The sequence below is a fragment of the Pseudomonas sp. P7548 genome, from assembly GCF_013386585.1.
GTDB lineage: Bacteria > Pseudomonadota > Gammaproteobacteria > Pseudomonadales > Pseudomonadaceae > Aquipseudomonas.
Genome location: NZ_JACARO010000031.1, coordinates 1 through 44,864 on the forward strand (window position 1 = coordinate 1; position 44,864 = coordinate 44,864).

The window sequence follows — 44,864 nt, forward strand, 5'->3', positions numbered from 1 at the left end:
GTGGTGATGCGCGGCACCACATAGGTGGCCACTTCTACCGCGCCGGCCACAGCCGACAACCCATTGAGACCGGCAAACGTGCCCTGGAAACCTGCCGCCACCTTGTCACCGCTTTGCGCCGAGTTCTTCGCCGAAATCGCCCCGGTAACCAACCCCAGCACGTTGCCCGCGACACCGCCCAGGCTCTTGCCGACGTTCTCCACGTCTTTCACGAACTTGGGCGCATCAAACTTGTAGGTGCCCTGCTTGGTGCGATCGAACTGATCCTGGACGAACTTGGCGCCGCCTTCCATGAACAAGCCCGCCGCCTGGAACGACTGGCCCACTGTTTGCGCGGTGCTGCCGCCCTTGCCGCTGGCGATCCGCGTGCCGATGGCGCCGGCCAGCAACACGCCGGAAACCCCATGCATCACCCCGGCCTTGTAGGTCGCGCTGACCCCGGCCGGCAGCTTGCCGCCCCAGGTGCTCTGGACCTTCTTGATGGCGTCGTCGAACTTGGCGCCGCCGCGCATGGCGTCTTCCACCGCACGAATGCCACTGATGATATCGGCGGTTTTAGGCGGTGCTTCCCCGGGCGGGGTGAAAGCCGCGATGTTGTCGTTGATCACCTGCTCGAGGCGCGGGTCATTGGCGCCGGTCACGCCCAGGCCACGGTAGAAGTCATCGATGGACTGGCCTTTGAGCAAGTCCTCGCGGCCCATTTTGGCGGCCGCGTCATTGAAGCTTGAGGTGCCCGCCTGCACGGTCTTGTCATCGAGTACGGCGTCGAAGATCGCCTTGTTCACGCCGGACTGGATCACCGCCTTGTCCGCCGGCACGCCGCTGGCGATCAGGTCGTTCATCTCTTTGCCGGAGGTGATGTTGGCGTAGTCAGCCTTGACCCTGTCCTTGATCGCCTGCGGGGCATTCTCAAAGGCTTTCTTGTAGTCCGGCTGCTTGCCCAACGCCTGGGCGTAGAAGTCGGGGTATTTGATAAAGCTCGACAGCGCGTCGGTGGTGCTCACGCCTTTGGGGGCGAACGCATTTTCCAGGGCGTCGGTGCTGGATGACGCTTCCAGGCGGCGCTCCATTTCGGCTTTCAATGCCGGGTCGGCAGCGACCATTTTCTGCAACTGCTCGGTGCCTTGGGTGTTGAGGAACTGCTGGACGTCCGGGTCCTTGCTGAGCGTGTCGATTCGGCTTTGTACATCGTTGATGAAGTCTTCGCGCTGCTGGCCCGGCGACTTGCCTTCGCCGGACCACTCATTGGCGCCATCCGGGCCCTGGTGCGCAAACGCGTCGGCGCCGGCCTTGTAGTTGGCCAGGCCGGTGGACAGTTCGATGATCGCTGCCGTCTTGTCAGCCCCACTGGCGTTGGTGTTGCCCGTGGTGAAGTAATCGGCGCCGACTTTGGAAGCATCGCCCCCAGCGGCCTTGACGGCGTCTTCGGTGGCCTTGGCGTTGAGGTCCTTGATCTGCTCGTCGGCGCTGTTGCCGTCCAGGCCCTTGAGGTTGTCATAGCCGTACTTGCCAAAGTCCTGCAGGCGCCCGGCCTCGGTACCGTGACGGGCTTCGCCGTCCTTGGTGAAGCCGTCGATCCTGCCGTTGCCCACATCGCCGCCGTCGATGTGCTTGCCGGTCTCGTCGTAGTTCTCGACATAGTTGAGCACTTGCGCGGCACGCCAGGCGGCATCGGGGTCGTGTTCAAAATCACCGACACGCTCGCGCAGCTTGTCCTTCACACCACTCTGGTTGCCGAGATTCTTGAGCAGCGGGTTGTCGTCGATGATCTGCTGGGCGCTGCGGGTGTCGCCCACCGGGCGACCTTCGCCCGGCAAGGGCAAGTGATTGGAGGGCGCGTCCCCCTTGGGTGGCGTCTTGGGCTTGGTGATCGGCAACTCGCCCTTGAGGGTGTCCCAGCCGTATTTACCGAAGTCCTGCAGGCGCCCGGCCTCGGTGCCGTGGCGCGCATCGCCGCCTTTGGTGAAGCCGTCGATCTTGCCGTTGCCGGCGTCATTGAGTTCTGCCCGCTTGACGGTGGGCTTGCCGTTTTCGTCGAGTTTCTCGATGTGCTCCAGCACGCGGCTGGCGCGGTAGGCCGCGTCCGGGTCATGTTCAAAGTCCCCCACGCGCTCGCGCAGCTCGTCTTTCACACCGCTTTGGTTGCCGAGGTTCTTGAGCAGCGGGTTGTCATCGATGATCTGTTGGGCGCTGCGGAAGTCACCCTGGGGGCGCTTTGTATCGGGACCGAGACGGTTGTCGTCCGGCTGATTGTCTACCGCCCTGGACACCGCTTTGTTCCAGTTCGCGTTATCGCCTGCGGCGGGTTTGCTATCGACCGGATTAACCTGCATCACCTATCTCCTGGTACGGCGTGGGAGACGGGATTATTGAGGGTTAAGTGCAACAGTCTTGTTACACAGACAGAATGATCGGCGCAATCATCCTGCCATCATCCGATTAACGGTTATAGATGAATATTTATATAAGTCAGTTTAACTAAGCCTAAAAAATCCGCCGCAGAGCCTGCGGCGGCAAACCAAAGGTTTTTGTCGAAGCAGAGCGGCTAAGACCCGTTCAACGCTACACCTGCGACCGATTAAACATAGTGAAGTTTAATTAATCGAGTTTAATCATCCGCAGGGCTGCAGGCCGCGCAGTCTGTGCTTAGAATCAGCTTCGGCACTCATGCCGAACACAATAAAAACGGCAACGCCTCACTTCGAACCCTGCCCATAAAACCTTATGCATTGTCCAAATAAAGTGCGGTGTTTCTGTGCGCGCGTTAATTATTCCGGGGAAGTAAAGAACATGATCAAACAGTGGAGCCTGTTAACACTGGCCGTGTGTGCCAGTATCAGCCAAGCGGCCTTCGCCGAGTCAGTCAGCGACCAGGCCGATTCCAAGGGGTTCATCGACGGCAGCAGCATCACCGGGCTGTTGCGCAACTACTACTTTGACCGCGATCGGCAAAGTGGCAAGGCCGACAACCGCGACTGGACCCAGGGCGCAATGCTCAACTACGCCTCGGGCTTCACCCAAGGCACCATCGGCTTCGGCGTGGATGCCTATGCCTATGGCGCGATGAAACTGGACGCCACCCACGCCGATGCCGGCACCGGCGAATTGCCCACCGACCGCAATGGTGACCCGAAGGATGGCTACGGCTCAGTGGGTGCCGCGGTGAAGATCAAGATCTCCAAGACCCAGCTCAAGTTCGGTGACATGCAACCCACCGCACCGGTCTTCGCCACCGGGGGCACGCGGATCCTGCCGCAGACCGCCACCGGTTTTGACCTGACCAGCAGCGAAATCGCCGGCCTGGACCTGGAAGCCGGCCACTTCACCAGCACCAACAGCGGCATGACCAGTGACCATGAGCACGACATCTACGCCACCTACGCCAACGTCGCGGCCAACAGTGCGAGTTTTGTCGGCGGCAAATACACCTTCACGCCGTCCCTGAGTGCGACGGTGTACGCCGGTGAGCTGGAAGATATCTGGCGCCAGTACTACACCAACCTCAACTATGTGTTGCCGCTGGGTCATGACCAGTCGCTGGCACTGGACGGCAACCTGTACCGCACCCTCGACACCGGCAGCGCCAAGGCCGGTGCGATCAACAACACCACCTATTCGTTGGCGGCGGCCTATTCGTTCCTGCAGGCGCACACCCTGACGCTGTCGTTCCAGAAAGTGCACGGCGACACGCCTTTCGACTACATCGGCACCGGCAACAACGGCGCCGGCGAAGGCGGCGATTCGGTGTTCTTGGCCAACTCGATCCAGTGGGGTGACTTTAACGGCCCGGGCGAACAGTCCTGGGGCATCCGCTATGACCTGAACATGGCGAGCTACGGCGTGCCGGGCCTGAGCTTCATGACCCGCTACGTCAACGGTACCGACATCAACGGCACCCACACCCCGGCCAACAGCGCCTACGTGGGCGACTACGGTGCCGACGGCGACCACCACGAGACCGATGTGGAAGCCAAGTACGTGCTGCAAAGCGGCCCGGCGAAAAACCTGTCGCTGCGCGTGCGCGATGCGATGGTTTCATCCAACGCCGATCAGCGTGACGGCAAGCTCAATGAGCTGCGCCTGATCGTCGACTATCCGTTCACCCTGCTGTAATCACACCGGGCCCAGCCGTTGGCGCATGCCTGCGCTGGCGGCTGGACCGGCTTGCACCACGCACTGCTCCAGCGGCACCAGAACGCCTTCAGCGGTGGCCATTGTCGGCTGCACCGGCTTGCCGGTCTCGCGTTGCACCACCTCGACACTCCTGCCCTCCTCGGCAAAATGCCGATTGCCCCACGCCACCAGCGACATCAGCACCATGCCGAAGTCCTCACCCCTGGCGGTGGGCACGTATTCATAACGCGGTGGCCGCTCGCTGTAGGCCCGACGCTCCAGCATGCCCGCCTCCACCAAGCCATTCAGACGACGCGTCAACATGTTCGGCGCGATGCCCAGGCTGCGCGAGAACTCATCAAAACGCCGCAAGCCATGCAACGCATCGCGCATGATCAACATGCTCCACCACTCCCCTACCCGTTCAAGGCTGCGAGCGATCGGGCATTCTTCACTGACAAGGGATTTGCGTTGCATCGGCGTTCCTGTGTGCGAGTACAAACTTGTGTGACGCCATGTTACTTTCATGATGATAGTGACGTCCATAGGGTCTGTACCCTCAACGCAACCGGAGTCGATTGATCATGAGTAAACGTATCGTGGTGACAGGCATGGGCGCACTGACGCCGTTGGGTGCCAGTGTTGAATCCACCTGGCAACGCCTGTTGAACGGACAATCGGGCATTCGTCGCCTGCCGGAAGAATTGATCGGCGATTTGGCCGTCAGCATCGGCGGCCAGGTGCAGAGCGTGGAGCAGGATCCCCAAGCCGGTTTTGACCCGGATCGACTGTTGGCCGCCAAGGAGCAACGCAAGATGGACCGTTTCATTCTGTTCGCCCTGGCGGCGGCGGATGAGGCGTTGAAGCAAGCCGGCTGGGCGCCGAAGACTGCCGAGGAACAGGAACGCACCGCCACCATCATTGCCTCGGGCGTGGGCGGCTTCCCGGCGATTGCCGATGCGGTGCGCACCACCGACAGCAAGGGCCCGCGTCGTCTGTCGCCGTTTACCATTCCGTCGTTCCTGAGCAACATGGCGGCCGGGCATGTGTCGATCAACTACGGTCTCAAAGGCCCGTTGGGCGCGCCTGTGACCGCCTGTGCGGCGGGCGTGCAAGCCATCGGTGACGCTGCGCGGATGATCCGTGCCGGCGAGGTGGATGTGGCCGTGTGTGGCGGTGCCGAAGCGGCGATCCACCGGGTTAGCCTGGCCGGTTTCGCGGCGGCGCGGGCGCTGTCCAGCGACTTCAACGACAGCCCAGAGTGCGCCTCACGCCCGTTTGACCAGGCCCGCGACGGCTTCGTGATGGGCGAAGGCGCCGGCATCCTGGTGATCGAAGCACTGGAACACGCCCTGGCCCGTGGTGCCCAGCCGATTGCCGAGTTGGTGGGTTACGGCACCAGTGCCGATGCGTATCACATGACCGCCGGCCCGGAAGACGGTGACGGTGCGCGTCGGGCAATGACCCAAGCGCTGCGTCAGGCCGGCATCGAACCTGCGCAAGTGCAGTACCTGAACGCCCACGCCACCTCCACGCCCGTGGGTGACAAGGGCGAACTGGCAGCGATCAAGACAGTGTTCGGTGCTCAAGGCAGCCCGGCGATCAGCTCGACCAAATCCGCCACCGGCCACTTGTTGGGCGCTGCGGGCGGGATCGAGGCGATCTTTACCGTGCTGGCCCTGCGTGACCAGGTGGCCCCGATGACGCTGAACCTGGAAAACCCGGACGCACTGGCCGACGGGTTGGACATGGTACGCGGCGAAGCGCGACAGTTGCCGATCGAGTACGCGCTGTCCAATGGCTTCGGGTTTGGCGGGGTAAATGCCAGCGTGCTGTTCCGACGCTGGGTGTGAAACAACAGGCGCCGTCGACTACCGACGGCGCCTGCCGGTCAGCGGCCTTGCAACAGCAAGCCGAGCGGCGCCAGCGGGCCGACGGGGATGAACTCGCACTGGCTCAGGCCCTCATCGCCCAGGGGCAAGCCTTCTACCAGGGTTTTGGCCTCTTCGATGCTCTGCACTTCCAGCAGGAAGATCACGCCCAGCACGTCATGCCGAAACCAGAATTGCTCGATCTTGCCGTCCAGGTACAACTGCAGGGTGGCGGGGACTTCCTTGGGCATGATCCGCGCCTGCTGCTCGGGGCTCAGTGGCTGGGGGATCGAGACGATGGCCATGACTTTCATAGTGTTGCTCCGGTGAGGTTTGGAGTCGCCAATATGGCAGTCGTGAGAGCGATGCAGTATCGTCCTAAATGCCAACTTTGAGACCATTTACGCCATGCGCTTATCCATCCTTGCCTTGGAAGGCTTGTTCGACACCGGGCTCTCGGTGTTCCTAGATGCCTTCTCGCTAGCCAACACGCTTTCGCCCACCGGGCCGGTGTTCGAGGTGTCCCTGGTCGGGGTCCGCAAGAAGGTCCGCACCCGCCACGGCCTGCTCATTCCGACCCAACCGATCAATGAACAGCAGAAACCCGACTGGGTCGTCCTGCCCGCGCCGGCCACCGCCAGCCCTGAGCTGCTGGTGCCCGCACTGGCGCGGGCGGATGTGCGAGACGCCAAGGCGCAGCTGTTGAAATGGCATGCCCAGGGCGCGCAGATCGCCGCGTCATGCGTGGGCACGTTTTTCTTCGCCGAAACCGGCCTGCTAGACCATCGCCAAGCCACCACCACCTGGTGGCTGGCCCCGCTGTTTCGCCAGCGCTATCCCCACGTGAAACTGGATGAATCACGCATGCTAGTGCAGACCGATGTGGGCGTCACCGCAGGCGCAGCCATGGGCCACCTGGACCTGGCGCTGTGGCTGATCCGCCAGGCCAGCCCGGAATTGTCGAATGTGGTGTCGCGCTACCTGCTGGCGGATATTCGCACCTTGCAGGCGCCGTACATTATTCCCAACCACCTGGCCCAGGCTGATCCATTGATCCTGCGCTTCGAGCGCTGGTCACGGGAGCGCCTCAAGCAGGGTTTCTCGCTACAGGAAGCCGCCTCGGCCCTGGCCACCAGTCGCCGCACGCTGCAACGGCGCTGCGAAGACGTGCTGGGCAAGTCACCGCTGTCGTACTTCCAGGACCTGCGTGTGGAACGTGCACAATCGCTGTTGCACGGCGGCGACATGGACATCGAGGCCATTGCCAGTGAGGTCGGTTATGCCGACGGCTCCACCTTGCGCACCCTGTTGCGCCAGCGTCTGGGCCGCGGCGTGCGCGAGCTGCGCAGTGACCTGCGCTGAGCCAAGGGGTTAAACTGACGGCCCTTTTTCCTGCCAAGAGAACCCCATGGCCAACCACGACCTGTCCTTCACGCCCGATCCTGATGCCGACTCGATTTCTTCCGACGTGATCGGTTTCAACGGCATCCTGGTCTCCACCCAGGTGCCAACCCGCGCCGATGGCAGCCTGGAACTGGGCGATATCACCCTGCAAAGCGAATGCACCCTGCAAGCCCTGAAAGTCGCCTTGGAAAAAGCCGGCAGCTCCATGGACCGGGTGATGCACCTGACCATCTACCTCACCGACATGGCCGATCGCGCCGCGTTCAACGAAGTCTACAAGCGATTTTTCGCCAAACCATGGCCGGTTCGCGCCGCCGTAGGCGTCGCCGCCTTGGCGGTACAAGGCATGCGCGTGGAAGTTACCGCGATGGCGGCCAAGGCCTGACGCCAATCCCCTGTGGGAGCTGGCTTGCCTGCGAGGGCGGCGGCACAGCCAGTACAGATAGCGCCTGACCCACTTCGCTGAGGTCCGACAGCCCTGCGGTAGATGCTGCCCAGGCATTTCACGGCTACAATGCGCGCCTCAACCGTGACAAGCCTGACTAAAAAAACTATGTCCTTGCCCAAGCATCACCTTGAATTGCTCAGCCCTGCCCGCGATGTCGCCATCGCGCGGGAGGCTATCCTGCATGGCGCCGACGCCATCTACATCGGCGGCCCAAGTTTCGGCGCGCGCCATAACGCCTGCAACGACGTCAGCGATATCGCCGGGCTGGTCGAGTTCGCCCGCCGTTACCACGCGCGCGTATTCACCACCATCAACACCATCTTGTATGACAACGAACTGGAACCGGCGCGCAAGCTGATCCATCAGCTTTACGACGCCGGCGTTGACGCCTTGATCGTGCAGGACATGGGCGTGATGGAGCTGGATATTCCGCCCATCGAGCTGCACGCCAGCACCCAGACGGACATCCGCACCCTGGGCCGCGCCAAGTTCCTCGACCAGGCCGGTTTTTCCCAACTGGTCTTGGCCCGTGAGCTGAACCTGCAGGAAATCCGCGCCATCGCCGACGAGACCGATGCCGCCATCGAGTTCTTCATCCACGGCGCGCTGTGTGTGGCGTTCTCCGGGCAGTGCAACATCTCCCACGCGCAGAATGGCCGCAGCGCCAACCGTGGCGACTGCTCCCAGGCTTGCCGCCTGCCATACACCTTGAAAGATGACCAGGGCCGTGTCGTGGCCTTCGAAAAACACCTGTTGTCGATGAAAGACAACAACCAGAGCGCCAACATTCGCGCCCTGGTGGAAGCCGGTGTGCGCTCGTTCAAGATCGAAGGCCGCTACAAGGACATGGGCTATGTGAAGAACATCACCGCCTACTACCGCCAGCGCCTCGATGACGTGCTCGAAGACCGCCCGGACCTGGCCCGCGCGTCCAGCGGCCGTACCGCGCACTTCTTCCTGCCCGACCCGGAAAAAACCTTCCACCGTGGCAGCACCGACTATTTCGTCACCGACCGCAAGGTCGACATCGGCGCCTTCGACACCCCGACCTTCACCGGCTTGCCGGTAGGTATGGTGGAAAAAGCCGGCAAGCGTGACCTGCAAGTGGTCACCCATGAGCCGCTGTCCAATGGCGATGGCCTCAACGTGCTGATCAAGCGCGAAGTGGTGGGGTTCCGCGCCAACATCGCCGAGCCTAAAGGTGAGTTCGAGGAAGACGGTGAGAAGCGCTATCGCTACCGCGTCGAGCCGAACGAAATGCCGACTGGCCTGCACCAGTTGCGCCCGAACCACCCGCTGAACCGCAACCTGGACCACAATTGGCAACAGGCGCTGCTCAAGACCTCATCCGAACGCCGCATCGGGCTGACCTGGGCTGCTCGTCTGCGTGAAGAACAGCTGGAAGTGACCGCCACCAGCGAAGAAGGCATCAGCGCCAGCGTCACCCTGCCCGGCCCGTTTGGCGTGGCCAACAAACCGGAACAGGCGCTGGACACACTGCGTGACTTGCTCGGCCAGTTGGGCACTACCGAATACCACGCCACGAACATCCAGCTGGATGCACCGCAGGCATTCTTCATTCCCAACTCGCAGCTCAAGGCCTTGCGCCGCGAAGTGATCGAAGCGCTGACAGCTGCCCGCGTGGCCGCTCACCCCCGTGGCGGGCGCAAAGCCGAGACCACACCGCCACCGGTGTACCCGGAAGCGCATTTGTCGTTCCTGGCCAACGTCTACAACCAGAAAGCGCGTGACTTCTACCACCGTCATGGCGTGAAGCTGATCGACGCGGCCTTTGAAGCCCACGAAGAAACGGGCGAAGTGCCAGTGATGATCACCAAGCATTGCCTGCGGTTCTCGTTCAACCTGTGTCCTAAACAGGCCAAGGGCGTGACCGGGGTGAAGACCAAGGTCGCGCCGATGCAGTTGATTCACGGTGATGAAGTGCTGACCCTCAAGTTCGACTGCAAGCCCTGCGAAATGCACGTGGTCGGCAAGATCAAGGGCCACATCCTCGGCCTGCCACAACCGGGCAGCTCGGTAGAGCATTTCAACCCCGAAAACATCATCTTTCAAGGCACCCACTAACTGTAGTGAGCGGGCTTGCCCCGCGCCGCGGTGTGTCAGACGTACAAGAGGCGCCTGACATGCCGCCGCGCGGGGCAAGCCCGCTCACTACAGCACTCTGTTGATTCGTCTTACTTATTTCTCAACGCGCCGGAGTGAAGGTCACGGGCCGATAAGTGAACGTCCACGCCTTGATCGGGTTGTAATGTGGATTTTTCTTTGCAGCTCTAAACTTTTCGCTGGCTAACTTACCCGTCACAAGTTGCGTACTGACGTGGTCCACCGCTCGACGCTCTACGGGGAGCAGCTCAACCTCACCGCCCAGGGCTTCTGCAATGTGGTGCTTCGCCACGCCTTTTAGTCCGTTGATCTTCTCGGGGCTCATATAGGCAGACAGGGTACCCTCATAGCCTTTGACAGGCTTGCCAATAAGCCTACTGAACTCAGCAGCAAAGGATGCATTTTCGCCATTGCCGGAGTAACACATCAGTAACCGCACGTTGTCGTAATCGCTCGGGTTGATCCCTTTGGCCCTTAATGCATCCAGCAATTCTTGTGGCGTGTGCGGCTTGCCGTTGTAGACAATCCTGGCAGGCGTTTTGGTGTTAGTGCGCAATGACAAACCGCCTGGATCTTCTCCATGCGCCAGGATATTCAGTCGTACTTTCGATTCTTTCTTATTGAGGTCCACAAAGGTAAAGAGACCATCGTCGACTGTTGTGAGGCTGTCCATGGTACCGCCCAATTTGATCAATTTTCCCTTCTGGGCAGTTATTTCTTCGACCGGCACCTTCCCTGTCATACCGGGATAGGCAATGGGTTTCTCTTTAGGTACCGGAGCGGTTACCGTGATGGGTTCCTTGCCATTTGGTTTAGGCGTGTAGGTGCCTTCAACACCCTGCCGCTCATACGCTTTTGGTGCGCGGCGCCCAAGTGAATAACGGCCCTTAGTGTTGCCGAGTCCCTTGATTAATCTTGAGCCTCTTTTAACCACAGGCTTTAGCAGTTTCCCCACCCATTTTGTTGGTAAGACCGACAGCGCAGCGTCACCTACGGCAAAACCGGCATCAACAAGACCTGCCTTGCGCTCTGCCTCAGTGTGTCCATTGTTGGCCTGCCATGCACCAATCACGATCTGAGTGGGCGCCGTCAAAAACACCGCAGGCGGGATAATCACCCCCACCGCCCCCGCTATGTGGGATACACGAGATATAAGAATCTTACGGTTCGACTTGATCCTTTCGTCACCGTCCGATACCGCATCCCATGCCTGGAGTTTGGTCAGGTTTTCGAACATATTTCCTTCGATACGGCTGTCAGGTCGACCATAGCCCACTACGCCGGGAAGATAGTTCTTAGTGTTTTCACCGATATTCTTTAATGTACTGCTGACGCCTTTTTTGATAGGCCCATCGCGAAGATGGTAATCGGTAAAGTGCCGCTCCAACTCTGCACGCCCCTCCTCACTCTTTGCCACGTCATGGATCCACTGACGCATCGCGGCCTCGTCCTTGAATTCAAAGAACGATTGCCCATCGCCGGGCATATACACCACGATCCGACCGGTTTGCTTGTGCTTCAGCACGGCAATGTCAGTGGCTCGATAATTATTGATTTCCAACATCGAGCGTTCTACATGCTCCGAGTCGGACTTTCCGGGGGTATCGAACTCTGCCGCTTCAACCACCATCGCCAAACCTTCTTTCGACAGCTTACCGTTCGCTGCGTCGAGCCCGGCACGGAACATATAATTTTTTTCGTGTAACGCCTGCATAGTCCCCATGTTTTCCTTCCAGAACTTTTGCTGCGCCGCTCCGTACAGTTTTGCGATATCTCGATTACGTGCAATTGAGGGCAGTAAAGCAGGATCTATATCGATTTTTTTATCAGGGCTGTACTTCGGATTGTTCGGATCCCCCGAAAAGATAACGGTTTGCCCTCCGCTGACACGATCATCCAACCAAGGATCGTTGTCCGCGACTGCCTGTGTTAACGACTTGGGCGCGCTCGTCGGTTTGCGGTCACCGATCACATAACCTTTGGGATGGAATCCGTGTTTCTTATAGTCAGGATCATCTTCACTGAAGTGCTGAATAAACACCTTGTCGGGGTCAATATCAATCTCTGATGGGCCATTTTGTTTTGTGAATTCCTTGATGTCTTTGCGCACCTGCTCAGCCACTACCTTTTCAGGGGTAGGATATTGCTCTTCCATCTGATCGGCCAGATCAACAATGGTTTGAGCCGACTGTTCAATTTTTTCACCCGGCGCTGCGGCATTCGGCTTGCCAGGCTCTATCCGAGGCGGCGTAATATCAACGACCTTCGCTGGCGTATTGACTATTTCCACCACCGTGGCGGGGTGTTGCTGCTCGTGGGTTTCACGTTTGCGCCTACTGCGTGAGGCGCCGTCGGAAGCGTCCGGCGTCGGCCAATTGAGTTGCGCCGGATCGTCAGCCAGCTTTTTCAGCCTAGTGTTCATCTCGGCAACGCTATTGAACGTTTGAAAGGACGGCGCAAGTTGATGGGGGATTAACAGCACCACATTGGGCTTCTTTGACTCAGAAGGCACGCGCTGTATAACGATAGCGTCCTTGGCCACATTGCCCTCTGCCTTCAAACGGCTCACTTCAACCTTTGGTAAACCTTGTTTGCCGGGAAATAATACCGCATCGAGCAGTTGTTGGACCTCAGGCCGCAAGTTGCCAGTATTCAAGCCGTTCACCATGTACTCGCGAACGTTGTCCTTGATGGTGTTTGAGACGTCGTCAAGTCCGGCAGCCCCCGCCGGTTTGATCTGGTCTGGCGCCGAACGCCAGGAAGCTGTCGAGTCAAACAAAGGAGTTGAATGTCCGAAATTACCAATTGAGTCATTGATCATGATTAGCGATTACCAAGGTTTGCCGACGCAACCTTTTCAAGGCGCCGTTGTTAAAGCGTTAAGGGTCAACTCATCCTTTACATGCCAGGCATTCACATCATTGATCGCCCTGTTGTTCTATTCAGCACAACTCAGCATTGCCCATTCCGATGTACCGATAACTTATTTACTACTCTGTGTGGCGCGCGTAATGCTTACTTCGGTTGACACTTTTATTTATAAGGCAATCGCTATCCAGCGAAAGCTCCACCCTCTGTTGGCGGATCTATTTCAAAGCAATGCAGTATTTCTACTGCGATGCTTGCCATCTCTTGGGTGGTGCTTACGTGGGAGTTTGTTCCAATGAACTCATAATTATTCTTAATATCCTACACGCTAGCGGACATACCGTTACGCAGGTGTTCGTCTACGAAGGATGGCGAGGCTACCCCAGCCCCGCTGCAGCCCAGCCGCCGCCAATAAGATCGCCACCACGCCCAGCCATTGCAGCCAGCCCAGGCGGTGCCCGAAGGCAAACCAGTCGACAAAAATCGCCGCAATCGGGTAGATGAATGACAGCGCGCCAGTCAACGCCGTCGGCAGTTTCTGGATCGCGCCGTAGAGCAACACATACATCAAGCCGGTGTGCACCATTCCCAGGGTGACCAACGCCGCCCAGGCATTGGGCGCAGTCGGCAGGCTGTTCCAGGGCACCAAGGGGGCCAGCAACACGGCGCCGGTTGCCACCTGGATCAGTGCCATCAAATGCGGCGGCACCGCCTTCAGGCGCTTGATGATCAATGCCGCGACCGCATACAAAAACGCCGCCCCCAACGCCAGTGCGATCCCCACCAGATAATCCCCGCCACTCTGCTGCCCGCCATGGGCGGTGACAATCGCCAGCATGCCGAGGAACGCCACGCTCAACCATGCCAGCTTCAACACGGTGATTTTTTCACCGAGAAACACCGCCGCCAGCAGCACCAACATGAACGGCTGCACGTTGTACACCGCCGTGCTGATGGCGATGGACGCGTGGGAATAGGATTCAAACAGCAGTAACCAATTGCCGACAATCGCCACGCCACTGAGCACCGCCAGCCCGACCTTGGCCCAACTGAGCAGGTCCAGGCGCAGGTAACCGAGCACGGCGCACACCAGCAGCAGCGTCAGCCCGCCGATCACACAACGCCAGAACACCACTTCGATCACCGACACGCCGGACACCAGCACAAACCAACCAATGGTGCCGGAGATCAGCATGGCGGCGATCATTTCCCACGAACCGCGACGGATAGATGTGTCCACGATGGAAGCTCCTCAAGTGAGGCTCAATTATGGCAATCTGCTCGGCAGCAGCTCCAGCGACTAAAAAAGGCAAAACCTTAGAATCACCTTTTCTTATTAGGCGGACACCATGCTTGACACCATCGACCAGCAACTGATCGCCGCCCTGATGGACGACTCGCGATTGTCCCTCAAGGCCCTGGCCGGCATTACCGGGCTGTCTTCGCCCAGTGTCGGCGAACGCCTGCGCCGCCTTGAAGAGCGCGGCGTACTGACCCACTACACGGTCGACATCGACCCCAAGCATTTTGGTTACCTGCTGCAGGCCATCGTGCGTATTCGCCCCCTGCCCGGCCAATTGCAAGAAGTCGAACGCCAGATCCAGGCAATTCCCGAGTTCACCGAGTGCGACAAGGTCACCGGCGACGACTGCTTCATCGCGCGCCTGCACGTGCGCACCATGGAGCAACTGGACACCCTGCTTGACCGCCTCAACCACTACGCCGAAACCAACACCGCCATCGTCAAGAAGACCCCGGTGAAACGACGTTTGCCACCGCTGGCGCATTGATGATTTTAAGTCACTTGCGCAGTGACTTGATCGCTATTCTGTCAACAGTCGACGGTCTTTATGCTGGGCTCCACTCATTGGAACCACAGGTGTAAAGCTCATGTACGTGATTACCGGTATTACAGGCAAAGTCGGCGGCGCCCTGGCGCGCAATCTGCTCAAGGCGGGCCAACCGGTTCGTGCGGTGATTCGCGATGAGGCCAAGGCGGCGTATTGGGCGGATCTGGGCTGTGAAGTGGCATTCGCCCAGATGGAAGACGCCCAGGCGCTGACCGTTGCGTTCAAAGGTGCCACCGGCGTGTTTATCCTGCCGCCACCGGGGTTTGACCCATTGCCCGGTTTCCCCGAGGCCCGTGCGGTGATCGCCGCCGTGAGCCAGGCATCGCAGGCGGCAGCACCGAAGAAGGTGTTGTGCCTGTCCACCATTGGCGCCCAGGCCGAGCAGGTCAATCTGCTGACCCAGCGCACCCTGATGGAGCAAGCCCTCGGCGCCCTCGAACTGCCGGTGACCTTCTTGCGTCCGGGCTGGTTCATGGAAAACGCGGCTTACGACGTGATCACAGCCCGCGAAACCGGGGTGATCCACAGTTTCCTGCACCCCTTGGACAAGGCCATACCGATGATTGCCACGGCGGACATCGGCGTATTGGCGGCGCAACTGCTGCAACAGGACTGGTCCGGGCTGCGGGTGGTGGAATTGGAAGGGCAATGGGTGAGCCCCAACGATATTGCCCAGGCATTGGCGCAGATACTCGAGCGTGACGTACGCGCCGAGGTGGTTGAGCGTGATACCTGGGAAGCGTTGTTGCGTTCACAAGGCGCGCAGAACCCATTGCCACGCATACGCATGGTGGACGGTTTCAACGAAGGCTGGATCTGTTTCGAGCATGAGCATGTGATCAAGGGCAGCACACCGCTGCTGACTGTATTGCGTGAACTGGCGCGCTAAACCCACCACACACCTGTAGGCGCCGGCTTGCCGGCTCCTACAGTTTTATCTGTGTGGTTTATTCGTGCAGGGATCTGGCGGCCGATAGCAAGCCTTGGAACTGGTGGTAGCGGGCCGACAACACCTCGTACTGCGCAGCATCCGGCATATACCGCGCCTTCACCGGCATCCCCGCCTGCAGCAGGTTCGCACCCTGCCCGACGGCCAGAAACCCCAGCTTCGCCGCACCGATGCACGCGCTCAGCTCACTGCCGTGCAGGGTGAAGATTTCCCGCCGCAGGATATTGGCCAGCAACTGTGCCCAATACTCGCTGCGTGCACCGCCGCCCACCAGGGCACACGCGCCGACGTCAGCGCCCGCCGATTGCACCGCACGCAACGCATCAAGCAAACCAAAGCTCACCCCCTCCATCACCGCATAACCCAGCATCGCGGGCGTGCAGTCATGGCCCAGGTTCATAAAGCCGCCACGCAGCAAAGGGTCGTTGTGCGGGGTGCGCTCGCCCGCCAGGTAGGGCAAAAACAGCGGGGTCGACAACGGCACAGGGTGCCCTATCGGCAACTGCACCTGCACCTGATCCAGTAACGTCTGCTCATCCGCCGTGCCAGTCAGCCGCGTGACCCAGCGCAAGCAACTGGCACCCGCCAGCATCGCGCCCATGGTGTACCAACGGTCTGGCAACGCATGGCAAAAACTGTGCACGGCACTGGCCGGGTTGCCGGCCGCATGATCAGTGATCGCGACAATCGCCGCGCTGGTGCCCAGGGTGATGAAACCATCGCCGGCATTGATCGCGCCAATACCGACGGCGGCCACCGGGTTGTCGCCGCCACCGCCTGCGATTACCACCTGCGACGACAGACCCAGTTCGGATGCCGTCAGCTGAGCACTCGCTGCGCCGCCTTCGACCAACCGTGGCATCTGCGCAGGGGCCAGGCCCGTCGCGCGTACCATGGGGGTGAACCATTGGCGGTTCGCCACGTCCAGCCACAGCGTTCCCGCGGCGTCGGACATCTCGCTGATACGCTCGCCCGTCAGGCGCAAACGCAGGTAATCCTTAGGCGAAAGTACGCAGTCAATGGCCGCGAATACCTCAGGTTCGTGCCGTTGCAGCCACAGCAGTTTCGGCGCCGTCAGCCCGGCCATGGGCAGGCTGCCGGTGACGTCGGCAAAGCCCGGGCCCAGCTGCTCGGCTTCGGCCACAGCGCGTGAGTCGTCCCACAAAATCGCCGGGTACAACACTCGGTTGTCATCCCCCAACAGCACCGCGCCATGCATCTGCCCCGACAGGCCGATGCACGCCACTTGGGCAAACGCTGCATGGGCACGCAGTTGCTCCAAGGCCTGCAGGCAGGCCTGCCACCAATCCTCTGGCGCTTGTTCGGACCAGCCGCTGTGGCGTCGCGACACGCTCAGGCGCACGCCGGCATGGGCCAATACAGCGCCATCAAGGTCCATCAGGATGGCCTTGAGTTCCGAGGTGCCAAGGTCGATGCCGAGGGAAACGGGTGTGCTCATACGCGTGTCATTCCAATCCAGTACAGCCACATGAATGTCTGATTTGCAGGCTCGGTGCCAGCCGCACGCTGTGGGTGGGCGCGTCGGGTGAGGCCATGCGTTGCAGCAGCAGATGCACCGCGCGGGTGCCCAGGTCCTGCACTGGCTGGGCAATCAGCGTCAGGCGTGGCACGAAGAAATCCGCCCAGTCAAAATCGTCGAAGCCCACCAGGGCCATTTGCGCCGGTACCTCGATGCGCGCATCGCGCAAGGCATGCATGGCGCCGAGGGTCATCAGGTTGTTGCCGGCCATGATCGCCGTGGGCGGCGTCTCCAGGGCCAGCAAGTGTGCGGTGGCAGCCCGCGCCGGCTCGCTGCTGGAACCGCCGTTGACCAGCAACTGCGGATCAAACGCCAGACCGGCGGCGTGCAAGGCCTGGCGGTAGCCGGCCACGCGTTCATCGGTGGTGCCCAGCCCCGCACGTCCGGCAATGAAGCCGATGCGTCGGTGGCCGTGTTCAATCAAATGGCTGACCAGAGCCTGGGTGGACTGGGTGTTCTCCACGCCGATCTGGTCAAACCGCTCACTCATCATGCGATCCACCAGCACGGTCGGCACCTCGTTGGCCTGCAAGTACTCCAAAGCCAAAGAACCCGTAGACGGTGCCAGCAAGATCCCATCGACGCGCCGATGGTGCAGCGCCGTGACCACCCGCAATTCCTGCTCCGGGTCGTCGTGGGGGTCGACAAACAGCATCATGTAGCCGTGCCGCGCACACTCGGTTTCGATCGCGTGCACGGTTTCGCTGAAGTAGTGGTTGGACAGCGCCGAGATCGCCACGCCAATCGTGCTGGTGCTCGACCGAGCCAGCGAGCGCGCCAGGGTGTTGGGGATGTAACCCAGTTCCTCGATCGCACGCTGCACCGCCTGCACGGTGGCCGGGCTGACTTTGCGGGTGCCGTTCAGCACATGGGACACCGTCGACGTCGACACCCCCGCCCTGCTTGCCACGTCATCCATGGTGACCACGACGCTGCTACCCCTTTTTTAGTGGATCAATGTTTACTCGACCAGCCGCTGTACGAACCGACGTTGTCACGGGTGATCAGTTTTGGCGTGAGCAGGGTAACCGCTTCGGCCGGGGCCTTGTCATTGAGAATGTCATTGCCCACGTTCACGGCAGTCTGGGCCATGGCCCAGGGGTCCTGGCTGGCAGAAGCCTGGATCTGCGACTCGGTCTTCAGCGCGTTTTCGATGTCCGGGGCGCCGTCCACCGACGTGATGATGATGCCGCTGCGCTTAAGCTGTTTGGCCGCCAGGTCGCTGCCGATGGCTTGCGGGTCGTTGATCGCAAACAGACCGTCGATTTTCGGGAAGCGCGTGAGGTAACCCTGCATCACGTTCAGGCCGCCTTCGCGGGAGCCCTTGCCGTCCTGGTCATCGGACAGCACCTTGATCTCCGGCGCGTTGGCCAGGGCGGCTTTGCAACCCTTCACGCGGTCGGTCACGGCGGTCACTTGCGGGCCGTTCTGGATAATCACGTTGCCCTTGCCCGAGAGCTTGTCCACCAGGAACTGGCAGGCCAGCTTGCCGGCTTCGACGTTGTCGGTCTGCACCGTGGCGTTCACGCCCTTGGCATCCACGTCCACCGCCACCACCACAATCCCCGCGTCGCGCGCCTTCTTGATCGCCGACGCCATGGCGGACGGGTCCACCGCGTTGAGCAGGATCAGGTCAACCTTGGACGAAATGAAGTTGTCGATCTGCGAAAACTGCTTGCTCAAGTCATAGTCAGCCGACACCGACGTGACCTTGACGTTGGGGTTCAGCTCCTTGGCCCGCGCGGTGGCGCCGTCGGCCAGGGTCACGAAATACGGATTGCCCAGCGAGCCCATGCTGATGCCCAGGGCTTTGAGTTCACGGGCTTCTACCGTTTGGGACATCAGGGCAGCCAAGGCGACAACGGGAAAGATGCGTTTGAGGTTCATACCGGTCTCTCTTGTGATTGTTAGGGGAGTCAATTCAGGTCCGCGCACCGGACTGGCGATACCGATCCAGCGCCACCGCGCCAATGATCACGATGCCCTTGATGATGTACTGCCAGATGTCCGACACCCCCAGCAGCACCAGGCCGTTGGTGAGCACCGCGATGATCAGGGCGCCGATCAGCGTGCCGCCGATGGTGCCGACGCCACCGGTAAAACTGGTGCCGCCGAGGATGACCGCAGCAATCGCATCCAGCTCATAGGACTGGCCCAGTTGCAGGCCATTGGCGGCGAACAGGCGCGAGGCGCTCATCACCGCGCCCAGCCCGGCCAGGGCGCCGGACATGGCGTAGACGAACAGCAGCACTTTCCACACCTTGATCCCCGACAGCCGCGCCGCTTCCGGGTTACCGCCCACCGAGTAGATCTGCACGCCCATCACGGTGCGGCGCAGGATGAACCACGACAGCACCACCACCGCCACGGCAATGACCACCAGCCACGGCACGCCAAGGATCGAGTCGTTGCCGATAAAGGCAAACGGCAGGTCGGGGTTGAACACGGTCTTGTCATCGGCCAGCAGGCGAGCCAGGCCGCGCATGGCAGTCAGTGCACCCAGGGTGACAATAAAAGGCGGCAGGCGCATGAACGCGATCAGCCCGCCATTGACCAGGCCCAGCAACAGGCCGAAGCCGATACCGGCCGCAATTCCGAACATGCCGAACTGCGGCGACAGCGACACCTGCAACGCCACCACGGCAGAGGCCGCCAGGATCGCCCCCACGGACAGATCGATCCCCGCCGTGAGGATCACAAAGGTCATGCCCGCCGCCAGCACCACATTGACCGAGGCCTGCTGGGTGATGATCGACAGGTTCTGCACGGTCATGAAGTTCTCGCTGGCCAGGGCGAACCCCACCAGCAACAGGACCAGCACCGGCAACATGCCCACCGTGCGCATCAGTTCACGTGCGCGTTCTGCCTTACCTGTTGGAGCAATGTTCAACTCAGCCATGGGCAACCACCTGATCGCCACCGGTGGCGAGGTCAATAATGCGTTCCTGGGAAATGGCGTGGCCCGATGCCCCGCCGACTTCGGCCACCAGCTGGCCTTCACGCATCACCAGCACGCGGTCGCAGGTGCCGATGATTTCCGGCAGCTCGCTGGAGATCACCACGATGCCCACGCCGGCCAGCGCCAGTTGATTGATGATGCGGTAGATCTCGGATTTGGAACCGATGTCCACGCCACGGGTGGGCTCGTCGAGGATCAACACATGAGGCTTGACCTCCAGCAAGCGCGCCAACAGCACCTTTTGCTGGTTGCCGCCCGACAAGGCGCCGACGTTGACCTTGCCCGAGGCCACGCGAATCGCCAGTGACTGGATCGCATCCTTGGAGCGCTGCGCCGCGTGCTTGCGGTCGAGCACGCCACCGGCATGGGCATCCGGCACACAGGCGCAGACGTTGATGTTGTCGGCCACGCTCATGTCCAGGAACAGGCCCTGGGCCTTGCGGTCTTCGGTGAGGTACACCACGCCGGCGCGGATGGCGTCGGCCGGGGTGCGCAATTGAGTGACCGTCTTGCCCACCACTTCCAGGGTGCCGCTGGTGCGCGGGTCGGCGGCGAAGATCAAGCGCGCCAGTTCCGTGCGCCCTGCCCCGACCAAACCGGCGATGCCCAGCACTTCGCCGGCGTGCAGGTCAAAACTGCAGTGGCGCACACGCTTGCCGTCCGCCATGTCGCGCACGCGCATCACCACGTCGCCGGGGTTGTACGCGGCGTGTTCCTTCTTGTAGAAGCCGGACAGGTCGCGCCCCACCATCATTTTCACCAGCACTTCGGCCGACAGCACATCGCGGGTCAACTCGCCAATGTACTGGCCGTCGCGCAGCACCGAGACGCGGTCGGACAACTCGTAGATTTCGGCCATGCGATGGCTGATATAGATGATCGCCAGGCCCTGGCTGCGCAGTTGCTTGATCAGCGCAAACAGGCGGTCGGTTTCGCGGGAGGACAGCGGCGTGGTGGGTTCGTCCATCACCAGGATCCTGGCGTGGCCGTGCAACGCGCGGGCGATTTCCACCAGTTGGCGCTCGGCGATCGACAGGCTGCTGACCGGCGTCGACGGTTTGAATTCGGCGCCCAGGCGTTGCAGCACTTCCACACAACCGGCCTGCATGCCTTTGCGATCGATGGTCCAGCCACGGCGCAGTTCACGGCCCAGGTAGATGTTCTCGGCCACGCTGAGGTTGGGGCACAGGCTCAGCTCCTGGTAGATGACGGCGATGCCGTGGGTCTTGGCGCTGGCGGGGTCGAAGGTGGCGACGGGCTGGCCGTCGATGCAGATCTGACCACCGGGGTCAGCCTGGTAGGCGCCGGAAAGGATTTTCATCAGCGTGGATTTGCCGGCACCGTTCTCCCCCATCAAGGCGTGGATTTCGCCGGGGTAGACCTTCAGGCCGACTGACTTGAGCACCCGCACACCGTTGAAGGTTTTGCTGATGCCCTGCATTTCAAGCAAGGGTTCAAGGCTCATGAATGAGCTCCTGGTTTTTTTATTTTTGTTGTCGAGTGCTGCCGACTCTATGCCAGTTACATTTCCTTACGCAAGCGCTTGCGTATGCCGTTTATCGACTGATTAAACGTTTCACCTCGTTCAGTTTGATGATATCGGCTTGATCGTCCCCGTGGGCCGTCGGGTGATCGAGCAGGACTGCTAACGTATCGCAGAGTGGCAACGCGATGCGATTGGCACGGTGGAGGTGGCGGTCAACCTCTCCGGCCATCAATTGATCGAAGGCGACCTGATTGCCGATATGGCGTGCACCCTTGCACGCACCGGGGTCGAGCCCAACTGGCTTGAAGTGGAACTGACCGAAGGCTCGTTGATGGAAAACACCCAGCACACCACCGCCAGCCTGCAGCGCCTGTACGCCAGGGGGTGAAGATCTCCATCGATGACTTCGGTACCGGCTATTCGAGCCTGGCGTACCTGCGGCGGTTTCCCATCGACACGCTTAAGATTGACATCGCGTTTATACGCGAAGTGACCAGCAACCCCCAGGACGCGGCGATCACCCGTACCATTGTCGAACTGGCCCACAGCCTCAGCCTGCGGGAAGTGGCCGAAGGCGTTGAAACCCAGGCGCAACTAGCGTCCCTTAAGGGAGCCGGCTTTGATCAGATCCAGGGCTACCTGTTCAGCCGGCCGCTGCCAATGGAACCAATGGAGCGCTTGTTGCTGGAGCGTTTGGAGCGTCTGTAAGTATGCCCAAGGTGCCCAGGACGTGCTGGCCAGCGAGCACCTTGGCAATATTTCATCCACCTACGGTGATCGGTTTATAGCGGAATAACCAGTATTTGAAATTCCCATTAAAGGGGTTGAAGGATGTTTCTTTTTGCTGCGTGAACTTTTTATTCTGCGCAAAGTTCTCGACAACGCCTTGGTTTGCCTTCGATGGATCGGTATATATATTCCGCGCCTTGTCGAACTCTCTCTGAATCACTTCAGGCGTCATACTGGTCGTGACTACGCCGTCATAGCCTTTGACGGGTTTTTTGACAATGCCGTGGAAGTGCGTAATGAAAGAATCCACTCCCTTGCTGCCCGAAGAGCACGCAAGCACTCGAAACCGATCATAGCTTTCAAGATCAATACCGTTCTCTACCAACTTCTGATGCAGCGTGATTGCAGCATTTTTCGTATCGGCGCCGTGCGTGCCTAGTTTTTTTCCATGCGCGAGTATATTCAGCCTTCTTTGCCCGCCTTTCGTGTAGTCCGTAAATACAAATACACCGTCATCAATTTTTCGCAAATCTTGCATGGTTTTCTTGATCGCTATAGGGGTGCCATTCGCAGCAGTGATCTCCGCAGGCGTGACGGACGCCTTGTTTTCATGGGTTGATACCTTGTCGCTTGGCACATTTTCAGTTTTGTCTCGCGCTTTGCTTTCGGGCTCATCTAAAGGTTTTCGTCTGCCGTTGTTATTTGGCCGTGCGGGCGGTTTTTCGGGGATGGGGTCGCGGGCACCTGAAAACGTTTTATAGGAGCCAGCAGTTCCTTTGGGCACTTCTGTGCTCGGAGGACTGCTTGCCAGTGAATAGCTGCCGCGTCGCTTGGCAAATCCTTTGACCAGCCGGCTACCTTGCTTTACCACGGGTTTGAGCAACTTGGTTATCCACGTTGTGGGAAGGAGCGAGAGCGCCAGGTCACCTGCGGCGTAGCCCATGTTTGCCACTGCGCCTCCACGCTCTGCCGCGGTGTGGCCATTGTTTGCCTGCCAGGCGGCAATAACGATTTGCGTCGGTGCCGTCAAAAATACGGCAGGCGGAAAAATAGTGCCCACCGCCCCTGCCAGCTTGGCAATTTTTTCCAAGAGCAGTTTGCGGTTTGACTTGATGACTTCATCCCCATCCGAGATAGCATCCCAGGCCTGTAGCTTGGTCAAGTTCTCAAACAGATTGCCCTCGATACGTGCGCTCGCTTGCCCATACATCACGACGGTAGGAAAGTATTTTTTCTCGTCAGCGATCATTTTCTTCAGGAGGGTACTTACACCGTCCTTGAAAGGGCCGTCACGCAAATAATATTTAGTGAAATGTTTTTCCAGTGCATTGCGCCCCTCTTCACTTTTTGCGACTTCAAATACCCATTTACGCATCGCGACATCGTCTTTGAACTCGAAAAAGGACTGTCCGTCGGCAGGCATGTACACCACCACACGCCCTGTGTCCTTATGCTTGAGCACCACAATATCCGACGAGCGATAATCACCGATTTGCAAGAGTGAACGGGCCACGTGTTTGCTGTCTGCCTGCCCAGGCGTGTTGAAGTCAGCGGCTTCAACCACCATGGCTAGCCCCTCTTTCGATAGGGTCCCCTCCGCCGCTTCAATGCCTGCACGCAGCGCATAGTTTTTTTCATGCAAAGCCTGCATGTTTCCCATGTTTTTTTGCCAAAACTCCTGTTGTGCCTTTCCGTACAATTTTGCCATATCACGATTACGTGCAATGGCTGACAAAAGGCCGGGATCGAGTTCGAGTTTGTTGGCAGGATCATATTTGGGATTGGCGGGGTCTGCCGTGAAGATGACAGTTTGTCCGCCACTCACACGGTCATCCGACCAAGGGTCATTATCGGCAATTGCTTGTGTCAACGACTTAGGTTGACTGGTGGGTTTGTGATCGCCGATCACGTAACCCTTCGGTTTGAATCCAAGTTTTTCATATTCAGGGTCTTCTTCGCTGAAGTGCTGGATAAAAACGCGATCAGGATCAATGTCCAACACTTGCGGGCCATTTATTGTCGTGAAGTCTTTAATCTCTTTGCGAACGCGTTCGGCCACCACCTTTTGAGGGGTGGGGTATTCCTTGTCCATCTGTTCAGCTAAATCCAATAGTGTTTGAGCGGCTTCGTCGACGCCCCCGCCTGTTGAAGGGGCGTTGGCAGGACTTTCATTTACCTTGCCGGAAACAGTTTCACTGGTTTCGCGTTTTTTCCTGGGCGCCGTTAGTTGATACCGGTTGTCGACAGGCTCACGACTAACGTCAGTATCGGCATCGCGGCCGGCCATTGCATTTTTATCATTGACGCCAAATCGCTCGGGATCACGGGCCAGTGTTTTCAACCCACTGTTCATTTCCCGCGTATCGTTAAACAAATGGAATGGGTGTCCCTGATTTTCCGGTAAATAAAGCACGATGTTCACACCAGAAGAATCATGCGGTATACGCTCGATCAAGAGCCCTTCTTTGGCGACAGCCAAAGTCTTCACCTGAACGTTTGGCAGTCCTTTCTGCCCCGGAAACAACACCCCTTCAACCATGCTATGGACGTCAGGTGACATTCTCCCACTGTTCAACTCCTTAACCATATCAGCTCTGAGTTTTTCCCTTGCGCTATTGGGGGCGTGAGCGCTATGACGGGTTTGTACGGTACCAGGTGCCACAGTCGGAGCAGGGTTGACTCGGTTGGACGCGTTAGCAAGTGCAGTGGTCATAAGTCAGCAAAGTCACATTTTGGTTGACGAAAGAATTACCTGGCACCGCAGGATCTCTTCATTGGTGCTGTCACCTCTGTGTTACTTCGGTGTATGAAATTGTTCCAATCACAACCACAACATTTTGTTTCGGATATCTGGCGAGACTAGATCACAGGTAATGAAAGCTCTGCGCGCAGACACTCGATCAACCCCCGGTGGGTAGTACTCAATCGTTCTGCGCCACTGACCAATGCCAGTTCCGAAGGTGGTACGGGCGGCAGTTCCGTGCAGATACGGTGGCTGGGCAGCACAGCGTTTTTCGGCAAGATACTGATCCCCAGGCCAGACGTTACCGCCGCCTGTATCCCGGTGAGGCTGTGGCTGCCAAAGGCCACGCGCCAACTGCGCCGCGCCTTGTCCAGCGTTCGAATGGCGCGTTGGCGGTAGATGCAACCCTGGGGAAACAACGCCAGTGGCAGCGTTTCAGCGCGCAGATCCTGCCCAGCACCACACACCCACACCAACGGCTCCGGCCAACTGGCATGGCACTCGCCGCTGCCGACTTCGCGCTTGACCAAGGCAATGTCGATTTCGCCGGTCTCCAGTTGCCGGCGCAGGTCGGTACTCATGCCACTGACCGTTTCCAGTCGCGCTTCCGGGCGTGCACGAACAAATCCGGAAAGGATCGAGGCCATGCGCGTCGCGTCGAAGTCCTCCGGCACGCCTAACCTGACGGGCACCACGTTGGCTTCGGTATTCAACGCATCCCGCGCTTCGAGGGACAGGTTCAACAGGCGGCGGGCGTAATGGGTCAGCAATTCGCCGTGCTCGGTGGGGCTGACTTGCTGGCCGGAGCGATCACGCACCAGCAATGCGTGCCCGACGCTCTCTTCCAGCTTGCGGATCTGTTGGCTGACCGTGGACTGGGTGCGATGCACCCGCTCGGCGGCGCGGGTGAAGCTGCCTTCGTCCACGACACAGACCAGGGTTTGCAGCAGTTCCAGATCAAACATGGCGACGGCCTTCATATCGACTATACAAATGTGATGCAGAGGTTAATTTAATTTCCAACTGACAGCCAGGGTTTCTATGCTGTCTCTATCGCTCACGACCCCACAGGTGACCCCATGCCGCTCGAACACTCCCCCCGCCCGCTCTGGCTGACCTTTGACTGCTACGGCACGTTGATCCAATGGGATGAAGGCCTGCGCGCCGCTGTCGACCGTATTCTCGATGCCAAGGGTGACCACCAGGTGGACCGCGAGACACTGATCAGCGTCTACGACCACCACGAACACGCCCTGGAACAAACGCCACCCCATCGCAGCTTCCGCACCATGGCCGGGCTGGGATTGCAGTTGGCGCTCAAAGAGCTAGGCCTGAGCGCCAGCCCTGACGATGCAGCCATCCTGACCGACAGCATCGGTGCCATGCCGCCGTTCCCCGAGGTGCTGGGCACACTGAATCAGTTAAAGCAGCAGGGTTACAAACTCTGCATCGTCTCCAATACCGACGATGACGTGATTGCGGGCAATGTCGCGCAACTGGGTGGGCATATCGATCGGGTGATCACCGCGCAGCAGGCAGGGGCCTATAAGCCGGATCGCCGCTTGTTCGACCATGCCCATGCGCAACTCGGGGTGAGCCTCGACCAGGTGGTGCACATCTGCGCCAGCCCGCACCTGGACCACGCTGCCGCACGGGATATCGGCTTTCGGTGCGTGTGGATCGACCGTGGTACCGGCCGCCAACTGCTCGCCGACTACACGCCGGACGCAACCCTGTCGACCCTCGACGGCGTGCCCGAGTTGTTCAAGTCCTTGGGGTGGTAACCATGGCCCACACCTTTACACCCACATCGCTCGGCCCCCGCGCCGGGCGCTTCAACCTCGACACGATTGCCGCCATCGAAGCCCGGGTGGAACTCGCCGCCTGCCTGCAATTGGCGGCGCTGCATGGCCTGGAAGAAGGTATCTGCAATCACTTTTCGGCCACGGTGCCGGGGCATGACGGTTTGTTCTTCGTCAACCCGTTCGGCTATGCCTTCGAGGAAATCACCGCGTCGCATTTGCTGGTATGTGATTTCGCCGGCAACGTGATCGATGGCGACGGTACGCCGGAAGCCACTGCGTTCTACATCCACGCCCAACTGCACCAGCAACAGCCGCGCATCAAGGCGGCGTTCCATACCCATATGCCCAATGCGACCGCGCTGTGCCTGCTGCAAGGCCCACCGCTGCTGTGGCTGGGGCAGACCTCGTTGAAATTCTACGGGCGTACGGCGGTGGATGAGCACTACAACGGCCTGGCCCTGGACAACCGCGAGGGGCTGCGGATCGCCCAAGCGCTCGGCAACGCCGATATCCTGTTCCTGAAAAACCATGGGGTGATGGTGGTCGCGCCGAACATCGCCGAAGCCTGGGACGACCTGTACTACCTGGAGCGTGCAGCCGAGGTGCAACTGAAAGCCATGGCCAGCGGGCAACCCTTGCTGCCGATTGACCCGACGGTGGCACAACAGGCCTACGTGCAAATGCGCGAAGGCGACCCAGCGAGCGCCAGGGCCCACCTCGACAGCGCCATGCGCCGCCTAAAACGCACAGGCTCCCCCTACGACCAATGACCTGTAGTGAGCGGGCTCGCCCCGCGCGGCGGTGTGTCAGGTAAATATCAGTGGGCTGGCACGCCGCGGCGCGGGGCAAGCCCGCTCACTACAAGTTGGGGGTATCAGGGGTCCAGCGGGCCGCCGTTGTAGCCCTCGGATAGTCGCGTTCCCGTGAATTTTGCAACCACCGAACCCTGGGCCACCAGGCGCTCACGGTGACCGGTGACCATGCGCCCGGTTTGGGCGGCGTAGAGCATCACTTCTGAAGACGGGTCGCCTGGACGTCCGATAATCCGTGCAACGCGCTGGCCTTCCTCGACGTAATCACCCAGACCGATTTCAAGCACCAGCACGCCAGCACTGGGCGCCAAAAGGGTTTCCATACACCCCATGTCCACGGCTTCCCCTTGCCATTCGGCGATAGCGGCCACTTCATCGATCACGCCGTTGATGCACAGCCACGCCCAGATTCCATCAGCGTCCTGCTTGGCCAGCGCGTCGCTGACATCCGCCTGGCCGCGCAACTCGACAGTGGCCGCCAAGCGCGGCGAGCCGTGTTGGATGATGGCTTCTTCAAACGCGCCGTCGCCGCCTTCATCCCACACGATCACCACCTCGGCGCGCAATGCCGCCGCCAGCGCCAGGCCGTGTTCCGGCCAGAAGCTGCGGTGGATATACAGGTACGGCAGCGCTTCATCGTCGGTGTGCAGGTCCAGCACCAGGTCGGCGTCCTGCGCCAATTGCACCAGGCTTTTTTGCCACTGTGCGAGGGTGTTGGCGGGGCGTGCCTGGGCCAGCGAATGGTCGAAGCCACGGTTGAAATTCTGCCCGGTGGCCTCATGAAAACGCCCGAGCAATTTGCCCTGGCGAAACTGGCTGATGCCAAACGGGTTGGCCTGGGGCACCACCGTCACCGTCCCGCGCAGACGGCCCTGGTTCTGGCAAGCCTGCAAGCGTGGCAGTAACTGGTGCAGCACCAGCATCCCAGCGATTTCATCGGCATGCACGCCCGCTTGCAGGTGCACCCGGGGCCCGCTGTCGTCGCCTTCGAACTGCCAGGCGCCGATGTGCAACGGGTTGCCGGCGTCACCGGTCACCTGCCACGAAAGGTCTTTTGCCATGCCTTGCCCTCCTCTGATGATTTAAACGCTAGAGATTGAACAGATGTTCAACTAACCTTTGGCACTCTGGTGTTTCTTCAAGGGCATTCCCGTGACCGTCGACCCTCCCAAATTGCGCCGTGCCGACCCCGACGAACGCCGGGACCTGCTGATTGCCGCCACCCTCACCAGCCTCGGCCGCGATGGCCACGCGGGCATTTCCGTACGGCGTATCGCCGCCGAAGCCGGGGTGTCGGTGGGCTTGCTCAACCACCATTTCGGCAGCATCGATGCGCTGATCGCCGAGACCTACCACAAGCTGGCCAACGAGCTGACCACCGCGCTCTGGGAGCAAGTGGAACAGGTCGAAGGCGCCGCCGCGCGCCTGGATGCGTTTCTCAGCGCATCCTTTTCACCTCGGGTGATGGACCCGGACCTGCTCGGCGTGTGGGTGGTGTTCTGGAGTCTGATCCGTCACTCGCCTCACGTGAACCAGTCCCACGAAAACAGCTACCGCGCCTACCTGGCGTTGATCCAGCAACTGCTCGACGACCTGGCCCGCGCCGAGCAGTTGGTCATCCACGACAGCCACCTGGCCGCCATCGGCCTATCGGCGATGCTCGACGGGCTCTGGCTCGAGGGGTGTCTCAACCCCGGCACCTTCAGCCCCGCCAACGGGCTGCACATCTGCCGCTGCTGGGTACAGGGGCTGCGTCACGGAGCATTCGGCGCCGACCACGTCTTGTGATTCCGGGTGGCGCGCACTGAGCATGGCCAGGGTGCCGCTGACCGCGATCAAGACCGCGCCGACGATCAGCGAGGCGTCCATCGAGGTGCCCCAGACCAGGCTCGACAACAGAAACGCCCAGATCAGCCCGGTGTATTCGAACGGTGCCAGTAAGGTCGCCGTGGCGCGCCGGAAGCTGGCAAACAACAGGAACTGGCCGATACCGCCGACCAACCCCGCCGCGAGCATGCCCAGCCAGGACGGTGTGGGCGCTGGGGTGTGGGTCCAGGGCAAGGTCACCGCCATGCAGATCACAAAAACGACGTTGGTGATCAGCATCTGCTCCAGCACCGAGGTGGTCGGGTCGACCTGGCGCAATTGGATGTACGTGAACGCCCAGCAAAGGGCAGCGGCCAAGGTCAGGGCAATCGGCAGCGGGTCGACCATGTTGCTTGGGCGACAGGCGATCATTACGCCGACAAAGCCAATGATCAGCGAGATCCACTGGCCGCGACTGGCGCGCTCCTTGAGAATCAGCGCTGCCAGCAAGGTGACCATGATCGGCGCCGAGAAATACAAGGTGGTCATTTCCGCCAGGGTCAGGTCCTTGGCGGCGGTGTAATACAGCAACCACGCCAGCAACGACAGCAAGCCACGCACGACCAGCAATTTACGGCTGACCGAGGTCCAGGCCCGCCGCAGCAAGCCCAGGCGCCCGGCGATCACACAGGCGGCAACCACCACCAGGCTGCGCCAGAACAGGATGGTGAACACCGAATAATCGGCCACCAGCCACTTGATCACCGCGTCCTGCAACGCCAGGAACGCGTAGGCCAGGGAGCACAGGGCAATCCCTTGCAGCGAGCGGTCCTTGGTCATCCCGCCGACCTGCGCAGCGGCGTGCCGCGCCGTTCGGCGATGGCGTAGACGCCTTCGATCAGGAACGTCAGGCACAGGTACACCCCGGCCACCAGCAGCAGCGGTTGATAGATCTGCAGGGTCTGTGCACGCACCACGTTCGCCGCGCCGAGCAGGTCCACCACGGCAATCGTCGACGCCAGCGCAGTGGATTTGAGCAGCATCACCGTTTCACCGGCCAAGGTCGGCAGCAACAAGCGCATCGCCCGTGGCAGGCGCACCCGCAGCAAGGCCTGGCGTGGCGTCATGCCGAAGGCCGAGGCGGCTTCCATCTCACCCTTGGGCACCGCCAGCAGGCCACCGCGAATCACCTCCCCCACATAGGCGCCCACCGACAGCACCAGGGCAAACACGATGTACCAGTAGCCGTCGCGCAGGAACGGCCACAGGAAGCTGCCGCGAATCATCGGGAACTGGGCGAACAGACTGCCCAGGCCGTAATAGAAGATGTAGATCTGGATCAGCAACGGTGTGCCCCGCAGCACGCTGGTGTAGGCCAGCGCACTGCGGGCCAGCCACTTGCGCCGCGACAAGCGCGCCAGTGCCACCAGCACCGCCAGGGCAAAGCCGAGCACCGCCGACATCACCAGCAGCGACAAGGTTGTCTGCAAGCCTTTGGCGATCAACCCCGCGTAGTAACTTATCCACTCAGGCATGGGCCCCTCACTCGACAACCGGCATCCAGCGACGAATACGTCGCTCCAGGCGCCCGGACAGGTAGTTGGAAGCCAGCGTCACCAGGTAATACAAGGCGGCGGCCGTGAGGTAGAACAGCAGGTATTGGCGGGTGGAACCCGCCGCCTGCTTGGCGGTGTAGAGCAACTCGTTGGTGCCGACCACGCTGATCAGGGCACTGTCCTTGATCAGGTTGATCCACAGGTTAGACATGCCCGCCAAGGCGTAAGGCGCCATGATCGGCAACGTCACCCGACGGAACAGGCCAAAGCCGCTCAAGCCAAAGGCCCGCGCCGCTTCGATCTGGCCATGGGGAATGGCCAGGATCGCCGCGCGGAAAATCTCCGAGGCATACGCGCCCTGCACCAACCCCAACACCAGGATCGCCACCAGCGGCCCGCTGATATTCAACTGCTCGAAGCCCAGGCTGACAATCAACGCATTCAGGCCCATGGCGCCGGCGTAATACAGCAGCAGAATCAGCAGCAGTTCCGGCACCGCCCGAAACACCGTGGTGTAGCCGCGCATCAGCATTGCAATCGGGCGTGGGGCGCTGAGTTTGGCGCACGCCACCACCAGCCCGATCAGCAACCCCACGGCAAAGGCGCCGGCGGAGATTTGCAGGGTCATCCATAACCCCTTGAGCAGCGCGTTACCCCACCCTTGTTCGCCGAAGCTTAAAAGGTCGAACATTATTCGCTCTTCTGGGCGATTTGCTGGTAAGGGCTGTCACAGGTCTTGCTGACAAACGCAGGGGTATCAGTGCGTTTACACGGGCTGACCGACAGGCCGAAGTAGTGCTGGGACAGGTCGTCATAGTCCTTGCTCACCAGCAGCTCGCCGATGGCCTTGTCCAGGCGTGCCTTGAGCGCGGTGTCTTCCTTGCGCAAGCCGGCACCGACGCCACGGCCGATGATCGGGTCGTAGGGCACGCTGGCGATGTGGGCCAGGCCGCTGGCTTCCGGGGTCTTGACCATCATGGCGATGGCGGTGTCATCGGCCATCATGTAGTCGATGCGCCCGGCGATCAGGTCGGCGTTGGCCGACTCCTGGGTGTCGTAGTACTTCAGGTCGGCGATGTTCTCGTAGTACTTCTTCAGGTAGTTGGCGCTGACCGTGGAGATCTGCACGCCGATCAACTTGCCCTTCAGGCCTTCAGGCGTGATGTCCACGGTGGCGCCCTTGGGCCCTGCCACGCCCAGCAGCGAGTCGTAATAAGCGCGGCTGAAGGCGATCTGTTTTTCGCGCTCGTCGGTCACCGACATCGACGAAAAAATCACGTCGATTTTCTTCGCCAACAGCGACGGGATGATGCCGTCCCACGCCACTTCCTTGATCTGGCACTCGGCTTTCATGCCCTCGCACAGCTTGTGGATCAGGTCTACTTCAAACCCCGACCACTGGCCATTGCCGCCTTTTACCGTGAACGGCGGGTAAGGTTCGGCCGCCACCGCGAACACAATGGGTTTTTCCGCAGCCCAGGTAAAACCTGCGGCCAACATCAACACTGCACTGCCCAACCACGTTGCCATGCGTTTGCATTTCATGAGTTGCCCCGTCTTTTTATGGAGTTAGCGAGTTTGATGCGCGTTGACGAACTGCCGGCAACGCTCACTGCGTGGGTCGATAAACACCGAGTCCGGCGAGCCGGTTTCCTCGATCATGCCTTGGTGCAGAAAAGCCACTTTGGACGACACATCCCGGGCGAAGGCCATTTCATGGGTGACCAGGATCATGGTGCGGCCTTCTTCGGCCAGAGAGCGGATAACGCGCAACACTTCGCCCACCAGTTCCGGGTCGAGGGCTGAAGTGGGTTCGTCGAACAGCATGACTTTGGGGCGCATCGCCAGCGCACGGGCAATCGCCACCCGCTGCTGCTGCCCGCCGGAGAGAAACGCCGGGTATTCATTGCGCTTGGCGGCCAGCCCCACGCGGTCGAGCAAGGCTTCGGCGCGCTCGATGGCTTCGGCCCGGCTTTCGCGCAGCACCTGGGTGGGCGCCTCGATCAGGTTTTCGAGCACAGTGCGATGGGGCCACAGGTTGAAGTTCTGGAACACCATGCCCAGGGTCGAGCGGATGCGCACCAGTTGCTTGGCATCCGCCACCAGCGGTGCGCCGGGGCGGCCGTAGTTGAGCTTGATGCTCTCACCGTCTACGTGAATGCTGCCCTGGTCGGGCACTTCGAGCATGTTGATGCAGCGCAGCAAGGTGCTTTTGCCCGAGCCACTGGCGCCGATCAGGGAAATCACATCGCCTTCGTTTGCGGTCAGGGAAATGCCCTTGAGCACTTCGATATTGCCGAAGCGCTTATGCAGATCGACCACCTCGATCATCTTTTTGACCTCGGCCGGTTGCACCACTTCAATCTTTGCGACGGGCGCCGGCGCGATCCGTGGCTCGCCCGCCAGTCGGCCGACAAAGCCAGCAATGCGCTGGCACGCCTCGGCCAGGCGCTCATCGCCCAGGGTGAACGACAGCCGCACAAAGCCTTGGGCAGGTTCACCAAAGGCCGCCGCATCGAGCACCGAGACCCCGGCCTCGCGGAACAATCGCCAGGCAAAATCCAGCGAACTCAAGCCCGTGCCGCGCACATCCACCAGCACAAACATGCCGGCCTGGGGCGCCTGCACCTTGATCCCCGGGCAAGCACTCAGGCCGGCTACCACCAGGTCACGTCGGCGGCGATAGATCTCGCGCATGCCGACGGTCACTTCATCATGGGCCAGCACGGCGGCCGCAGCGGCTTCCATCACAAACCCGGGCAGGCCATAGAGCATGCTCAGCACCAGGGTTTCGGCATGGGCGACCATCGGCGGCGCGGCGATGATCCAGCCGATACGCCAGCCGGTCATCGCGTGGGACTTGGACAGGCTGCCGATCACGATGCAGCGCTCTTCCATGCCAGCCAGCGCGGCGAGGCTGTGGTATTGGCCGTCGAACACCAGGCTTTCGTAGACCTCATCCACCACCACCCACAGGTCATGGGCGATGGCCAGGTCGGCAATCACTTGCAGTTCCTGGGGGTTGAGCACCACGCCGGTGGGGTTGTTCGGGTTGGAAAAGAAGATCGCCCGGGTGCGCGGGGTGATTGCAGCGGCGAGTGCCAGCGGGTCCAGGCGGAATCCCGACTCCGGCGAGCACGGCACGCGCACCAGGGTTGCGCCACTGGCCTTGAGCGTGGCTTCGTAGGTGACGTACATCGGGTCGAGTACCAGCACTTCATCCCCGGCCTGCAACAGGCACAGGGAGCTGATGAACAATGCGTTCTGGGCGCCGGGCACGATGATCACATTATCGGCCGCCAATGAGCGGCCCAGCGTCTGGCTGTAGCGTCGAGCCACGGCATCGCGCAAGGACGTACGGCCGGGGATTTCGGTGTAGTGGGTGTCGCCGTCGCGCAGTGCGCTGACGGCCGCGTCGGTGATGAACGAAGGCGTGGCAAAATCGGGATCGCCGACGCTGAGGATGATGATGTCTTCGCCCTGGCTGGCGGCGTGGAACGCGGCGTGGTGAATGTCCCAGGCGGCAACGCCCTGCCCTGCAATTCGCTCAACGAAGGGGGAAAACCGCATGCCAGAGCCTCTCGTTCAAGAAGAAAAAGCGCGAACCCGTTTGCAGGCAAACGGGTGGATGCGGTCAACATAGTTCAAACTGAACAGTCGTTCAATGGCTAAATTTGAGCGGGTGTCGTTTATCGAGCAAAGAGGTCGTGAATGAAAATTTTCAGGTAGGTGAGATTCAAATGTGGGAGCGGGCTTGCTCGCGAATGCGGAGTGTCAGTCACTGAATATGTTGACTGACCCAACGCATTCGCGGGCAAGCCCGCTCCCACAATAGACCCTGTTTTACGGTGAGATCAGCGGGCTTTCAGGCCGATGGTGCCGGCGGACTGGTCGTACAGCACCGCGTTATCGAAATACGTCAGCAAGCCGGCATTGATCCCGTGGAAGTTGTGTTCGCCCTGGGCGGTGATGTAGCGCACATAGCGCCCGCCGCCGTTATCCACTTTGAAGTGCTGGCCCATCTGGCTGCCGTCCCCCAGCGTCAGGCTGAAATGCGCCGGGGTGCCCACCGGCCAGTTGGCTTGCAGTGCATCGGCATAGATATGAAAACCCGCCGCGCCGGTGTCCAGGATGCTGTTGCCGCACACCTGCTGGTGGGTGTCCAGACGCTGCAGGCAACCTTGCACGCCGTGGTCTTTCCAGTAGGCGCTGGCATCCCCGGGTTTCACCGCAAAACGTTGCAGGCTGAGGGTGCGAAAGCCCTGGGTCTCCGCCGCCGTGGGGTTGAGGATCAACTGCCCGGTGCTCTGCCCGGGCCGAGGCAGTACCACCAACCAGCGGCCGCCCATGGCCACCAGCGGGTTGGTCGCGGGGTTGCGCAACATGCCAACGCCCATGATCGCCTTGAAGCCCTCGCCCCGCTCGGGGTTGCCGCCCATGAGAAAGTCCTTGGCGGACACTTTGGAGGCCGGGCATTTAGGCCGTGCATCGCTGCAACTGATGCTGTCCACCAGTTGCAGCGGCACGTGTGCCGTGGCAGTGCCCAGGCTGACCGTGGCCAGTGCCAGCTTGCCGTTCAGGCGCACGCCGCTGCCATACTGAATCGCCGCCGGCACGTTCTGCGCCACGGCATCCTGGGGCTTCAACACGCCGGGCAGTACGCGCAATCCCACCGAGCCGGTGTCGAATTGGGTTTCCACCGGCGTGCCGCCAATCTTCAAGGTGACGCTGTAGCGCAAATCACCATTGGCCATGGTGGCGCTGTGAATCGGGATCACTTCTCGGGTAGCCGCTTGGGCCACACCCACAGACAGGAACAGGCAAGCCAACACAGTCAAGCGCATGGAGGTAGGTCCGAATCAGGTCAAAGGGGGGGCTTACAACTGGGTCATCAGGTCACAGCGATAATCTTGCAGCTCACCGGCCGAACCCAAATTCAGTTCGGTGAGCGCCAGGTGCGTGCTCAACAGCACAAAGCTGCCGTCGGCGCGGGGCGTCATCAGCAGGCTGTAGTGGCTCATCGAGCTGCCCTGGGCCTCGACGTAATCGTGCAACAGCGCCATCGGGTCGAGCACCTCGGCATCGGTTGCCGACAACGTGCGGGCGCTGTAGGTATGCCCCATCAGCGGCCTCGGCAACACCTGCCACTGTTCATCCAGTGCTTTGCCTTGCTGGCTCAAGGCGACAAACACCTCGGGTCGTAGGCAAGCGATGTGCACGTGCAACTGGTTCTGCGAGCGGCCAAAACGCGAGTTGATCGCCACGGAGACGAAGGCGTCCGGGATTGGCTTTTTCAGGCCGTCGGATAACGCCGCGCGGTGCTTCCAGGCCTGAGTAAAATAATGCGGCAACAGCTGGCGCCCCAGGGCGGGGTCTTCAATGCCGGTGACTTTGTCCACGGGAATCAGCAAGTCATGCAACGGGCCGTTGCGATCCTTGAGCAGCGCATAACCCCGGTCCAGGTCCACCGCCAGGCACGGGTCGGGCTTGTGCTGCTGTTGCTGGTCGGGAACGCATTGCTGGCTGACGATGTGCCACAGGGCATTAGGATCACCGCGCCATTTCAGGGCGCCTGCCACTAACAGCCCACAGAGCAAACCACCAGCGATCGTGAATAGGGTGCCGCGCTTCATGCAAAAACCTCAACGTACGGGGATGTCATTTTTTGTTGTCGCTGACATCCCTGTCGTAAGGGTTAACGCTTGGCGGGGGCCATAAATTCCGGCCCGATCGGATCTTTTATCGTGCTGGCCAGAATACGGTCGATATGTGTCAGGTCATCGGCGGTCAGGTGCCAGCCAAACGCCTCTTCATAGCCCTTGAGTTGCTCCGGTCGGCGTGCGCCCCAGAGCGCGATGGTCGGCCCTTGATCCAGCACCCAGCGCAACGCCAGCGCCAGTATCGACTTGCCGTGACACTCGCGGGCGTACACCTCCAGCGCGCCGACGGCGGCCAGGTATTGTTCGAAACGCGGCGCCTTGAATTTGGGGTCGATCCTGCGCACATCGTCGCCACCAAAGCTGGTGGCCGAATGCATGCTGCCGGTCAGCAGCCCCCGGCACAGCGAGCCGTAGGCCAATACCACCAGCCCGTGGTTCTTGGCATACGGCAGGATGTCGCTGTCGATGGCGCGCTCGAACAGGTTGTAGGGCGGTTGCACGGTGGCCAGCGCGGTGTAGCGGCTGAAGTCATCCATCTGCGCCGGTGAATAGTTGCTCACCCCCACGGCGAGGATCTTGCCCTCGCGGCGCAGGCGCTCCAGCTCATCGGCGGTTTCTTCCTGGGCCACCAGGGGGTCAGGCCAGTGGATCTGATACAGGTCGATGTAGTCGGTTTCCAGGCGCACCAGAGAGTCTTCGACTTCCTTGCGGATGCGCTGGGCCGTGGCGTTGCGGCGCGTGGTGCCGTCATCCCACTGCAGGCCGGCCTTGGTGGCGATCACCGCCGTGTGGCGCACGCCGCGCAAGGCCTTGCCGATCAGCTCTTCGGACAAGCCGAAGCCATACACCGGTGCCGTGTCGATCAAGTTGATGCCGCTGGCCAGGGCGTGGCGAAGGGTCTTGATCGACAGCTCATTGTCCGAGCCGCCCCACAGACGGCCACCCATGGCCCAGGTACCGAGGGCGATCCTTGACACGGCCTTGTCGATACCGGGGATCTTGAGGGTTTCGATACTCATAAAAAATCACGCTGCCCATAGCAATACTTTGAAAAGCAATTACTCTAGGTCATCCCGGGTTGAATAGGGCTCAACGCCGCATACAACCGAATTCTCCTAAAAAAGTCTTGATATGGCCGCTTTTAACCGCTCCGAACTCGCCGATCTCAATGTGTTCATGGCCATCATCCGGCGCCGCAGTTTTCGTCACGCCGCGCACGAACTGGGCGTGACCACCTCGGCGTTGAGCCACACCATGCGCAACCTCGAAACCCGCCTGGGCGTGAAATTGCTCTACCGCAGCAGCCGCGCCGTCGAGCCCACCGACGCCGGTAACCTGCTCGCGGAAAAACTCAGCCAGGGTTTCGCCACGATCCAGGACGGCCTCGATACCTTGGAGCTGTACCGCGAAGCGCCGATCGGCCGCCTGCGCCTGAATGTGCCTCGGGATGCTGCCGTGCTGTTGCTGGCGCCGATCCTCGGCGAATTCACGCAAGCCTACCCGCAACTGCGCCTGGACCTGATCGTGCAGGACCAGATGATCGACATTATCGCCGAGGGCTACGATGCCGGTATCCGTTACGGCGCCACCGTGCCCCAGGACATGGTGGCCGTGCCGTTGACCGGCGAGTTGCGCTGGATCATGGTCGCCTCCCCCGCATACCTTGCCCGTCATGGGGCACCCCGCGAACCCAAAGACCTGCTGCAGCACGCCTGCATCCGCATGTACCTGGGCGACAAGACCACCTACAAATGGGAGCTGGGTAACGGCGCGCGCCAGCAACGCATCGATGTGCCGGGGCATTTCAGCGCGGCGGACACCGAGACCATCGTCAACGCTGCACTGCAGGGCGTGGGGATTGCCTACTGTTTGTCCAACCGTGTCGAACAGGAACTCAAGGACGGCCGCCTGGTGGAGGTGATGCCAGACTGGGCCTGCCTGGGTGATCCGTTGTGCATGTACTACCCCAGCCGCCGCCAATCGCAGCCAGGGTTGCGGCAGTTGATGGACATGATCCGGATGAAAACCATTGGTTCGCAATTGATCAACGTGCAGTGAGCCGGGGCCGACAGAAACGGCAACGAAACAGACGCCGACAATAGGAATCATCTGAAAGCTTTGTGACACACAGGTTGACTCGCCAGGCCGCCAGCGCCTCGACGACCTACCTGTCAATCACATGAAGAGCCACTTCACGATGATCAATTCCCGCAGTGTGAATACCCTCCACAAAATGCCCGCCGAAACGCTCCAGGTGCAGCCTGCACGGCAGCGACGCGCGGTGGATGCACCTCATCAGTCAGCCTCAACGCTTCTTCCCATTCCCGCCGGTTCGGTCTTTGGACAATGGTGGAGCCAACTGGGACAGGCCTTCGAGTCTCCGGATGTGCAGCAGTGGATACAGGACAAGGGCATCAACCCCGACTCGATAAAAATCAATCCCGCCTCCGGACAAATTGCTTTCACGGTCAAAGCCGAGCGCGGGCAACCCATCCATACCCTGGGCCTCGATGACCCAGGCTGGGCAGCCGTCAGCGGTCCGATCCTGAATGCGGGCCGAGTCATTGCACCCGGCGGTCCCTCCCCCGCGTTTTCCCCACCGCTGTCAGCGAGGAGCAACACCGCCCCCTTCAAGGTGATGACGCATTTTTACAAGACGTCGCCATTCTTTTCAGTTCAACACAACAGCCGCAGTGAACAACAACTGGAGGCACAACAGGCGCAATTGGCCGATATCCGCAACCGATACCAGGCTGCCTATGATTTACGGCACTTGGCTGGGTTCGTCAGAGAGGGCACCCGGGATCAGCTGCAAATAGCCCATGAACTGGAGACCCGTGTCGTGTATGTAGACAACGCCGGCACCTACAGGCCGGCTAACGCGGGCGACCACAACAGCGTGAGCCTCAAGCAGTTCATCGAGGACCATGGCTGGAAAATCCCCACCACCCTTGATCAACTGGATAACCTGGTCGACGCTTTGCTGGCCCCTGCCCCCAAGCCCGCCGAGAACGGCAACTACGGCGGTGCGCGGGCCTGGCCCACGCCCCTGGATGCTGTGAGCGAGCAACAGTTGCGCAGCGATCTCCAGCAGGGCAGGCTCGGCGGGATTGACCTGGCCCCGTTCAACAACGTGCTGGACTATTTGCTCAATGGCAGCCCCGTACTGCCTGAGCACATCGCCAATCCCCGCGGCCTGATCGATCGCCTGATCGCGTCGCCCAGAGGGCAGGCACTGGGCCAGGCGATCCAGGCCCAATTCGAGGCCCGCGCGGTCAAAGGCAGTATCAACGACTGGCTGTTGGCGGCCCTGAGCCTGGACCTCTCGGCGTCGACTGAGGCGGCTCCGGAGGCTACACAACTGCGGATCGCGGGCTACACGTTGTTGTCTGCCAGTAACGCGGGCAAGACCGCTGCAGCGGTTATGCAGGAGTTGACAGCCGCGCTGGCAAAAGCAGGCAAAGGCTTGTCACCTGAACAAGCCGCGATCCAAGCCACCTTGATGCTTGCCAGCCGAGCACCGGAATTTCTGGTCAAGGACCTACCGCAAGACCTGGTGTTGGGCACCCACAGTTGGGTGAGTTTTGCCACCGCGGTTGCCCGTATCGAAGCGAGCGCCCCTGGGGCGACGGCGGCGATGACCTACGCCCAACTCATGACCCGGGCGAGCATCGCGCCCGTATCCGACGATGAAGCGCGCATCGAGTTTGAAGCCCAGAGCGCAGCGCTCAAGGACTGGGCCGTTGCCAACGGCCTGCCCTACCCCGTCACCCACGCTGCAATGACACGTGTACGCGAAGCGTTTGCAGCGCAGGTCAGCCAGCTCGAGAAAGCCTCGCACGCCTCCACGGCGAAGCTGCCGACAGCCAGGGACATGGCACTGGAGCAATTGAAAAAAGCCTTGCCCGACGTGGCCCCAAAGCACTTCGACGAAAAATGCATCCGTGTAGAACCCTCCAACCGCTATTTCCCCGGCCCTTACTCGATCCTGGACTTGTACATCGATGGCCGGGGCCTCCTGAACGCACCGAGCTCCGCGGATAACTGGGGTGAATCGGGCAGAGACGCGCTACGCGCTATCACACTCGGGCTCGTCGATCTGCCGGGTGATGGCAGGCCGGGCACCTGGGTTTCTTCATCGAGTGGGTTTGACATCCAAGCGCTCTTGCCAACACTCAAACAGCTGCCGCGCCTGCCCACCGCGTTCGATGAAGCTTTCTCGGCCTATTCCGAGGCGGTCAAGACGGCCACCGCCGCGCACATCAAAAACATGGTGGCGAAACTGCCCTTGGCAGACCGTCAGCATTTCGAATTCGGAGAAATCACCCTTGCCAGGGAAACCCATTTCGAATGGGGCGGCGTCCTTGCCAGTGAACGCGACAAAGAAACTGAAGGCCGCCTGCTGATCAAGATCAAACGCGATGGCCAGGTCCACACCTACCAACTGGACCGCCTGAAAGGCACTATCACCCAACGCCCTGACCTGGGCGACTTCAAAACCGGCGAGCCTTATTACAAAGAGTCGCGCCCCTTCAATGCATACAAGATCGTCACCCCCGAAGGCCAGTACCCCACCGGGCTGGCGGACGAATCCAAGGGCGCAAGCGGTGTCCCCGACAGCTTCGGCAGCGCGAGAACGGCCTACCTTGCGGACGCGGTTCTCCAGGATATGGACTTGCCCGGCTTGAAAAAGGCGGCGCGGGGCCAGACGACCTTCGATACTGAAGTGCCCACCCATGAAAAGGCCGCACAGTTCGGCCTGAACCTCATTCCGTTCAGGTCCGCGATCGTCAATTTCCAGAACGGCAATGTTGCTCAGGGCCTGGGGGATCTGTCGTGGGATGTATTCGGTTTTCTCGTCGGTTTTGGTACAGCGATCAAAGGGGCGAAAGCGGCGGCAACCGGGCTTGGCGCACTGGCCAAGGCCGGCCATGCCCTCAAGATCGTCGGGCGTGCGGCGGTGGGCGCACTGAACCCGGCGGGTGGGCTGGATGACCTGGCGCGTGGAGTGGTCAACGGCACCGCGCGCGTGTTCAAGGCTGGGTACCGGGGGCTGCGGTATCTGAGGACACAGCGCAGCGTCGACCTGCTGGCGTTGGCCAAAAGGCCGGATATCGCCGAAGGCAGCTACAAGGCAATCAATGCCACGGCTGAAAGCAAAGCCTTGGCCACATTCGATGAGGCTACAGGCCAGTGGTATGCCGTTGACCCACATACACGGCAAGCCTACGGCAAACCGCTGGATAACTTCGTCGCAGAGGCGACGACTACCGGTGCCTCTGACAGCTTGCGAGCGATCGGCAGCGCGGATGAGACCCTGACTGCCAGCCAACACCATGGCCTGGCGGCCAGTGGTACCTTCAAGGAGGGGCTAGAAACGGTCGAAAGCACGGCCGTGATGTTCCAGGGCAACTGGCATCGGTATGACGCGCTCAAGAAACAGCCTTTCGGCCCGCCCCTGAAAGACTTCACGCCAAGCCGGGTAGCCACCGGCGGCGAAGTCCGGCCGCTGGACGCAACACTGCGCGGTTATGAAGCCCAGTACATTGCCACGGGCGAACTATCGGCCACCGGTTTGCAAGGCAACGTCTATAAGGGCCGCAGCGGGAAGGAATACGTGAAGGTCGATGGGGTGCTGTATGAGTCCCGGCTCAAGGACGGCCAGCGCATCATCCGGCACCCCAAGGGCACGGGGGCCGATATTCCCATCAGGGATCTGGGTACCTCGGGCTGGGAACCCTCGGCCAGGTCTGCACGGTTACTGGGAGGCACCAGCGAGTTAACGTCGCCCTGGAGGTTGGGGGACAGCACCTACGTGGTGCCCATGGATGACATTAAGGTCGTGGAAAACTCAATCACGCCGTACACGCTCAACTACAAGGGCGTCGACCAGAACGTTGTCTTCGACAGTGCGGCAGGCGCCTGGAAAGAAGCCAGCCTCGCGCCGGGGGCGGATGCGCTCAACCCTGCGTACTTCTGGCGCAGCGCCAAGGGCAAATGGCAGCGAGGCCCCTTCAGCGAGTTCATAAAGGCCAGGAAAGCCCAGACACATCACTATAAGTTTGTTGACGTCACGCCTTCGGCAGCCATAAGCCTGCTAAAGGCGGTGAAACCAGTCCCCAAGAACCTTCACTACTTCTGGGCCGGCCAGGAAATCCCTCCCAAGCTGATGGATAACCTGGTCAACAACGCAAACAAAGCCCCTGGCTATACCTCCATCCTGCACGTGGACGCGGACAGCCCAGCCATTTTCCAGCAGATAAAACAGAAACTGGAAAGCAGGGTTCCAGGTACCCAGGTGAAAAACCTTCACGAGGATGACGTATTCAAGCAGTTGAAAACCGGCGGCATGTACGACTATTTCCGAGCAGGGCAAGGCAAGAACCTGGCCGCTGCCTCCGACGTTGCGCGGTATCCCATCGCCAATAAATACGGGGGGTTCTATCTCGATACGGATGATGTCATCCAGACAAAGGTCGGGGCGGATGCAGTGAATGCGGGCGCCAATGATGTACTGCTCAACCAGCCGGTGGGCCAGAACCTGACAGGCTACAAACTGTTCTATAACACCAGTAATTTCGGCACGCACGCAGGCAATCCAGTCATTACCGACCTGATCACCGAGATGAAACAGCGCTTCGTTGCCAACAAGCCGTACTTCCAGGCGAACCGGCCGACAATAACCAGAGCCCCAAATGGCCAAGTCCTATATACCCCTGAATTCCAGGCCTATGAACGCAAGGTCTTTGAAACGGTTGGACCGACCCTGTTCAACGACAACCTGAAACTGAAACGACCTGATATGTATGACCTTGGTTTCGATGGCAAAACCAGGGAATACCACGCAGTCAACGGCGGCCTGGTGCCCCATGGACCCAAAGTCAATGTCGAGCACGATATACGTCAATCCTATATCCGAAGCGGTATTGTCCCGCCTGACACCCTGGGCATGCAGCTGGACAAACTGAAGAAACACTACTTCCCGCTTCAGTACAAACTCAACGTCAGGATTGGCGCCGAACACTCCTGGATCGAGTCCTGATCCAGGCTGCCGTCCTTAAGCGGCACCTCTGCGTCATCCATCAACGACCCCGGGTCTTCATTGCCGGGGTCGTTGAGTTCTTCTTCCGGCGCGTCTTCCCGTTCTTCTGACATGACCTTCTCCCTAACCCCCTTGGGTATCGATATCGGCATCGGTTTCAGGCTTGGGCTCGCGCTCGGGCTTGAAGTCTGGACTGTAGTCGTTTTCCCGCGCCTTGGGGTCTTTGGCCTTGGGGTCTGCGTTCAGCGCCGGGTCTTTGGGGGCGTCTGCGCCCGTCGCGGGTTGTTTGTGTGTGCTCATGGTTTACCTCTGCATCGTTATTGCCTGCGTAAAGTTAAGGTCACGTTCCCAGCGACGAAGTTCCATTTGTCTAGGAACCGGGGTTGTCTACCTGGATGTAGAACGCGTAAGCCCCCAGCAATAGCCAGAACACCATGAACAGCCACGGCGCACGCATGGAAAACAGCAGCGACTTGCGGTAGCCCTTGTGGGAGGACTCGGTCTCGCAGAACAGCGGCGAATCATCGTAGGCCAGGCCCATCACTGGCTCGCTGCGCAGCAGTTCACTTTGCTTGTAGTGCCAGTGGTCGATGATTTCGTACGCCGCGCGGATCCCCGGCCAGGCGTTCAATGAGCTGAGAATGCCGAGCATCACCAGGAACACCGGCACCACCAGAGTGAACAACTTGCCCCACTCCGGGTTGAGGTTGCCCATGCCGGACACGAACGCGATGACCAGGAACGATTGCGCCGTGAGGTAGGCGTCGGTGCGGTTGGCCAGGATGGTGGTTTCGTACTGGATCTCGCGGCGGTAGAAATCCAGGCGATCCTTGGGCGAGCCGAAGATCTTGGCGTTGTGTTCGCTGTGATCGGTCAGCGCCGCCTCCGGCGTATGGGGCGAAATGATTCTGGGCACGGCCATGCTCCACACAGGTTCGAATCCCCTTAGAAGAAACGGGCCCGGGCGAAGTTCAAGTTTGTTCGTGCACCAATCGAGAGCACGGAGTGCACTGTAGTGAGCGAGCCTGCTCGCGCCGGGCTGCGCAGCGCCCCCCCATAAAACGGGAGCGCTGCGCACTCCAGCGCGGGACAAGCCCGC

Annotated in this window: 34 protein-coding genes and 3 pseudogenes; 13 read left to right on the plus strand and 24 right to left on the minus strand. The window is 60.5% G+C overall.

Annotated features, from left to right (window positions below):
• Positions 1–2,333 (minus strand): annotated as a pseudogene (locus tag HX803_RS13415) (hypothetical protein); the annotation flags it as partial.
• 457 nt (positions 2,334–2,790) lie between these two features.
• On the opposite strand from HX803_RS13415, the gene HX803_RS13420 reads away from it, so the two are divergent.
• A complete protein-coding gene (locus HX803_RS13420; RefSeq protein ID WP_178921177.1) occupies positions 2,791–4,113 on the plus strand; it encodes an OprD family porin in 1,323 nt (440 codons plus the stop codon).
• Here the strand turns inward: HX803_RS13420 and HX803_RS13425 are convergent, their stop codons facing one another.
• Positions 4,114–4,590 (minus strand): helix-turn-helix domain-containing protein, encoded by a 477-nt coding sequence (locus tag HX803_RS13425; protein WP_178921179.1) that lies wholly within the window; start codon positions 4,588–4,590, stop codon positions 4,114–4,116.
• Positions 4,591–4,697: 107 nt separating this feature from the next.
• Between HX803_RS13425 and fabF the strand changes: the two genes are divergently transcribed.
• Positions 4,698–5,966, plus strand: coding sequence for a beta-ketoacyl-ACP synthase II (gene fabF / locus HX803_RS13430; protein ID WP_178921181.1), 1,269 nt, complete (start codon positions 4,698–4,700; stop codon positions 5,964–5,966).
• Positions 5,967–6,004: 38 nt separating this feature from the next.
• On the opposite strand, the gene HX803_RS13435 is transcribed toward fabF, so the two are convergent.
• Positions 6,005–6,298, minus strand: a complete 294-nt coding sequence (locus HX803_RS13435; RefSeq protein ID WP_178921183.1) for a hypothetical protein — start codon at positions 6,296–6,298, stop codon at positions 6,005–6,007.
• Positions 6,299–6,392: 94 nt separating this feature from the next.
• Here HX803_RS13435 and HX803_RS13440 point away from each other — a divergent pair, with 94 nt between their 5' ends.
• The 3 genes from HX803_RS13440 to HX803_RS13450 all read left to right on the plus strand — a co-directional run bounded on the left by HX803_RS13440 (position 6,393) and on the right by HX803_RS13450 (position 9,921).
• Positions 6,393–7,346 (plus strand): GlxA family transcriptional regulator, encoded by a 954-nt coding sequence (locus tag HX803_RS13440; protein WP_178921185.1) that lies wholly within the window; start codon positions 6,393–6,395, stop codon positions 7,344–7,346.
• A 46-nt stretch (positions 7,347–7,392) separates the two neighbouring features.
• Positions 7,393–7,773, plus strand: coding sequence for a RidA family protein (locus HX803_RS13445; RefSeq protein ID WP_178921187.1), 381 nt, complete (start codon positions 7,393–7,395; stop codon positions 7,771–7,773).
• A gap of 168 nt (positions 7,774–7,941) precedes the next feature.
• On the plus strand, positions 7,942–9,921 hold the full coding sequence (locus HX803_RS13450) for a U32 family peptidase (RefSeq protein ID WP_178921189.1): 1,980 nt from the start codon (positions 7,942–7,944) through the stop codon (positions 9,919–9,921).
• A gap of 121 nt (positions 9,922–10,042) precedes the next feature.
• Here the strand turns inward: HX803_RS13450 and HX803_RS13455 are convergent, their stop codons facing one another.
• Positions 10,043–12,781 carry a dermonecrotic toxin domain-containing protein gene (locus tag HX803_RS13455; protein WP_178921191.1) on the minus strand — a complete coding sequence of 913 codons (2,739 nt, stop codon included), beginning with the start codon at positions 12,779–12,781 and terminating at the stop codon, positions 10,043–10,045.
• A gap of 390 nt (positions 12,782–13,171) precedes the next feature.
• Complete coding sequence (locus HX803_RS13460) at positions 13,172–14,068, minus strand: DMT family transporter (RefSeq protein ID WP_178921193.1); 897 nt, start codon at positions 14,066–14,068, stop codon at positions 13,172–13,174.
• A 109-nt stretch (positions 14,069–14,177) separates the two neighbouring features.
• Here HX803_RS13460 and HX803_RS13465 point away from each other — a divergent pair, with 109 nt between their 5' ends.
• Positions 14,178–14,618, plus strand: coding sequence for an Lrp/AsnC family transcriptional regulator (locus HX803_RS13465; protein ID WP_176996152.1), 441 nt, complete (start codon positions 14,178–14,180; stop codon positions 14,616–14,618).
• A 100-nt stretch (positions 14,619–14,718) separates the two neighbouring features.
• Positions 14,719–15,567: an NmrA family NAD(P)-binding protein gene (locus HX803_RS13470; RefSeq protein ID WP_178921195.1), complete on the plus strand. Its 849-nt coding sequence runs from the start codon at positions 14,719–14,721 to the stop codon at positions 15,565–15,567.
• A gap of 58 nt (positions 15,568–15,625) precedes the next feature.
• Here HX803_RS13470 and xylB read toward each other — a convergent pair whose 3' ends face one another.
• The 5 genes from xylB to HX803_RS13495 are packed head-to-tail and all read right to left on the minus strand — an operon-like array spanning position 15,626 to position 21,591.
• Positions 15,626–17,086, minus strand: a complete 1,461-nt coding sequence (xylB, locus tag HX803_RS13475; RefSeq protein ID WP_178921197.1) for a xylulokinase — start codon at positions 17,084–17,086, stop codon at positions 15,626–15,628.
• A gap of 7 nt (positions 17,087–17,093) precedes the next feature.
• Positions 17,094–18,095 (minus strand): LacI family DNA-binding transcriptional regulator, encoded by a 1,002-nt coding sequence (locus HX803_RS13480; RefSeq protein WP_178921199.1) that lies wholly within the window; start codon positions 18,093–18,095, stop codon positions 17,094–17,096.
• A 26-nt stretch (positions 18,096–18,121) separates the two neighbouring features.
• Positions 18,122–19,054, minus strand: coding sequence for an ABC transporter substrate-binding protein (locus HX803_RS13485; RefSeq protein WP_178921201.1), 933 nt, complete (start codon positions 19,052–19,054; stop codon positions 18,122–18,124).
• Positions 19,055–19,088: 34 nt separating this feature from the next.
• The gene (locus HX803_RS13490; protein WP_176998280.1) at positions 19,089–20,066 is read right to left on the minus strand and encodes a ribose ABC transporter permease; all 978 of its coding nucleotides are present in this window, start codon (positions 20,064–20,066) and stop codon (positions 19,089–19,091) included.
• The gene (locus HX803_RS13495; RefSeq protein WP_178921203.1) at positions 20,059–21,591 is read right to left on the minus strand and encodes a sugar ABC transporter ATP-binding protein; all 1,533 of its coding nucleotides are present in this window, start codon (positions 21,589–21,591) and stop codon (positions 20,059–20,061) included. Before HX803_RS13495 ends, HX803_RS13490 begins: the two co-directional genes overlap by 8 nt.
• Before the next feature lie 127 nt (positions 21,592–21,718).
• Between HX803_RS13495 and HX803_RS13500 the strand changes: the two are divergent.
• Positions 21,719–22,320 (plus strand): annotated as a pseudogene (locus HX803_RS13500) (EAL domain-containing protein); the annotation flags it as partial.
• A 52-nt stretch (positions 22,321–22,372) separates the two neighbouring features.
• On the opposite strand, the gene HX803_RS13505 reads toward HX803_RS13500, so the two are convergent.
• Positions 22,373–25,054: a dermonecrotic toxin domain-containing protein gene (locus HX803_RS13505; protein ID WP_372339911.1), complete on the minus strand. Its 2,682-nt coding sequence runs from the start codon at positions 25,052–25,054 to the stop codon at positions 22,373–22,375.
• 146 nt (positions 25,055–25,200) lie between these two features.
• Positions 25,201–26,049 (minus strand): LysR family transcriptional regulator, encoded by an 849-nt coding sequence (locus HX803_RS13510; protein ID WP_178921207.1) that lies wholly within the window; start codon positions 26,047–26,049, stop codon positions 25,201–25,203.
• A 114-nt stretch (positions 26,050–26,163) separates the two neighbouring features.
• On the opposite strand from HX803_RS13510, the gene HX803_RS13515 reads away from it, so the two are divergent.
• Positions 26,164–26,868, plus strand: coding sequence for a haloacid dehalogenase type II (locus tag HX803_RS13515; protein WP_178921209.1), 705 nt, complete (start codon positions 26,164–26,166; stop codon positions 26,866–26,868).
• Between the two features lie 2 nt (positions 26,869–26,870).
• Positions 26,871–27,659: an aldolase gene (locus HX803_RS13520; protein WP_178921211.1), complete on the plus strand. Its 789-nt coding sequence runs from the start codon at positions 26,871–26,873 to the stop codon at positions 27,657–27,659.
• A 104-nt stretch (positions 27,660–27,763) separates the two neighbouring features.
• Here the strand turns inward: HX803_RS13520 and HX803_RS13525 are convergent, their stop codons facing one another.
• Positions 27,764–28,762, minus strand: a complete 999-nt coding sequence (locus HX803_RS13525) for a succinylglutamate desuccinylase/aspartoacylase family protein (protein ID WP_178921213.1) — start codon at positions 28,760–28,762, stop codon at positions 27,764–27,766.
• Between the two features lie 91 nt (positions 28,763–28,853).
• On the opposite strand from HX803_RS13525, the pseudogene HX803_RS13530 reads away from it, so the two are divergent.
• Positions 28,854–29,393 (plus strand): annotated as a pseudogene (locus HX803_RS13530) (TetR/AcrR family transcriptional regulator); the annotation flags it as partial.
• Here the strand turns inward: HX803_RS13530 and HX803_RS32715 are convergent.
• From HX803_RS32715 to HX803_RS13565, 8 genes are all read right to left on the minus strand, one after another.
• The gene (locus tag HX803_RS32715; protein WP_256732849.1) at positions 29,349–30,347 is read right to left on the minus strand and encodes a DMT family transporter; all 999 of its coding nucleotides are present in this window, start codon (positions 30,345–30,347) and stop codon (positions 29,349–29,351) included. The pseudogene HX803_RS13530 and the gene HX803_RS32715 sit on opposite strands and share 45 nt — an antisense overlap.
• A complete protein-coding gene (locus HX803_RS13535) occupies positions 30,344–31,042 on the minus strand; it encodes an ABC transporter permease (protein WP_178921217.1) in 699 nt (232 codons plus the stop codon). Before HX803_RS13535 ends, HX803_RS32715 begins: the two co-directional genes overlap by 4 nt.
• Before the next feature lie 7 nt (positions 31,043–31,049).
• Positions 31,050–31,754: an ABC transporter permease gene (locus HX803_RS13540; RefSeq protein WP_178921219.1), complete on the minus strand. Its 705-nt coding sequence runs from the start codon at positions 31,752–31,754 to the stop codon at positions 31,050–31,052.
• Positions 31,754–32,608 carry a transporter substrate-binding domain-containing protein gene (locus HX803_RS13545; RefSeq protein WP_178921221.1) on the minus strand — a complete coding sequence of 285 codons (855 nt, stop codon included), beginning with the start codon at positions 32,606–32,608 and terminating at the stop codon, positions 31,754–31,756. The genes HX803_RS13540 and HX803_RS13545 overlap by 1 nt, the downstream gene beginning before the upstream one ends.
• A gap of 24 nt (positions 32,609–32,632) precedes the next feature.
• Positions 32,633–34,633 (minus strand): aminotransferase class I/II-fold pyridoxal phosphate-dependent enzyme, encoded by a 2,001-nt coding sequence (locus tag HX803_RS32950; protein ID WP_178921223.1) that lies wholly within the window; start codon positions 34,631–34,633, stop codon positions 32,633–32,635.
• 284 nt (positions 34,634–34,917) lie between these two features.
• A complete protein-coding gene (locus HX803_RS13555) occupies positions 34,918–35,907 on the minus strand; it encodes a hypothetical protein (RefSeq protein ID WP_178921225.1) in 990 nt (329 codons plus the stop codon).
• Between the two features lie 33 nt (positions 35,908–35,940).
• The gene (locus HX803_RS13560; RefSeq protein ID WP_178921227.1) at positions 35,941–36,696 is read right to left on the minus strand and encodes a CDP-diacylglycerol diphosphatase; all 756 of its coding nucleotides are present in this window, start codon (positions 36,694–36,696) and stop codon (positions 35,941–35,943) included.
• A gap of 62 nt (positions 36,697–36,758) precedes the next feature.
• On the minus strand, positions 36,759–37,742 hold the full coding sequence (locus tag HX803_RS13565; protein WP_178921228.1) for an aldo/keto reductase: 984 nt from the start codon (positions 37,740–37,742) through the stop codon (positions 36,759–36,761).
• A 112-nt stretch (positions 37,743–37,854) separates the two neighbouring features.
• Between HX803_RS13565 and HX803_RS13570 the strand changes: the two genes are divergently transcribed.
• Both HX803_RS13570 and HX803_RS13575 read left to right on the plus strand, forming a co-directional pair.
• On the plus strand, positions 37,855–38,781 hold the full coding sequence (locus HX803_RS13570) for a LysR family transcriptional regulator (RefSeq protein ID WP_178921230.1): 927 nt from the start codon (positions 37,855–37,857) through the stop codon (positions 38,779–38,781).
• A 139-nt stretch (positions 38,782–38,920) separates the two neighbouring features.
• Complete coding sequence (locus HX803_RS13575; protein WP_256732850.1) at positions 38,921–43,765, plus strand: glycosyltransferase; 4,845 nt, start codon at positions 38,921–38,923, stop codon at positions 43,763–43,765.
• Here HX803_RS13575 and HX803_RS13580 read toward each other — a convergent pair.
• The 3 genes from HX803_RS13580 to HX803_RS13590 form a co-directional block, all read right to left on the minus strand.
• Positions 43,711–43,878, minus strand: a complete 168-nt coding sequence (locus HX803_RS13580) for a hypothetical protein (RefSeq protein ID WP_178921175.1) — start codon at positions 43,876–43,878, stop codon at positions 43,711–43,713. The two genes, HX803_RS13575 and HX803_RS13580, sit on opposite strands and share 55 nt — an antisense overlap.
• Positions 43,879–43,888: 10 nt before the next feature.
• On the minus strand, positions 43,889–44,065 hold the full coding sequence (locus tag HX803_RS13585; RefSeq protein WP_178921232.1) for a hypothetical protein: 177 nt from the start codon (positions 44,063–44,065) through the stop codon (positions 43,889–43,891).
• A gap of 70 nt (positions 44,066–44,135) precedes the next feature.
• The gene (locus HX803_RS13590; protein WP_178921234.1) at positions 44,136–44,681 is read right to left on the minus strand and encodes a hypothetical protein; all 546 of its coding nucleotides are present in this window, start codon (positions 44,679–44,681) and stop codon (positions 44,136–44,138) included.
• Positions 44,682–44,864 lie beyond the last annotated feature (183 nt).

Excerpts from the sequence above, each read along its gene's own strand:
- HX803_RS13545 (WP_178921221.1), bottom strand. The coding sequence starts at position 32,608 with ATGAAATGCAAACGCATGGCAACGTGGTTGGGCAGTGCAGTGTTGATG.
- HX803_RS13565 (WP_178921228.1), bottom strand. The coding sequence starts at position 37,742 with ATGAGTATCGAAACCCTCAAGATCCCCGGTATCGACAAGGCCGTGTCA.
- HX803_RS13450 (WP_178921189.1), top strand. The coding sequence starts at position 7,942 with ATGTCCTTGCCCAAGCATCACCTTGAATTGCTCAGCCCTGCCCGCGAT.
- HX803_RS13535 (WP_178921217.1), bottom strand. The coding sequence starts at position 31,042 with ATGCCTGAGTGGATAAGTTACTACGCGGGGTTGATCGCCAAAGGCTTG.
- HX803_RS13465 (WP_176996152.1), top strand. The coding sequence starts at position 14,178 with ATGCTTGACACCATCGACCAGCAACTGATCGCCGCCCTGATGGACGAC.
- HX803_RS13490 (WP_176998280.1), bottom strand. The coding sequence starts at position 20,066 with ATGGCTGAGTTGAACATTGCTCCAACAGGTAAGGCAGAACGCGCACGT.
- HX803_RS13505 (WP_372339911.1), bottom strand. The coding sequence starts at position 25,054 with ATGACCACTGCACTTGCTAACGCGTCCAACCGAGTCAACCCTGCTCCG.
- HX803_RS13455 (WP_178921191.1), bottom strand. The coding sequence starts at position 12,781 with ATGATCAATGACTCAATTGGTAATTTCGGACATTCAACTCCTTTGTTT.
- HX803_RS13495 (WP_178921203.1), bottom strand. The coding sequence starts at position 21,591 with ATGAGCCTTGAACCCTTGCTTGAAATGCAGGGCATCAGCAAAACCTTC.
- HX803_RS13425 (WP_178921179.1), bottom strand. The coding sequence starts at position 4,590 with ATGCAACGCAAATCCCTTGTCAGTGAAGAATGCCCGATCGCTCGCAGC.
- HX803_RS13585 (WP_178921232.1), bottom strand. The coding sequence starts at position 44,065 with ATGAGCACACACAAACAACCCGCGACGGGCGCAGACGCCCCCAAAGAC.
- HX803_RS13580 (WP_178921175.1), bottom strand. The coding sequence starts at position 43,878 with ATGTCAGAAGAACGGGAAGACGCGCCGGAAGAAGAACTCAACGACCCC.
- xylB (WP_178921197.1), bottom strand. The coding sequence starts at position 17,086 with ATGAGCACACCCGTTTCCCTCGGCATCGACCTTGGCACCTCGGAACTC.
- HX803_RS13470 (WP_178921195.1), top strand. The coding sequence starts at position 14,719 with ATGTACGTGATTACCGGTATTACAGGCAAAGTCGGCGGCGCCCTGGCG.
- HX803_RS32950 (WP_178921223.1), bottom strand. The coding sequence starts at position 34,633 with ATGCGGTTTTCCCCCTTCGTTGAGCGAATTGCAGGGCAGGGCGTTGCC.
- fabF (WP_178921181.1), top strand. The coding sequence starts at position 4,698 with ATGAGTAAACGTATCGTGGTGACAGGCATGGGCGCACTGACGCCGTTG.
- HX803_RS13555 (WP_178921225.1), bottom strand. The coding sequence starts at position 35,907 with ATGCGCTTGACTGTGTTGGCTTGCCTGTTCCTGTCTGTGGGTGTGGCC.
- HX803_RS13560 (WP_178921227.1), bottom strand. The coding sequence starts at position 36,696 with ATGAAGCGCGGCACCCTATTCACGATCGCTGGTGGTTTGCTCTGTGGG.
- HX803_RS13515 (WP_178921209.1), top strand. The coding sequence starts at position 26,164 with ATGCCGCTCGAACACTCCCCCCGCCCGCTCTGGCTGACCTTTGACTGC.
- HX803_RS13485 (WP_178921201.1), bottom strand. The coding sequence starts at position 19,054 with ATGAACCTCAAACGCATCTTTCCCGTTGTCGCCTTGGCTGCCCTGATG.
- HX803_RS13570 (WP_178921230.1), top strand. The coding sequence starts at position 37,855 with ATGGCCGCTTTTAACCGCTCCGAACTCGCCGATCTCAATGTGTTCATG.
- HX803_RS32715 (WP_256732849.1), bottom strand. The coding sequence starts at position 30,347 with ATGACCAAGGACCGCTCGCTGCAAGGGATTGCCCTGTGCTCCCTGGCC.
- HX803_RS13575 (WP_256732850.1), top strand. The coding sequence starts at position 38,921 with ATGATCAATTCCCGCAGTGTGAATACCCTCCACAAAATGCCCGCCGAA.
- HX803_RS13445 (WP_178921187.1), top strand. The coding sequence starts at position 7,393 with ATGGCCAACCACGACCTGTCCTTCACGCCCGATCCTGATGCCGACTCG.
- HX803_RS13525 (WP_178921213.1), bottom strand. The coding sequence starts at position 28,762 with ATGGCAAAAGACCTTTCGTGGCAGGTGACCGGTGACGCCGGCAACCCG.
- HX803_RS13440 (WP_178921185.1), top strand. The coding sequence starts at position 6,393 with ATGCGCTTATCCATCCTTGCCTTGGAAGGCTTGTTCGACACCGGGCTC.
- HX803_RS13420 (WP_178921177.1), top strand. The coding sequence starts at position 2,791 with ATGATCAAACAGTGGAGCCTGTTAACACTGGCCGTGTGTGCCAGTATC.
- HX803_RS13435 (WP_178921183.1), bottom strand. The coding sequence starts at position 6,298 with ATGAAAGTCATGGCCATCGTCTCGATCCCCCAGCCACTGAGCCCCGAG.
- HX803_RS13510 (WP_178921207.1), bottom strand. The coding sequence starts at position 26,049 with ATGTTTGATCTGGAACTGCTGCAAACCCTGGTCTGTGTCGTGGACGAA.
- HX803_RS13540 (WP_178921219.1), bottom strand. The coding sequence starts at position 31,754 with ATGTTCGACCTTTTAAGCTTCGGCGAACAAGGGTGGGGTAACGCGCTG.
- HX803_RS13520 (WP_178921211.1), top strand. The coding sequence starts at position 26,871 with ATGGCCCACACCTTTACACCCACATCGCTCGGCCCCCGCGCCGGGCGC.